The organism is Brevibacillus sp. NPDC003359 (assembly GCF_042878995.1).
In the GTDB taxonomy this organism is placed as follows: domain Bacteria; phylum Bacillota; class Bacilli; order Brevibacillales; family Brevibacillaceae; genus Brevibacillus.
This window is the reverse complement of sequence record NZ_JBIAOR010000019.1, coordinates 1-57,671: the sequence shown is the minus strand read 5'-3', so window position 1 is coordinate 57,671 and position 57,671 is coordinate 1. Positions and strand designations below refer to the sequence as shown.

Annotated in this window: 52 protein-coding genes, 3 pseudogenes and 2 other annotated features (1 of these 57 running past the window's edge); of the genes and pseudogenes, 37 read left to right on the top strand and 18 right to left on the bottom strand. The window is 42.6% G+C overall.

Going from position 1 to position 57,671, the window contains the following annotated elements; all coding sequences use genetic code 11:
* The 10 genes from ACFYU8_RS27960 to ACFYU8_RS27915 form a co-directional block, all read left to right on the top strand.
* Positions 1–244 carry the 3' portion of an FtsX-like permease family protein gene (locus tag ACFYU8_RS27960; RefSeq protein WP_390305978.1) on the top strand. The gene continues 1,817 nt to the left of window position 1, outside the view, so only the last 244 of its 2,061 coding nucleotides appear in the window; its start codon lies off the left edge, out of view; it ends in the stop codon at positions 242–244.
* Positions 245–277: 33 nt separating this feature from the next.
* The gene (locus ACFYU8_RS27955; RefSeq protein WP_390305976.1) at positions 278–955 is read left to right on the top strand and encodes a response regulator transcription factor; all 678 of its coding nucleotides are present in this window, start codon (positions 278–280) and stop codon (positions 953–955) included.
* A complete protein-coding gene (locus ACFYU8_RS27950) occupies positions 952–1,983 on the top strand; it encodes a sensor histidine kinase (RefSeq protein ID WP_390305974.1) in 1,032 nt (343 codons plus the stop codon). The genes ACFYU8_RS27955 and ACFYU8_RS27950 overlap by 4 nt, the downstream gene beginning before the upstream one ends.
* Before the next feature lie 390 nt (positions 1,984–2,373).
* Complete coding sequence (locus ACFYU8_RS27945) at positions 2,374–3,489, top strand: TniQ family protein (RefSeq protein ID WP_390305972.1); 1,116 nt, start codon at positions 2,374–2,376, stop codon at positions 3,487–3,489.
* Between the two features lie 349 nt (positions 3,490–3,838).
* The gene (locus ACFYU8_RS27940; protein WP_390306012.1) at positions 3,839–4,216 is read left to right on the top strand and encodes a hypothetical protein; all 378 of its coding nucleotides are present in this window, start codon (positions 3,839–3,841) and stop codon (positions 4,214–4,216) included.
* Between the two features lie 300 nt (positions 4,217–4,516).
* Positions 4,517–4,776: a binding site (T-box leader), on the top strand.
* Positions 4,777–4,831: 55 nt separating this feature from the next.
* Positions 4,832–5,082: a binding site (T-box leader), on the top strand.
* Positions 5,083–5,166: 84 nt separating this feature from the next.
* Complete coding sequence (locus ACFYU8_RS27935) at positions 5,167–5,856, top strand: aspartate/glutamate racemase family protein (RefSeq protein ID WP_390305970.1); 690 nt, start codon at positions 5,167–5,169, stop codon at positions 5,854–5,856.
* Between the two features lie 1,153 nt (positions 5,857–7,009).
* Entirely contained in the window at positions 7,010–7,732 is a 723-nt protein-coding gene (locus ACFYU8_RS27930; RefSeq protein WP_390305968.1) for a response regulator transcription factor, read from the top strand.
* On the top strand, positions 7,729–9,201 hold the full coding sequence (locus tag ACFYU8_RS27925) for a HAMP domain-containing sensor histidine kinase (protein WP_390305966.1): 1,473 nt from the start codon (positions 7,729–7,731) through the stop codon (positions 9,199–9,201). Before ACFYU8_RS27930 ends, ACFYU8_RS27925 begins: the two co-directional genes overlap by 4 nt.
* 7 nt (positions 9,202–9,208) lie before the next feature.
* A complete protein-coding gene (locus ACFYU8_RS27920; RefSeq protein WP_390305964.1) occupies positions 9,209–10,288 on the top strand; it encodes a LolA family protein in 1,080 nt (359 codons plus the stop codon).
* 14 nt (positions 10,289–10,302) lie between these two features.
* On the top strand, positions 10,303–10,656 hold the full coding sequence (locus tag ACFYU8_RS27915; protein ID WP_391365916.1) for a hypothetical protein: 354 nt from the start codon (positions 10,303–10,305) through the stop codon (positions 10,654–10,656).
* A 15-nt stretch (positions 10,657–10,671) separates the two neighbouring features.
* Here the strand turns inward: ACFYU8_RS27915 and ACFYU8_RS27910 are convergent.
* Positions 10,672–11,132 (bottom strand): annotated as a pseudogene (locus ACFYU8_RS27910) (IS1595 family transposase); the annotation flags it as partial.
* Positions 11,133–12,088: 956 nt separating this feature from the next.
* Here ACFYU8_RS27910 and ACFYU8_RS27905 point away from each other — a divergent pair.
* The 8 genes from ACFYU8_RS27905 (at position 12,089) to ACFYU8_RS27870 (ending at position 21,076) form a co-directional block, all read left to right on the top strand.
* The gene (locus ACFYU8_RS27905; RefSeq protein WP_390305959.1) at positions 12,089–13,825 is read left to right on the top strand and encodes a TnsD family Tn7-like transposition protein; all 1,737 of its coding nucleotides are present in this window, start codon (positions 12,089–12,091) and stop codon (positions 13,823–13,825) included.
* A gap of 348 nt (positions 13,826–14,173) precedes the next feature.
* Positions 14,174–15,049: a hypothetical protein gene (locus ACFYU8_RS27900; protein ID WP_390305957.1), complete on the top strand. Its 876-nt coding sequence runs from the start codon at positions 14,174–14,176 to the stop codon at positions 15,047–15,049.
* 71 nt (positions 15,050–15,120) lie between these two features.
* On the top strand, positions 15,121–15,672 hold the full coding sequence (locus ACFYU8_RS27895) for a hypothetical protein (RefSeq protein WP_390305955.1): 552 nt from the start codon (positions 15,121–15,123) through the stop codon (positions 15,670–15,672).
* A gap of 233 nt (positions 15,673–15,905) precedes the next feature.
* Complete coding sequence (locus ACFYU8_RS27890; protein WP_390305953.1) at positions 15,906–16,916, top strand: CBASS cGAMP-activated phospholipase; 1,011 nt, start codon at positions 15,906–15,908, stop codon at positions 16,914–16,916.
* A complete protein-coding gene (locus ACFYU8_RS27885) occupies positions 16,900–17,877 on the top strand; it encodes a cyclic GMP-AMP synthase DncV-like nucleotidyltransferase (protein ID WP_390305951.1) in 978 nt (325 codons plus the stop codon). Before ACFYU8_RS27890 ends, ACFYU8_RS27885 begins: the two co-directional genes overlap by 17 nt.
* Positions 17,861–19,657 (top strand): ThiF family adenylyltransferase, encoded by a 1,797-nt coding sequence (locus ACFYU8_RS27880; protein ID WP_390305949.1) that lies wholly within the window; start codon positions 17,861–17,863, stop codon positions 19,655–19,657. The genes ACFYU8_RS27885 and ACFYU8_RS27880 overlap by 17 nt, the downstream gene beginning before the upstream one ends.
* Positions 19,635–20,087 (top strand): Mov34/MPN/PAD-1 family protein, encoded by a 453-nt coding sequence (locus ACFYU8_RS27875; RefSeq protein ID WP_390305946.1) that lies wholly within the window; start codon positions 19,635–19,637, stop codon positions 20,085–20,087. Before ACFYU8_RS27880 ends, ACFYU8_RS27875 begins: the two co-directional genes overlap by 23 nt.
* A 146-nt stretch (positions 20,088–20,233) precedes the next feature.
* The gene (locus tag ACFYU8_RS27870; protein ID WP_390305944.1) at positions 20,234–21,076 is read left to right on the top strand and encodes a hypothetical protein; all 843 of its coding nucleotides are present in this window, start codon (positions 20,234–20,236) and stop codon (positions 21,074–21,076) included.
* A 434-nt stretch (positions 21,077–21,510) separates the two neighbouring features.
* On the opposite strand, the gene ACFYU8_RS27865 is transcribed toward ACFYU8_RS27870, so the two are convergent.
* Positions 21,511–21,900, bottom strand: coding sequence for a hypothetical protein (locus tag ACFYU8_RS27865; protein WP_390305942.1), 390 nt, complete (start codon positions 21,898–21,900; stop codon positions 21,511–21,513).
* 494 nt (positions 21,901–22,394) lie between these two features.
* Here ACFYU8_RS27865 and ACFYU8_RS27860 point away from each other — a divergent pair, with 494 nt between their 5' ends.
* Entirely contained in the window at positions 22,395–23,726 is a 1,332-nt protein-coding gene (locus ACFYU8_RS27860) for a hypothetical protein (RefSeq protein WP_390305940.1), read from the top strand.
* Between the two features lie 560 nt (positions 23,727–24,286).
* On the top strand, positions 24,287–24,487 hold the full coding sequence (locus ACFYU8_RS27855; RefSeq protein WP_390305938.1) for a hypothetical protein: 201 nt from the start codon (positions 24,287–24,289) through the stop codon (positions 24,485–24,487).
* A 248-nt stretch (positions 24,488–24,735) separates the two neighbouring features.
* Here ACFYU8_RS27855 and glpQ read toward each other — a convergent pair whose 3' ends face one another.
* The 4 genes and pseudogenes from glpQ to ACFYU8_RS27835 form a co-directional block, all read right to left on the bottom strand.
* Entirely contained in the window at positions 24,736–25,842 is a 1,107-nt protein-coding gene (gene glpQ / locus ACFYU8_RS27850) for a glycerophosphodiester phosphodiesterase (RefSeq protein ID WP_390305936.1), read from the bottom strand.
* A gap of 391 nt (positions 25,843–26,233) precedes the next feature.
* Entirely contained in the window at positions 26,234–26,530 is a 297-nt protein-coding gene (locus ACFYU8_RS27845; protein ID WP_390305934.1) for a putative quinol monooxygenase, read from the bottom strand.
* Between the two features lie 31 nt (positions 26,531–26,561).
* Positions 26,562–26,870 (bottom strand): annotated as a pseudogene (locus tag ACFYU8_RS27840) (nitroreductase family protein); the annotation flags it as partial.
* Positions 26,871–26,872: 2 nt separating this feature from the next.
* Positions 26,873–26,994: pseudogene (locus tag ACFYU8_RS27835) on the bottom strand (nitroreductase family protein); the annotation flags it as partial.
* 549 nt (positions 26,995–27,543) lie between these two features.
* Between ACFYU8_RS27835 and ACFYU8_RS27830 the strand changes: the two are divergent.
* A complete protein-coding gene (locus tag ACFYU8_RS27830) occupies positions 27,544–27,864 on the top strand; it encodes a hypothetical protein (RefSeq protein ID WP_390305932.1) in 321 nt (106 codons plus the stop codon).
* Positions 27,865–28,095: 231 nt separating this feature from the next.
* On the opposite strand, the gene glpT is transcribed toward ACFYU8_RS27830, so the two are convergent.
* Positions 28,096–29,460: a glycerol-3-phosphate transporter gene (gene glpT / locus ACFYU8_RS27825; protein ID WP_390305930.1), complete on the bottom strand. Its 1,365-nt coding sequence runs from the start codon at positions 29,458–29,460 to the stop codon at positions 28,096–28,098.
* A gap of 502 nt (positions 29,461–29,962) precedes the next feature.
* Between glpT and ACFYU8_RS27820 the strand changes: the two genes are divergently transcribed.
* A complete protein-coding gene (locus ACFYU8_RS27820) occupies positions 29,963–31,483 on the top strand; it encodes a chitinase (protein ID WP_390305927.1) in 1,521 nt (506 codons plus the stop codon).
* A 78-nt stretch (positions 31,484–31,561) separates the two neighbouring features.
* Here the strand turns inward: ACFYU8_RS27820 and ACFYU8_RS27815 are convergent, their stop codons facing one another.
* Positions 31,562–32,254, bottom strand: coding sequence for a hypothetical protein (locus ACFYU8_RS27815; RefSeq protein ID WP_390305925.1), 693 nt, complete (start codon positions 32,252–32,254; stop codon positions 31,562–31,564).
* Between the two features lie 427 nt (positions 32,255–32,681).
* Between ACFYU8_RS27815 and sstT the strand changes: the two genes are divergently transcribed.
* Positions 32,682–33,920 (top strand): serine/threonine transporter SstT, encoded by a 1,239-nt coding sequence (gene sstT, locus ACFYU8_RS27810; protein ID WP_390305923.1) that lies wholly within the window; start codon positions 32,682–32,684, stop codon positions 33,918–33,920.
* Positions 33,921–34,048: 128 nt separating this feature from the next.
* Here the strand turns inward: sstT and ACFYU8_RS27805 are convergent, their stop codons facing one another.
* Entirely contained in the window at positions 34,049–35,110 is a 1,062-nt protein-coding gene (locus ACFYU8_RS27805) for an SDR family oxidoreductase (protein WP_390305921.1), read from the bottom strand.
* Between the two features lie 379 nt (positions 35,111–35,489).
* Here ACFYU8_RS27805 and ACFYU8_RS27800 point away from each other — a divergent pair, with 379 nt between their 5' ends.
* Positions 35,490–37,466 carry a methyl-accepting chemotaxis protein gene (locus ACFYU8_RS27800; protein WP_390305919.1) on the top strand — a complete coding sequence of 659 codons (1,977 nt, stop codon included), beginning with the start codon at positions 35,490–35,492 and terminating at the stop codon, positions 37,464–37,466.
* A 53-nt stretch (positions 37,467–37,519) separates the two neighbouring features.
* On the opposite strand, the gene ACFYU8_RS27795 is transcribed toward ACFYU8_RS27800, so the two are convergent.
* Positions 37,520–38,101, bottom strand: a complete 582-nt coding sequence (locus ACFYU8_RS27795) for a TetR/AcrR family transcriptional regulator (RefSeq protein ID WP_390305917.1) — start codon at positions 38,099–38,101, stop codon at positions 37,520–37,522.
* 251 nt (positions 38,102–38,352) lie between these two features.
* Between ACFYU8_RS27795 and ACFYU8_RS27790 the strand changes: the two genes are divergently transcribed.
* The 5 genes from ACFYU8_RS27790 (at position 38,353) to ACFYU8_RS27770 (ending at position 44,155) form a co-directional block, all read left to right on the top strand.
* Positions 38,353–39,591 carry an MFS transporter gene (locus ACFYU8_RS27790; RefSeq protein WP_390305915.1) on the top strand — a complete coding sequence of 413 codons (1,239 nt, stop codon included), beginning with the start codon at positions 38,353–38,355 and terminating at the stop codon, positions 39,589–39,591.
* A 124-nt stretch (positions 39,592–39,715) separates the two neighbouring features.
* Entirely contained in the window at positions 39,716–40,786 is a 1,071-nt protein-coding gene (locus tag ACFYU8_RS27785; protein WP_390305913.1) for an LLM class flavin-dependent oxidoreductase, read from the top strand.
* A 13-nt stretch (positions 40,787–40,799) separates the two neighbouring features.
* Positions 40,800–41,741, top strand: a complete 942-nt coding sequence (locus ACFYU8_RS27780; RefSeq protein WP_390305911.1) for an alpha/beta hydrolase — start codon at positions 40,800–40,802, stop codon at positions 41,739–41,741.
* 321 nt (positions 41,742–42,062) lie between these two features.
* Entirely contained in the window at positions 42,063–43,439 is a 1,377-nt protein-coding gene (locus tag ACFYU8_RS27775; RefSeq protein ID WP_390305910.1) for an amino acid permease, read from the top strand.
* Positions 43,440–43,630: 191 nt separating this feature from the next.
* On the top strand, positions 43,631–44,155 hold the full coding sequence (locus ACFYU8_RS27770) for a DUF420 domain-containing protein (RefSeq protein WP_390305907.1): 525 nt from the start codon (positions 43,631–43,633) through the stop codon (positions 44,153–44,155).
* A gap of 56 nt (positions 44,156–44,211) precedes the next feature.
* On the opposite strand, the gene ACFYU8_RS27765 is transcribed toward ACFYU8_RS27770, so the two are convergent.
* The 3 genes from ACFYU8_RS27765 to mphJ all read right to left on the bottom strand — a co-directional run bounded on the left by ACFYU8_RS27765 (position 44,212) and on the right by mphJ (position 46,154).
* Entirely contained in the window at positions 44,212–44,721 is a 510-nt protein-coding gene (locus ACFYU8_RS27765) for a PepSY domain-containing protein (RefSeq protein WP_390305905.1), read from the bottom strand.
* 46 nt (positions 44,722–44,767) lie between these two features.
* Positions 44,768–45,088, bottom strand: coding sequence for a hypothetical protein (locus ACFYU8_RS27760; protein ID WP_390305903.1), 321 nt, complete (start codon positions 45,086–45,088; stop codon positions 44,768–44,770).
* 142 nt (positions 45,089–45,230) lie between these two features.
* Complete coding sequence (mphJ, locus tag ACFYU8_RS27755; RefSeq protein WP_390305901.1) at positions 45,231–46,154, bottom strand: macrolide 2'-phosphotransferase MphJ; 924 nt, start codon at positions 46,152–46,154, stop codon at positions 45,231–45,233.
* A 226-nt stretch (positions 46,155–46,380) separates the two neighbouring features.
* Here mphJ and ACFYU8_RS27750 point away from each other — a divergent pair, with 226 nt between their 5' ends.
* Positions 46,381–47,142 (top strand): exodeoxyribonuclease III, encoded by a 762-nt coding sequence (locus tag ACFYU8_RS27750; protein WP_390306010.1) that lies wholly within the window; start codon positions 46,381–46,383, stop codon positions 47,140–47,142.
* Between the two features lie 198 nt (positions 47,143–47,340).
* Positions 47,341–48,660 (top strand): hemolysin family protein, encoded by a 1,320-nt coding sequence (locus tag ACFYU8_RS27745; protein WP_390305899.1) that lies wholly within the window; start codon positions 47,341–47,343, stop codon positions 48,658–48,660.
* 98 nt (positions 48,661–48,758) lie between these two features.
* On the opposite strand, the gene ACFYU8_RS27740 is transcribed toward ACFYU8_RS27745, so the two are convergent.
* On the bottom strand, positions 48,759–49,310 hold the full coding sequence (locus ACFYU8_RS27740) for a dihydrofolate reductase family protein (protein WP_390305897.1): 552 nt from the start codon (positions 49,308–49,310) through the stop codon (positions 48,759–48,761).
* An 86-nt stretch (positions 49,311–49,396) separates the two neighbouring features.
* On the opposite strand from ACFYU8_RS27740, the gene ACFYU8_RS27735 reads away from it, so the two are divergent.
* Positions 49,397–51,001, top strand: coding sequence for a HEAT repeat domain-containing protein (locus ACFYU8_RS27735; RefSeq protein ID WP_390305895.1), 1,605 nt, complete (start codon positions 49,397–49,399; stop codon positions 50,999–51,001).
* A gap of 40 nt (positions 51,002–51,041) precedes the next feature.
* On the opposite strand, the gene ACFYU8_RS27730 is transcribed toward ACFYU8_RS27735, so the two are convergent.
* Positions 51,042–52,052 carry an alpha/beta fold hydrolase gene (locus tag ACFYU8_RS27730; RefSeq protein ID WP_390305893.1) on the bottom strand — a complete coding sequence of 337 codons (1,011 nt, stop codon included), beginning with the start codon at positions 52,050–52,052 and terminating at the stop codon, positions 51,042–51,044.
* Between the two features lie 76 nt (positions 52,053–52,128).
* Here ACFYU8_RS27730 and ACFYU8_RS27725 point away from each other — a divergent pair, with 76 nt between their 5' ends.
* From ACFYU8_RS27725 to ACFYU8_RS27715, 3 genes are all read left to right on the top strand, one after another.
* Positions 52,129–52,953 carry a MerR family transcriptional regulator gene (locus ACFYU8_RS27725; RefSeq protein ID WP_390305891.1) on the top strand — a complete coding sequence of 275 codons (825 nt, stop codon included), beginning with the start codon at positions 52,129–52,131 and terminating at the stop codon, positions 52,951–52,953.
* A 136-nt stretch (positions 52,954–53,089) separates the two neighbouring features.
* Positions 53,090–53,869, top strand: a complete 780-nt coding sequence (locus tag ACFYU8_RS27720) for a cyclase family protein (protein WP_390305889.1) — start codon at positions 53,090–53,092, stop codon at positions 53,867–53,869.
* A gap of 10 nt (positions 53,870–53,879) precedes the next feature.
* The gene (locus tag ACFYU8_RS27715; RefSeq protein ID WP_390305887.1) at positions 53,880–54,263 is read left to right on the top strand and encodes a hypothetical protein; all 384 of its coding nucleotides are present in this window, start codon (positions 53,880–53,882) and stop codon (positions 54,261–54,263) included.
* A 4-nt stretch (positions 54,264–54,267) separates the two neighbouring features.
* Here ACFYU8_RS27715 and ACFYU8_RS27710 read toward each other — a convergent pair whose 3' ends face one another.
* The 3 genes from ACFYU8_RS27710 to ACFYU8_RS27700 form a co-directional block, all read right to left on the bottom strand.
* Positions 54,268–54,531, bottom strand: a complete 264-nt coding sequence (locus tag ACFYU8_RS27710; RefSeq protein ID WP_390305885.1) for an Ada metal-binding domain-containing protein — start codon at positions 54,529–54,531, stop codon at positions 54,268–54,270.
* 82 nt (positions 54,532–54,613) lie between these two features.
* On the bottom strand, positions 54,614–55,732 hold the full coding sequence (locus tag ACFYU8_RS27705) for a deoxyribonuclease IV (protein WP_390305883.1): 1,119 nt from the start codon (positions 55,730–55,732) through the stop codon (positions 54,614–54,616).
* Between the two features lie 19 nt (positions 55,733–55,751).
* Complete coding sequence (locus tag ACFYU8_RS27700) at positions 55,752–56,684, bottom strand: DNA-3-methyladenine glycosylase family protein (protein WP_390305881.1); 933 nt, start codon at positions 56,682–56,684, stop codon at positions 55,752–55,754.
* A 169-nt stretch (positions 56,685–56,853) separates the two neighbouring features.
* On the opposite strand from ACFYU8_RS27700, the gene ACFYU8_RS27695 reads away from it, so the two are divergent.
* Together ACFYU8_RS27695 and ACFYU8_RS27690 are read left to right on the top strand one after the other, a co-directional pair.
* Positions 56,854–57,423, top strand: coding sequence for a bifunctional transcriptional activator/DNA repair enzyme AdaA (locus tag ACFYU8_RS27695; RefSeq protein ID WP_390305879.1), 570 nt, complete (start codon positions 56,854–56,856; stop codon positions 57,421–57,423).
* Between the two features lie 174 nt (positions 57,424–57,597).
* The coding region (locus ACFYU8_RS27690) for a MerR family DNA-binding transcriptional regulator (protein WP_390307206.1) at positions 57,598–57,671 on the top strand (74 nt) is incomplete at its 3' end.

Sequence of the window (57,671 nt, the reverse complement as noted above, 5' to 3'; positions counted from 1 at the left end):
ATCCCTATGTTCATCAGCAAGGATACAAATTTGGTTATATTTTGGTTTAGTTATCTCGGTAGCATTGATCAGTTCTATATTTGGAATATGGTCCATGTTGGATGCTTTCCCCAATTCAATAAACTTTAATAAAAGTACTAGCACAGTAGTGACTTCTCTTATTGTATTTATAGTTTTTGAACTTTGTTATATTTGGATGATTCAGCGAAAGAGTGATGAAGAAATTAAGAAATTAAGAAATTAAGAAATTAAAAGAGATATGATCGGGGGTGAATGCGTGGAAAAGATAGTCATTGTTGAGGACGATGTTTTTCTACGTGATGAGCTGCAAAATATATTAGAGAAAGAGGGATACTCTGTAGAGTGTATCTCTTCTTTCGATACCCCCTTGGAAGATATTGTTTCAGCTTCCCCTTCGTTAATTTTATTAGATTTAAATTTACCAAAGCTATCTGGATTTGATATTTGCCGCGCACTAAAGGCTAGGGGAATAGGTCCCATTTTAGTATTGACTTCGCGTAATCAACTTCGTGACGAACTGCATGCATTAGGTTTAGGTGCAGATGATTATTTAACCAAGCCCTGCCATCCTAAACGGCTGATTGCAAGGATTCAAAAGCTGATTCACCTATATGCAAATATGCATGTTATGTTAGATGCTGGTGATTTTCAAATAGATGAGATGGCAAATATATTGTATGTTGGTAAGGATTCTATTTCATTATCGGAGAATGAAGGAATTATTATTAAGGCTTTGTTAAAGGCTTCCCCTTCAGTCGTAAAAAAGGAAGAGCTCTTTAATCTGCTATGGGGAAGCAGCGACTATGTGGATGAGAACATACTACAAGTGAATATGACTAGGTTGCGCAAAACCCTTGATGGGGTTGGATTGTCTAATCGAATCAAGACTATCAGAGGAATTGGCTATCAGCTAATAGGAGGTGATAGCCAATGAAGCCAAGTGATTGGTTAAATATTCTAAAGGAATCACGTCCTTGGATATTACTTCTCAGTTTAAATGGTGCTTTTTTCACTTTTCTTGCTTGGGTGGCGTATCCCGAAACATTCGAGCTTCTAGTTGGTATTATGTTTATTTTTACTGCAGCTAGTATTGTTTTGGGTATGTTACTTGTTAGGAAAGGACAAGTGAAGAAAGACGAAGCATATTATACTTTTCTTAGAGAACCATCACCGGAGCATGAATGTGCATTGATAAAATCCATAAGTAAAATGCATAAAGAAAAGGTGAATTATCTAGCCAATAAATTACGGATGCTGAATGACCAGTTAGATGAGGTTAAATTACAGACACTAGATTATGAGGAATTTATTGAAAGTTGGGTTCACGAGATAAAGACACCTGTTTCTTTAGCTACCTTGGTTTTACAAAACCGTAAAGAAGAAATGTCAGAATTAGTGTATCAAAGACTTGAACATGCAAGAATTAACATCAGTGATAATGTTGAGCGGATATTATTTTATGCAAGATTACAGGCATCACATGTTGACTATCACTTAGAGAGAATCTCGCTCAGTCTCTGCTGTGAAGATGTACTATTGGAACTTCAGTCATTACTGGATGAAAAAGAAGTTAAAGTTATTTCTCAGATGGAAGATGTGCCAATTGTATCAGATAAAAAGATGCTCCAGTTTATTTTTACGCAAATATTTGTTAATGCGGTTAAATACTCTAATGAAAAAGTTGATAGTTATATCTGGCTAAAAACTGGGTTTGACAGCATAAATAATCGGTATTATTTAAGGATATCGGATAATGGTGTTGGGGTGCTTAATTCTGATCTTCCTTTCATTTTTGACAAAGGATTTACAGGAGATAGTCCTAATCCAAGGCAGTCTACTGGTATAGGATTGTATCTTGTAAAGAAATTATGCGATGAATTACGGGTAGATATCGAAGTTGAGTCTGAGCATGAGAAGGGGTTTTTAATTCAATTACTGTTCCCTATAATTGAGGATCAGTAGACACGATTTTTAGATGCTATATCTATTGTCTAAAAATGTCGTATTATGGTTTGAAGTAAAATGTTTTGCGCACTTATTTTGAAAAATCAGAGTTTCGCTTCGTTGGGCTGTATATTTTATCACGTTGGCATTTTGGATTGAAAAATCGCTAACTATACGGCAGTTTATTGCATTTTCATGGAGTTGACTCGATCCAGTTGTTGTTCTGCCCTTCCAGTCGCGCTTCATTTATAGGGTATCTTTTGACGGAGATGTGCGGTTTGTTTTGTGACTTTTGAACTAGTATAATGGCGACTCGGATTGGCGGGTTGTCTTTTTCCTTTGTCAAGGGCTTGCTGTACGGCAGGATGTTCAGAACGCTCGTTCTTTGATAGAAAAAGTTCTTTTGATATGGTGAATGCGTTAGAAAAATTAACAAACCAATCACTTGCTGGCTTATACTTTTTAAGTTGGAAAGATGTAATACCTTCATCTGGGCTAATACGAAACACTAAAGCATGGTGTTCTGTATGTTTGCAAGAGTGGAAGGGAAGTGCCAAAACCATTTACGAGCCCCTTATATGGACGCTTCAAACCGTTCAAATGTGCCCAAAGCACTTGATAATGCTAACAAAACGGTGTTCAAATAATAAATGCGGAAAACAAAACCTGCAACTAAACACAAATTCAATAGTCGGATATTGTTACAATTGCGGGGATTGGTTAGGCAAGTCCTTAGAAGAGTATCGAGAGCTGGGAATAACTGATGATCAACAAAATTTCGTTTGGGATTCTTTTGTATCCCAACAGATTTGTGATCTTATTACAAGGTCATCAGAAGAGAATGTACCTATCTTAAAGAGGGAGAGGATATCACATATATTAACTCACATGTTGAACACACATTATAACGGAAACATCTCAGAATTTGCTCGATTACTTCCGGTACATAGACGCACTTTAGGAAAATACCTGGCTGGTGTGATTCATCCACAAATTGATATGTTAATACTATTTTCAAAATTATTACAAGTTGATTTATGTGATCTTTTATATGGTGACCTCGATAAAATCAAATATGAATACAAAGATGATGAATCTTTTCACCTGTTTCGAAATAGTAAACCACGTCCCGTTCCACTTGATATGGTGGAAACACAGAAATATTTAGAGTCTGTTATTAATTCAAGCAACACCCCGCCCCCGTCAATGAACTTTGTAGCGCAACAGCTGTCACGCAACGCCACTTTTATATATAGATATTTTCCGGAATATTGCAAAATTATATCGAGTAGATTTCTGGAACATCAAAGAAATAAGGCAAAGAATGATCAGCAAACTGGGTTTATTGAGTTGAGGAAAGTAATGATTGGTATTATTAAGGTGGGGAAATATCCCTTAGTTCGTATTGAGAAAGAATTACAACGACCAGGATTATTTATGAAAGAACCGTATAAAGCAGAACGATTAAAAATCATGAACGAATTTGGTATAAGACGGCGAAACAATGGAAGCGAGCCATGGTGATCATATGCTTGATATTGTTTTTAAACATATGTCTGATCATTCGCTATAGTATAATTAATAATCAATTTCGTGTAACTAAGAGATGATGTTATTGTTTTGACGACATCTGCTTGCATTTCTTGGCTTGTGGACAAGCACTGTATCATAATAAACTATAAGTTTGCCACAAGAGCAAAAATAAAGCATAAACTTGCCTAAAGTTCATGTAATAGACTAACACCCGAGCTAATATTAGCGATTTTGACTTTGAAACGAGCTACACTGAACCCAAAAACATAGCAATGAAGCGTAATTCAAGGCATGGAACATTTATGGTTTACACTCTGGCAAACTTATTGTTTAAGTCACAATTACGTATATCATCCAAACAATCGGTATTTTATGTATTCTTGGTTACGAGTACTTTCAAGGTGGACTTGATGGGATGCGTGAAAACCCACTTTGGATGGTATTTATTTTAACATCTATTGTATATGCATATTTATCGATGAGTGTTAGTACTGAACATGAAAAGAGAATTAAAAATCCTAAGAAATCACTAATTGTTGGTATGGGAGTACTAACTATTATTGTAGTGACTGTTGCATATCTTACTTCTATTACACCAAACTCTGGTTGGATTGCTGGCCTGTTATTAGGAGCTATTGTATTTATTTGTGGTTCTATACCGCTGTATTATGTATATAGATTAAGAGTAAAGCAAGAACAAGAATTAGAAGATGAATAGAGGAAGTAGTTTAGTAAACATTTAATGCAGCAGCCATCATAAAAACCCCCCAGCCTTTCAAATACTAATTGTAATTAAAAGGCTGGGAGATTTTTATGATGTCAATAGAGCAGATTTTATAGTTGAGCAAAAAATGAAGTATGTTGATGACGTACAATCAGCCGTAAAGGATTGGTTTGCTGAAAAGACTTTGCAACAGAACCAAGAAAAATAAACCATTCAAAAATGTTGACAATTAAAATAACTAAGATCTATAATACGTTAAACCCGTAAGTTGATACCTAATTATCTAAAAAATATTTATCAGCGATGAAGAGGAGAGTAAATGATTAGGAGCGTATCAGAGAGCTACCCCAAGGCTGAAAGGGTGGTAACGATCAAGTCATTGAAGGTAGCCTCGGAGCTTTACTTATGAAATAGCTATCTACTGTCTAGATTAGTAAGTAACGGTTGGTCTCGTTAATAGGCCTAAGTTTAACTGATAAAGTTTGACTTACAAAGCATGTTTTCCGTAAGGGAAATAGGGAATTTGGGTGGTATCGCGATATTTCGCCCCAACATTTGATTCTTCAGGAATGAATCAAATGTTGGGGCTTTTTTATATGAATTGAATACAAAACAGCGTTGAAAAGAAGGAGTAAAAGAGAATGCTAGTACACAGAGATTCGTTCCCCTGGCTGAGAGAACGATTACTAGACCTCTTTGAAGGTAGTCTTAGAGCTTTGCTTTTGAAAAGGTGCAATTGTAACCAATAGAAAGCAACGATTTGGTTCTCGTTATCGAACTAAAGTCATAAGACTTATTGAGTCTATTTACCGTGAGGAAATAGAGAAACTGAGTGGTACCGCGATATTCTCGCCTCAGCAATCAAACATTTGATTGAGGAGGTGAGATTTTTTATTGTTTAAGTATGAATAAAATCAAAATGAGTATGCTTCGGAGGAATTAACATGAAGATTATGGGTCTTATTGGTGGAATGAGTTGGGAATCATCTGCTGAGTATTACCGGATTATTAACCAAGAAGTGAAAAGAAGATTGGGAGGGTTACATTCTGCAAGCTGCCTTTTATACAGCGTTGATTTTGAAGAAATTGAGCGTTATCAGTCAGAGGGTAACTGGAAACAGGCTGGTGAAAAATTGGGTGATGTTGCACGTTCTTTGGAAAAAGGAGGAGCAGACTTTATTGTGATTTGTACCAATACCATGCATAAGGTTATTGGAGACATACAGAAAAAAATTAGTATACCTATTTTGCATATTGCAGATGCAACAGCTATTAAAATTAAGGAACAAGGAATTGGTTCCGTAGGATTACTTGGCACAAAGTATACAATGGAACAAGACTTCTACAAGTCGCGTTTAGAATCTAATGGTATAAAGGTTATCATACCAAATGATCATGAAAGAGAGAATGTAAACAAAATTATTTATGAAGAGTTATGTTTAGGTAAGATTCAACAAACTTCAAGGGAATATTATAAGAAGGTTATCCAGGGTTTGATCGATGCTGGAGCTGAAGGAATTATATTAGGCTGTACAGAAATTGGATTGCTGATAAAACAGGAGGATTCGGATGTTCCTCTGTTTGATACAACTAATATACATGCTCTTGAAGCTGTAAATATGTCCTTAAAGTGAGTTCTGTCTGCAGCTCTTGAAGCAATTCTTGATCTTTCACAATTGGCGCGATTCTGGAGCAACACAGGTAGAAATTGATTAAACTCTTTTATCAAACAAAACTTTAAATTACTATACAAGAATCCTTAAGAGTATACGTTTTTCCCAATGTATGTGTCTTCAAATTTAAGTGAACCATTAAATAAGGCTCTGTTAAACTTTTTTGTTGATTTTTAGGATATATAAAATAGGCTTGTCTCATTTTCGAGAACAAGCCTATTTTTATTCGCTAAGATTGGCTGGAATTTTAAGGGTCTGTCAAGAATTTTGTGTAAACTCAAACAACCGATATATGAAAAGGTTTCATCCCCCTAATTGGGATATCTTTTTCGGAGCCAACAGAGTCAAGGGCGTAAGGCGAAGCAAACCCATGACGCGTTGGTGTAGATATAGTGGAGCCTTTCATATCTTCACGAGCTTGTTGATTGATGATCTTCTGGAACTGATCAAGATCATGTGCTACGGGCAATGGAACACACCAGTTTCTCTGAACATAGCTCACTTTATTCTCAACATGGCCTTTCTCGTTTCCTTGTCCAGAATTACAGAGAACAGGCTGAAATCGATAATGGAGAGCAAAACGCTGAAATTCGTCAGTGAGCTTTCGTTTCCCATCTGTCACTACAGATACAATGGCTGCTGAAAGATTATCAAACCATTATTTTCTTGCTGTTCTCCAGTTCACCTCAAGCTGTTCTGCAATGGGAAATGGATTGATCTTTTACATCACGTAATTATTTGATATAGTGTTGTGAGCCATTGTCAGCATTCCTTTCATCCCTCTCCTATCTGTTCGCCAAATAGAAGAGTAGAGGGTTGTTTAGCTCTGGCAAGGCGGCTTTTTTCATTTACGGAAATGGTCTGCATTAACTCCATACCCTATAACCAGGGTAAGAAAAAGGCTTTTTCCTATGAGACTACGATTTCATTAGAATGAATTCGGTCCCGGTTACACTACAGGTGATAATCGGTTCTTTGTATTTTAAGGAATTCACTTCACGCCCAGAAGGCGGATTTTTTTGTTGAAAGGCTGTCCGCTTCTTAAGTATTTATGAAATTGACAATGTAGCGGAAAACGAAGTTTATAATTAGTCCTGAGCAGGGGGAAAACAGAATGGCTTCAGTGACGAAGGTACTTTTAGTAGAAGATGATCCGGAAATCGGCCGAATCGTCCGTGATCATCTGCAAAGGGAAGGATACGCAGTGACCTGGGCGTCGAGTGGGGTGGAGGGATGGGAAGATTTCCAAGCCCAACCTTTTGATATCGCCTTGATCGATTTGATGCTGCCGGAGATGGATGGCTTCGCTCTGTGCAAGCATGTCCGACTCACAAGCGACGTTCCGCTTCTCATCATGAGCGCGCGTCATGAAGATGAAGCGAAGGTGCGGGGGTTGGGTGTGGGGGCTGACGATTATGTAACGAAGCCGTTCAGCTTAACGGAATTATCAGCCCGTATCACTTCCCATATGCGCCGCTATCGGCGGTTTCTGCAAAAAGACGGTGAAGCAGTCGAGGATGCTTCTCGATACAAATATGAAGGCGGATTATCCGTGGACTTTGAGAAAAAGGAAGTCCATCTTAACGGAGAGTCTGTCTCCCTGACACCAAAGGAGCTAGGGCTCTTGATCCTGCTGGCTGGCCATCCACACCGGTTGTTCACGAAACAGGAACTGTACGAGCATATCTGGGGACAAGCCGACCTTGAGGGCAACAGCACGGTTACTGTCCACGTGAAAAGCCTTCGCGGAAAGCTGAAGGACAACAAGCGAGATTCCCGGTTTATCCAGACAGTTTGGGGGAGTGGCTACCGATTCATCGGAGATCAGACGACATGAAAATCAAGTATTGGCTCTTGTCCACCTATTTGCTAGTTATGCTGATGCCGGTCGCAGCCATCTACATTCTATACCTGCTTGTAAGTGAATATGATCAACGCCAGGATTTACGGGAGTATTTTGAGATATCAGAGCGCATAGCCGATATGGAAAAGGTACTGGAAGACCCTTCCTTGTATCAAATTCAATCGGTAAAACACTACACTCGCTTGCAATCGATCGCTAACGATACAATCCAAATTGAGCTGTTTCGCTACGACGGCATCAGAATTTTTAACTCTGCGGATAGCACGATGCGGTTTGGATACCAACCCGTCCATGTTGACATGCTGTTTCAAAATCTGTATCAGTTGCGAAAAAACAGCCGTACCTACTCACTGAAAAAGCCAGTGTTTAAGGATGGTCGAATAATCGGTATCTTTCAAATTACGCTGGCAAGAGAAGAGTGGATTTCAAGTGTCAAAACGCGGACATTTTGGCTTGTCGTTCCTTTGGTTGCGTTTTTTCTCCTCTTGTACCTAGCTGTCGTCTGGCTACTCAACCGAAAATTGAATCAGCCCCTTGTCCGATTGATGGGGAGAATGAGTGCGTTTGCCGAAAACAGGGACGTCACCGAATGGAAGTATCATTCCCGAGATGAGATCGGGGAGCTGATTCACCATTTCGAGAACATGCGGAAGCAGATTGAGAAGGCTCAACAGGCTGTTCTCGCTGAACAGAGGGAAAAGGAGTATCTGGTTGCGGCTCTTGCACACGATGTAAAAACGCCGTTGACCTCCATCAGGGCTTACGCGGAAGCTTTGTTCTTATCCAACCACCTGTCGGACCGTGAGCGAAGGGAGTACCGAACCGTTCTATTCGAAAAGATTGCCTACATGAAAGATATGCTCGATGATTTGACGATGTATACGGCCTTACGTTCATCCGTTCGGGAAACGGATATGACGGAAGTAGACGGGGAAGAGATTTTTGAGATGCTGTTTGCCGGTTATGACGAGCTGTGTCAGGAAAAGGGAGTTCTACTTCAAACGGAAATCAGTGTATCAGCGGCGCTTCGGGTGAATGCCAGCCATATGATGAGGCTCGTCGATAACCTAATGAACAATGCGCTTCGTTATACGAATCGGGGTCGGTCGATCGGGCTTGCTGCCGTTTCGTCCGATGCACAATTGCCGTCATGGATATTTGCTCCTTTTCGGCAGGAAATTGAGGAGCTTAACCAGGACCATGTGTTGTTGATCGTTCAAAACGAAGGCGAAGCAATTTCCGATGAGCTGTGTGAGCGCATATTTGAGCCGTTTTTTCAAACAGACCTGGCTCGTTCCAAAGAAGGGACATCCAGCTTTGGTCTTGGATTGAGTATAGCCGCGATGATTATGAATAACCACGGAGGAAATATTCGTGTATGGTCCTCCAGTCCTTACGGGACAACGTTTGTCTGCTGTCTTAAACCTGAACGGAAAGGATGAAAAACAGATGAAGATTTACAAGTGGATGGTAGGGGGAAGCCTGTTAGCCAGCCTGCTTTTGAGCGGATGCGGAGACGGTCAGACTTTCTCGTCGGATGATGTCGTAACCAAAATGATGGAGAGGAACAAAGCAGTTGGTTCCTACTATGCAGAAGGTATCATGAATGAATATTCAGAAGAGAAGAAAGTGAACGAAACCTCGTTTGCAGAATGGTACGATGCCAATACCGGCAAGCGCCGGTTTGAACTAAAAACCAATAATAACGTGGTACGTGGGGTAAATGATGGTAAACAAGTCATTACATATGACGAGGCACAAAAAACTGCTCTTTCAATGGAAATGCCTAATCAGGGAGTATTCGGATCTGGTACGCCAAAAGAACAGTTGATCGCAATGCTGGAAAAGGTGAAAAGCTCCCACCAGATTGAAGTAATCGGTGAAGAAAAGGTAAATGGATTTGACACCCATCATCTGAAAGCGACAACGCGTGATAAGAGTTCGCTGTTCGGAGACATGGAGCTGTGGGTGGACCAGAAGACCTGGCAAGTACTCAAGTCATCCGCGACTACAGGTGAGAGCAAAATGAACGTGGAGTATACGAAGATTGAGTTGTCACCCTCATTTGACGACAAGACGTTTGTCCTCGATTTGCCTCCGGATATAAAAGTAACGCCTATAGAAGATCTCAATCCAGCAAAAAAGGTGACAGTGGAAGAAGCGCAAGCAGCCATGAGAGCTCCGTTTTTGTACTGGGAGGGTACCGAATTTTCGCTAAAGGGCATTGATCTGAACGAGTGGAAGGGAGAATTGAACCGCAATGAGCTGACCCTAAACTACATGAAAGGGGAGCTACCGTACTTCAGTTTGAGTGTATTTCCCACACCAAAAGCGAATGGCTCGACTGAAATGGGGGGAGAAAAAGCAATCAAGGTTCGCGGTCTGACAGGTTCCTATATGGAAGAGATCCACTGCATCACGTGGGACGAAAAGGGATTACGTTACACAGCGCTGATTTTACATCCAGATCTCACTCTGGACGAAATGCTAATGCTGACAGAAAAGATGGAATGGAGTGACAAGAGGTAGTCGACTGTCATCCAGTGATTCACAAGAAAAGCACAACAGGAAAATCAGAAAAAAAGGTTGTTGTTTTTAGAATAATTAAATGCATATTAATAATAGAAAAATATGTTAATATGCATTTAAGAGGTGTTTTAATGAATGTAAAGAGCTTTATAGTTGCTTTTGGGTCGATTGTATTGACAACTGCCTTACTTTACTTAATTGGTTATGTGTTTACTATTCCTTTGTTAATGTGGCATTACGAATATACAGATAGTACAAATGGTTTCTTCGTTTCAACAGGTTCGCTGGTCCCTCTAATTGTCGGTCTGGTAATAAGTTTTATTGCAGAAAAAATTTATATTTACAAACATCAACAAAAACTTGGTTAATAACACCAAGTTTTTTTATGCTTTTAATTTGATTACGGTGGTGAAATTTACTCTTTGGCAAGAACTAAGAAACATGTGCTTAATGCGTTCTTGAAAAGGTATCTTCTTTTTTAGTTCAAGGAATTGATGCCAGTAAAGGTAGTTATCAAGGTACTTTGTAGCCACACCTTGGAAACGGTCCATCCACTTTTTAAGACGCTTGTGGTAGCTGTTAACTGCTGGATATGGTAAATTCCTTTCCTTACATAGACTTTTTTATTAACGTTAATTGGTTCGTGCTGAAGACTTTTCATCTTGGCGAATTTCTTATAGTTTGTTGCAGTATTTGTGCATAACAAAGCAGAGGTGTCGATATCGTTTCCTAACACCTTATCTAATTCAACGACTGTGATACGCCATTTTCCTGCCATTTGGGACAGAATTTGAACGTTTCTATCGTGTGCAACTACGACACAAATTTGTTCTTTGGATATGCCACCGGATTAAAGATTTACAGCATATTATTTACCATTTGCTTTTATGATAATATATATAAGAAAGGTGGGCGAATTATGAGAGGACATTCACTAATGGGAAAAACATTAATTGTTTTTGGAACGATTTTATTTGTTTGGGGATTTAGTTTGATTACAGATACTATATCGTTTGGATATGTAAATACAACTGTATCATCTAGTGTTCTTATTATTGGAGTAGTTTGTTGCATTGCATCTAACTTTTTCAAAGAACCTAAAAGATCTTTTAACTAAGGAAAACTTTCCACTTGTTGAGATAAAACCAATAAAATCAACAAAATTGGTTCCAGAGTTTTTTATCACTTGACAGTTAAATTTCCCAAATCTAATGATCAAAGCAGTCCGGGTAATAATGCATGAACATAAATTATCACTCATTGTAATTTATGTTGGACCTGCCTTGCTACAGTTCACTTTACTGTAGCAAGGTTTCTTTGTGTTTAAAAATGACTTAAATTCAGCTTTAAATAAATTATGGAAAATTATATGTGTGATCATTTATGACCACTGTTTTTGCCAAATAAAGTTGTAACTAGAAAATATAGTTGGTTGATTCATTACGGGGTACAGCCATGCGAAATTTGTACGCTGTGGAATTAATTGACGAGAAAAGCCGGTTATTCCTTTTCAAGGGAGTCATTGGCGTACCAGGTAGAAAATAGAAATTTAAAAGAACGAAAAAATAAAGAAAAATGTTAAGTATCGTTCCTTTTGGGAAAAATGGATCTAATGATTTTTCATGGGAGCGATACAATGTACTACACTATTACGGATGTTTTTCCAGCCATACCTATAGAGAGAATGGGCGACTATTGCATCAAGTATGACGACTACGTTTTTTATTCAGTATGGTATGACAAACATATCCAAGAAAAGATAGATAATTATAATACAATGAGGAAGGATTAGATAAATGGATGCACTTTTTTCCTCCGACGTTGCCGGACGAACTACTCTACAGTGTACTAGCAAGATATCATGCATACTCTGGAAACGAAAGCCACAAAAATAGTGTGCGTGATTTCTTTGGTTCCAAAACCATTTGTGCTGTTACTGATTTACCTTGTCATCTAAACAAGTTAAGTACCAGAATTCCCGGGAAGGCGATATCTGCTTACGAATTATTAAACGATAACACTCTTCTATCCTACTTCAAACCTTTCTTACCTGAAGAGAGGTTTAAACAGGCTGAAGAGGAGATGTTACATGGTGACGGAAGCTCTCTATATATGAAGTTGGGTTTACCTGCAAATGGGGTGAAGAACAATAAGTTTCTTCGATACTGTACGATGTGCGTCGACAGGGATCGTTTGCAATATGGCATTGCATATTGGCACAGAGCTCATCAACTACCAGGAGTTACCGTATGCCACCTTCATTCGAGTTTACTCATTGATTCAAATGTCCCATTCTTATCAAGAAGAAATAAGCATGAATTCGTTTCATTAGAAGAGGTGGCTTTACCTAATGTACCAACAATTAGAACCAGTACAGAAGTTAAAATTGCAAAGTACTCCTATCATATTTTAAATTCTGAATGTGACCCAGGTGGTGGAGGTACCCTTCGGATAATTTACTTAGCAAGATTGCAGGAAATGGGGTTTGTAAGTCCCACTGGGAGACTAAGATTTAAGTTGATAATCCAAGCGTTTATAGATTTATTTGGGGAAAACTTCCTGAATCAGATTGGTTGTAATATTCATCCAACTGAGCAATATTCGTGGCTCCATAAGGTTATGAGAAAAGAACATTTCATTATGCATCCCCTTCGTCATATTCTCTTACATATTTTCCTGGGTTTACCCACCCATTTATCGTTATCGAAGAGAGAAGGGGTTCTACAAATGAATCCCTTTGGGGAAGGACCATGGCCGTGTCTAAACAAAGCAGCGATACATTACAAAGAGTTGATTGTTACCAACTGTAAAGTAACACGATGTTCAAGCACGGGGAAACCGGTAGGGACCTTTAGTTGCGTTTGTGGTTTTATTTATAGTCGTCGTGGATCAGATAAAGTAATGAAAGATAAATATAGAATAGGCAGAATTAAAGAATTTGGGTCAATATGGATAAAACGGCTGGGCGAACTGGTAGAGGAGGGAAACTATTCACTAAGGGCAAAAGCCCTTATTCTTGGGGTTGATCCAACAACAGTTAAAAATCAAATGATTAAACTCAATGGATCAAAAATTGGAGTTAATCATTCCAAGCCTACTAAAAAACAAATTCAGATTACGAATAAGCAGAATCCGATAGCCGATGTGACGATAAGGAATCTGAGTAGTCAAGCACAGAAGCGTGTGAATTGGGAACAAAGGGATAACGAAATTGCTGAAAAGGTAAGCAGCGTAGTAGAGCAATTGTACACGATTAAAAATGTGAGGATTTCAAAATCTGAGATTGGAAGGAAAATTGGAGCACTTTCTTTAATACATAACAGATTGGACAAATTTCCAAAAACTAGCAAGGAAGTAACCAAATATGTTGAGAGTACAGAGGAATATCGGATACGTAGAATAAGCATGGCCATGAATGAGAGGGATTTTGCGAGAGCAACAAGACCCGACTGGAAGATTGCAAAAGAATTAGGCATAAGTTTGAAAGAGTTTCGACGTCTGATGAATGTCTCAAATTCTTCAGGGAATGGATCATAATTTTCTGATGACAAACTCTTATTTTCTCTATCGGTAATAAATGGGTGGAGGGCATACAACCACGATTTGATTGACCGTGAAGTCTTTTACATGGCAGAAGGGGCATCTGGGAACGGTGTAAAAATATCCCACTAACCAATAAAATCAAGAAATCCTTGATATTATAACATTTCTGATATAGTAACTATCTGAATTAGAACAAGTACATCGCACCCAACAGCAGGGAGTAACACCTGATAGTAAAGCCTGTAAGGATGCCTTTCGTTTGAAGCCGATCTAGACTCTCCGAAACATTTTGGTTACATAGCTTATGAGAGCAACATAGGTACATAATTTGGAGGAGATTTCATGGTTGAAATAAAGTTTCCGGACAGATACGTACTTCGTCAATTTCCAGAAATTTGCGAGCTTATAGAGGAAAATAGAGACGAAATAATAGCAGCGGGTCTTGTAAGACTTGATTTAAGCGCAACAAATTTTGTCGATCCATTTGGTATGGTTACCCTAATTGGAGTTTGTCGCCATATGTTTAACGCATACCACGTTAGCTCAACCATCATCCTCCCAGATGGAGATGCAGGGGCATACATGGAGAGAGCTGGTTTTAAAACATTGGGTGACCCATTTATCACGGTTATACGAAAGAAAAGCTTAATTGAATATTTTAAGAGAAATCATAATATGGGAGTCCTTCGTTTTTTTAATTCTGAGAAGGAAATCCAATCTATCAATGAAGAAGTTGAAGGGTGGATGGAGACTAATTTATTTTCGGAAGAGGAGATACACAGTATCACAACTTTTATTTCCGAAATGGTACAAAATGTTTGCCAGCATAGTAGGACTCCACAACAGGGTGTCTTTTGTATCCAGACGTATAAAACGAAAAAAGGGGAATCCATATTATCTTGGGCTATCGGGGATGCTGGAATTGGCATTCGACAAAGTTTAGTCGAATCAGGTGTTGAGAAAATGGAAAGGTTTGGTGATGAACGCGCCATTCGTGAAGTTGTCATGAATGGAATATCTAGATTCCAGGATGATATAACACGAGGGAATGGACTATCTAGGCTGTACAAAGGAGCACAAAAGCGAAGTGCCATTCTATATATACACTCAAACTCTGGACTTTTTGGATTATATAGTGATGAGAATAAACCCCGAAAATTAGAAATGGGGGTACCTCTTGTAATGGGAACTAATATTGGTTTTCACTTAAAAACGTAGTTGACAACCAAGAGTGATGTTTTGTATATTAAAAATACAGCTTCACCGAAGTAGATGAAGGAGAATGTAATATGGATCGGTTTGAGATTAACTTGGCGAACCAGTTTGAAGAACAGCTATGGGGCAGAGAACAGGGAAAACAAATTCGCGAGAGTATCATCGATTCGTTACTGAAAACACGACAACGGGTGTTACTTCTAAATTTTGCGGGTGTTACCCGAATTGATTTTTCTTGTGCAAGCGAAATTGTGTCGATTCTCATCCTTCGACTATCAGGAGAGTTAAAGGGTAGGCATTTGGTATTAACGGGCCTAAGTAATTTTGTTGAAGAGAACATCGACGCAGCTCTCGATAAAGCTGAGCTTTGTTGTCTCGTTTTAGAAGATGATAATTCGTGGAAAATGATTGGGAGATACAGTGATACCTTATTTCAGACACTATCTAAAGTAATCGAATTAGGTACAGTCGATACGCCAACCCTGGCTACAGCTTTAAATATTGCAGTAACCAGTTGTAATAATCGATTAAAAACGCTTTTTACCTTGGGGATGGTATACAGAGAAGAGCAAACTGCTCCTACAGGGGGAAAACAGTTTATCTATAGCTCCATCTTATATATTTGAGTTAGATGGTTTATACGTAGACGAGCTATATTTGACAAATGGATTGGAGTGTAGAGAATAAGGCTTCATATTTGTTGTCTTATTCTCCTTACCAGAAAAACAAAAGCAGGTTCCTTCGTTATTATTTTTTTATCATCTGATTCATCTGAAGTTATGAAACAGATTAAAGAGGTTGATGTTCACTCATTCTAACGATATTAAAAGAAATCAAAATAGCAGGAGGATAATTATTCATGAGTAAGTGCTTTAACATTCTCTCAATTGATGGTGGTGGGATAAAGGGGTTATATTCTGCTGTCATTCTTGAAAAAATTGAAGAGGAGTATGGACCGATCTATCAGCACTTTGATCTTATATGTGGCACCTCGACAGGGGGGATTATCGCCCTTGCCCTGGCGTCCGGCGTCCCTGCTAGAGACGTAGTAGGTTTTTATCGAGATAGAGGACCCTTAATTTTTCCCTACCATCAAAACTGGCATAGGAAGCTTCATTTTTTTAAATCGATCCTTCTTAGTACCAAATATAAAGACGATGCTCTCAAGACAGAACTTGAAAAAGTATTTGGCAATACGAGAATCGAAGACTGCAAAGCAAACGTCCTCATCCCATCAGTAAATATTACGACAGGCAAGCCTTACGTTTTCAAATCCGATCATAATCCTACTTTAACTCGAGACAACAAACGATTGCTTACCGAAGTAGCACTTGCAACCGCAGCAGCGCCTACTTATTTTCCAATTGTGGAATTAGAAACTGAAAAGGGAAGGGAGCAATTTGTAGATGGTGGACTATGGGCAAACAATCCTTCATTAGCTGGTATTCAGGAGTTCGTAAAGTTTTACAAGGATGGGAGCAGCTATCATGATTACTGTCTATTATCCATATCGGCACTTCATGAACGCACTAGGTTTCCTGATCCTCAAAAGGTCAATCGACGAAAATCATTTTATAAATGGGGTGACCGGCTTATATCGCTCATGATAGATTCCCAGAGTGAAGCCGTTCACAACCAAATTGAGTATCTACGGTCTTATATTGGTGGTAGTTATGTAAGAATACCGAGTATGGAGCTTTCCGAATCGGAAAAGAGATATATCACTTTAGACGGGGCTTGTCCAAAGTCACTTCGCATTATGCTTGAAAAGGGTATACAAGCTGCTGACCAATGGATTGGAAAAGAAGAGTTAAAAACTTTTTTTAATAATGAAAATAGGGAGGATACAAGAAATGTCAAATTGTCATGATTTATTTACAACGTTTCACAATGAGATTTACCTAGATTCCAGTAAGAAAGAGAGTTTGCGAACGTCGCGGAATGCTATTCGAAACAAAATAAAGAAGTATTTTAAAGATGATTTAAAAGTAAAGGAACCAAAATTTTACGGACAAGGCTCATATATGATGAATACAACTGTCACACCAATTGACGGCGAGTACGATATCGATGATGGACTGTACCTCGAACACCTAACAGATGTGGCTGAGGAGGAGTGGCCAAAAACAGCTACAGTTCACAGGTGGGTTGTTGATGCAGTAACAGGTCACACAGACACACCCCCTGTAGATAAAAATACATGTGTACGAGTGATTTACAAGGCCGAATATCATGTCGACATCCCAATTTATGTAAAGAAAAAGGATGAACATCCGAAACTTGCACATAAAACTGAAGGATGGATCGATAGTGATCCGAAAGAATTAACTAAGTGGTTCAATGACGAAGTTGCAGCAAAAGGGGACCAGTTGAAACGAGCGGTTCGATACTTTAAAGCATGGAAGGATAAAAAAGAAGGGGAAACCAAATTACCTAGCGGCATGATTTTAACGATACTAGCTGCAAATTACTTTGTCTCGGACCATCCTAATAACGATGATGAGGCATTCATCGCAACAGCAAAAGCTATCCATGACTCACTATCCGAGTCATTTTCGCTAACGAGACCAGTGTTTCCAAGTGAAGAGCTGATATCAGATTGGTCCGAGACGAAGCAGAACAATTTTCTAACGAAGCTTGAAAATTTAGTGAAAAAGGGCGGAGAAGCTCTCGAAGAGCAGGACAAGACTAAAGCGTCGAAAAAGTGGAGTACACTTTTCGGTGACCGTTTTCCAGAATATACTCCACCAGAGGAAACTGAGACTGAGAAAAATTCGGTATTCAAATCTTCTGCTCCAGCTGTATTAGGTAACCATGGACGATCAGCATAATCTTATTGACTACTACGAAGGGGTGCTACAAACAGTAGCACTCCACCTCATTGACAAGCACAAAGCCGAAACGGTTAATCCTTCTGAGTATGATACAAAGCAATTTTCTGGCTCATTTAAGGTTAAACAAGGAAATCACATGATTATCTTGTCGATACCTTATCATTTTCCTGATGAATTCCCTACTATTTTGATACCACAGCCTTATTTCTCAAATATTTATCCCATACCACACCTAAATAAGCACCAAGTATTATGTACCTTTGACCCAGTGGAATCACATCCTAATGCTGAGAATCCCGTAGGTGTTATTGATGAGGTAATTAAGCGAGCCTTTTATTTGATTAACTCAGGAGTAAAAGGATTAAACTCTAGCGACTATCTTGATGAGTTTGAATCCTACTGGTGGCAGGAAGCAAGTAGCAGAATTTTAACATTAATCGATTTTCCCAAAGAACCACAAGAAATGTATCTCATATCTTTCAGTCATCCAACCTGGGATGCTTCTTTACTTGCTACTAACTCCCTGTTCGATGGTATCCAATGGTTAAAACAAGCGGGAGCAACTACCGACGGAGAGTACAGAAAAGCTTTATATTTGCCTCTTCTGTCCATTGGACAGCCGCCATTTCCAGCTACAAATGGAGAGCTTATCCAACGTCTGAGAACTACTAGTCCCGAAGCGCTAAAACCGTTGATCACATTCTTAGATAGGAATCCCCGGCATTCAACCGTCCTTTTCTCTATTCCCTCTTCTAAAGGTAATATTTTGGGTGCATGGGAACATAATGAGGCCCAAAAAATAAAGCTAAATGCTCATAAAAGCAAACGCATAACGCAAAAAGGATTAAAGGGGTTTCGGGCTGGGCACAAGAATGCTTTTCTGGAGCTTCAACGAGATTTTAGAGATGTATCAATTTCAACACATATGATAGTTCAGGTAGACAAAGAACGTTTGCTCACACGTGGAGGGGACGGCTCACTAATTGAAGATACTAGAATTGGTATAGTGGGTTGTGGTTCAATTGGAAGTCATGTAGCTAAATCAGTCAGTGATATGGGAATTCACAGGATGCTTCTTGTTGATAAGGACATTCTTACATTTGAAAATATCGCCCGGCATCTTTGCGGCGCAGTGGATGTAGGTAAAAACAAAGTGGACGCATTACACGGTCATCTCGCTTCCCATCTACCACATAGCGAAAATACGACTTATAACGGAGACGTCTTGACTATCTTACGTGATTATCAATCGCTTTTAGACCAATGTGATTTTACTATTGTAGCAGTAGGGCATTTGCCAACTGAGCTTCGTCTAAATGATTTACAAAGAAAAGGGAACATTGCTAAACCTATTCTTTATGTTTGGGTAGAGCCATATTTAGCGGGTGCTCATGCAGCTTTTATTCATCCAGGATATATTGGTTGTCTGAAATGTCTCTTTGATGAGCAGCATGCATTTAAGCAGAATGTATTAGAGAACCCTGGTCAGTATTCGATTCGCGAAGCAGGATGCCAAAGCGCTTTTGTTCCTTATAATGTCTTGGAAGTAAAGCGATTCATCCATCACCTGATGTTTTTCATTCAGGATATTCTTACAGGGAAAATAAATGAGAACCTATTATTTACCTGGATTGGCGATCTAACAATACAAAAAATGAATGGGCGGAGAATTGCTGGAAGATGGGCTGCAGCAGAGAACTACATCACAAGGCGTGTAACACTTCGGAACTTTCAGGGATGTGAGGTATGCTCGAGTGCTAGTTTACAAATTCGATGATAAAGAGGTAATCCTAACTTCAGAAATCATTAGTATCTTTAATAGTTACCGACAGCTCAACTCTAATCAGCATGAGTCTGGGGGAATCCTTTTAGGAAGGATCTATACTGAGAAAATTGTTATTGAAACAGTCTCTGTACCATCATTTGAGGATCGCTCAGGACGAAATTATTTTGAACGAAACGTAAAGAAGGCACAGAAAATTGTTAATCAGTTGTGGGAAGAGTCTGGTGGGGAAATTGTCTACCTAGGTGAATGGCATACACACCCTGAAAAGGACCCAATACCTTCCCCGACCGATCGTAGCCTGCTTAATGGTATGTTAAGGGACACTCAGATGGACATTGACTTTTTATTCTTAGTCATTGTGGGTATTCAGAAATACTATGTTGGGTATCAGATAAAGGGTCGTTCTTTGCAACAGCTTTGAACGTATAAATGAATTCGAATTTATAGATACCTGTTATCTGTATTTTACAGGTGACAGGTATTTATTTTGCTCTAAACACGCTCATATTACTTTAGGTGACTAGCAGGAAACTTTTTTGAATTGATTATGAAGTTTGGAGGATAAATATGAATACAATAGCAAACCCTACCGGAATTTTTATCAATGCTTTACAAAACTTCTTAGGAAATGACCCAGTTATGATTGTTTCATCAATTGGGATCGTGTGGTTAGTAATTTGGTTGTTCAAAGAAATAGGTAAAAATATCCACCAAGGAGAACAGAATAACCTAAACACTCTTGAAAAGCGGATCAATGCATATGGTAAGCTTGAAGTAGCAATAGTGAGATATCTACAGGAGAGGGGAGGAGAGAAAGAAGAATTAGAAAAGGAGCTTTTTGATGTTTTTAGTAATTCTTATCTTGAGATATCTTATAGCTTACACCAAAGAATATCCAAGTTTATGACAAGTTTATCAAATGATCAATTAGAAAAATCACTAGATCTAATTAGAAAAGAGCTAGATCAATTCAAGTTAAAACAAGCGATGTTAGTTAAGAATCCGATCAAGGATAGTATTTTTGATATGATTGAATTTCCAGGTAAACTATTTGCGAAGGTATTTAAGCCAGCTTTTATCATATTTATATATATAATAGTAGGATCGGTAATTTTATTAATTGGGTGGGATATAAAAGCTCAATCAAATCCATTTTCAGTGATTTTAATCATTTTAAATACGTTAGCGATTATCTCTTCATTTTTTATCATTATTGGAATTGTAGATATAATTAGTGAAAAAAGATTTAGACATTCATTTACCAATTGGAGCTTCGTCATTTCATATCTATTATTAAGTATCGCGTGCTTAAATTGGTATTATTGGTTTAATGGATTAATTATTGTTGTACTTACTGTAATCTTTACACTAAGGATCATTCCACGCCTTTTAGTAGTGAGGGAAGAATAAGTAAAAGAGTTACATTCTAATTACTTTATAAGAATCTGAGGTCTATTTACCAACTCTAATGTCATTGAACATTGTGATGTGCGTTGACATTAGAGTATGTAAATTTACATTAGAGTTAGTTTATTTACATTAGACTTGGTAAAGAGTATTAAGTTTTTCTTTGCGATTAAAGTCATGTTAATAAGTCGAGTGAAATTCAGGTATGCACATCTGTTTTTCCTCGACTTATTTTTATTTTCAAGCCATATATTTATTGAAACAAAGTGTTAGGTGAAATATTGTCTGTTACTAAAACTTTGATTGCATACTCCTTCAAAATTTATAAATTATAGATTTACCAGAGTGCAAATTAGCCACTCTGCAATTGCCAAACCCCGCCACAAGCTCTATCAGAGTCGAGGCGGGGTTTAACGGTATAACGTACTTTTTAACTTCTATGGTTCCTCATTTGCAAACATCTCCAACGTAGCTATAAGAATGTCTTTCTTTTCAATATAGTAGTCTACATATGGAGAAGCTATTAGATTCATACCTTCAATCATTTGACAAAAATCCAAAACAGGTATAGGGCGTCCGATTCCTAGTGCAGCACCTACTGTCGATAGTAATGCCAGTAAACGAACCGGGTTCCATTCCCATTCCAAGAGTTGAAGAAGTTGGATGGCACTAGAAGCTCTTTTCGTTTGCTCGAGCGTATATACTTCGGGGAATCGCCCATCCGTCTTGTAGGCATGGAAAAACTCGTTGTAGTAAGCTTCTGCTGCGAAATCGATATCTCGGTACATTTCTCTAAAATCAGTGTAAGGTTGATTTTCATTCTTCATTACTGCCACACCAACCTTTTTTATAGGATGAAGTCATTTTAGCAGAAAAAATTGATAGTAATAGAGTAAAAACAAACCTCAACCCTCACAATTATGTGAGCGGAGAGGTTTGTTTCAGTTTTTAAGAAATGGGGGAGATTAGCAAGTTGTCCCAGCCTGATATGCGCATCTTCATCGTAAAACGAATACCCATCTTGATCAACTACTCGTTCTGCACGACTTTTGTTAACACTAAATGTGTCTTTTCCATTACGAGCGCGTAATTGCGCAGCATTTAATGAAATGGCAGTTTGTCCTTTATCCACTTAATTGCAATAATTTCAATAATTGTATAATTGAGGTGGGTTCTGAAGGGAGATGCTCAATAAGGTTGAGTGTGTGTAGAACATAATCGTATTGGATTCATTGCTAGTGAGACTGAAAACGATGAGTTCTCCGCAAAATTTGGCGTGCTACTATACATAGAAATAGTCAGGATGAGGGGGAACCCAGTAATGACAGAATATAATCAGCCAGTTTTCGATGCATTGCCGCCAAAAGGGAGTAGCAGAGAGAAGGCTATCTCGAAGCTCGGGGCTAGTGAGGCACCTGAGCTGTTGCATCTGGCGAGTACAGAGCGCGGGAAGAGTAAGCTTGCCGCCCAGAGGGCACTGGCTAAGATTGATTATGAACCGGTTACAGCTTATTGGAAAAAGCTATTAAAGTCGCCACAAAAATGCGAAAAAATATTAAACCACACATTCTCGAATACAGTGTCGGATCTGCTTGCTGATCGATTACTAGCTTTTTTGCAGACGTTTCTGGAGAAGAAGCCTGGCAGCAAGATCAGCTGGGAAGAGCATGAAACACTGCTTGCCTTTCTTGGCATGCTGCCGGGCAAAGCGAGTGAGAAGATGTGCGAGGTGTATGAGCTTGCAGCAGAGCATATCCAGAAGATTTCATCATTTAAGCGCGACAGCGAGGTGCTAAAGTTAACCTACAGAGATACTTCTATCTTTCATATAAGTGATACTTTGGAAGGGCTGACTTTAGAGCAAGCCTTTCCTATGATTTTGGTTGGCTCTGTTTTAATGGATGGAGATAGTAGGCTGCAAGCGCTGGCTTGCAAGCTATATGAACAATATGGGGGAGCCTGGCTGTCTCCTGTCTTCGCTTCTGCGCTTCTAACCAAGCCTGCTGGCGATGTTTTCGAGGCGTTTTCACCGTATTACAAAGATCCGGTAGCGCAGCGTTTTATTTTGAACGTGCTAGGTACGGTGAAGTTTGATACTAAGCAAAATCGGCATACATTTATGTTTGGCTGGGGTCATATGCTTAGGGCTGATACATATTTTTCCCTTACACCGTTGCTGTTTGAGGATTTGGATGTGCGCTGGATAGAACTTTTGACAGATGATCCGGAGGAGAAAAAGCTAAGCGGTCTTATTAAAACGAGCTATTATGTAGGAAAAGTAACTGGAGAATTTGATGACGTGCTGGGTGATCTGCTTCCGCTAAATAATGAAATTTGCTGCCAAAAGGTGCAATCGTATTTTCTGAAAAGAGCAATTCTGGATGATGGAATTGGCGCGACATATGTTGGTATTTTGTATCGGATAGGTTATGAGGACGTTGAATCGATTCTTATGAAAAAATGGTCCCAAAAGGAAAATGCAACCTCTATTTGGAATGTGTCCAGTGATTTGCAGTCCTTTACCCATTGGCCAGCCGAGAAGAGAGTAGTGCTTTTTGAACAGGTTAGACAAATGGTTCAGGAGAAGAAATTAAAAATAAGTTATTGGAAGCCGGACACGGCTGAGGAGCTGAAGAACGAGCTGCTTAAGTAGCAATAGAAGGAGCGGAACGGGAGGCATCAAATACAGTGGGAGCATTAGCTGTTAGCTACCCCCTGTCCATTATGTTCGTAGTGCTAGACCGTGAAAACGGGCAGGATTCGACAACAAACGAAGGGTTGGGAAAGTTATAGATATTGTATATGTTCATGTTCGACACTGTCTTTTTTGGTATGGAGTTTACGGATTATGTGATAAAAGTTGTAACGATGAAATTACACTTTATGCTGATGAAGAGCAAAAAAACTTTTTAGGGTATTTGCTCCAATAAATGAAAATGGTCACAAACCAATATACATTTATATGTGGTCCAAGCTGTCAACATCCTGGGACATAGATGGGATTAAGAAAAGTGTAAGAATACTTGTGAAAGAATTTTTGCATATGGAGATAGACAATGTAGAGCTACTGGAGATTCCGACATACGAGGAAACAAAATTATCGTTCCAAAAGGATTATGAACGGTTTATTAACTAAACATAACAACCAATCTGGTCATTGACCTAGCGGGTTCGTTAGTTCAATAAAACAGCGGCAGTCTAGGTTAAATTGATATGCTACATTGGTTAAATACAATAAAGACAGGAGACTGGGAATACGCTGGTGATGCTGACGCCTACGATTCAATGGAAGCACTTGGTGGAGAAAGACATCACTTCGTAGCAAAAGACTCTTTAGTGAATGCTGGATTTACAAATACCGATGAATTTCCCGCCATTAGAATGATGAATGATGATCACCTGAAAAGCCGGTAATCCTTAGCGTACAAGATACCGGCGTTTTTTCTGTCTATCAGGGTTAATACTAGCGTCCCTGTCACGACCTGCAAACAGTGAGTCTCGGAACTAAATCAAGCCTAACAACGCTCTTTCCCACCTGATTATTTGCGTTTGTGGGAGGTCAAAATGCCAAGGTTCCGATTCTAAAAATAAATTTGGAACCTCAGTAACTCGTTGAGGTTACAGTGTTACTGAGGTGTTTTCAAGTTACTTTGCGGTCTGTGTCAGCTACGTTGGTACTGTGAAATTTTGCTTTGGTACTCCGCTCTTCGTAAAAAATCAACGGCACGGTCAGGGAAGTCCGTAAACACCCCGTCAACTCCTGCTGTGAAGTAGAACTGATCGAGCAGCTCCTCGAAGCTTGCTGCATAGGCAGGGATTTGTCCTTTATCTGCTCGGAAGGTGTATGGATGCACTTCCAGGTCAGCTTCATGAGCCTCTTTGACAAGATTGGTAATGATCAGGTGGTCTCTCGTCGACTCTTCTTTGATGATCATTGGCTTCCATGGCCCTACGCCGTCTGCGTATTTCGCAATTTCTTTCATCGCCCCTTTTTCAAACATCCAATCGTAGTTGTAGGGAACTGCCTTACCGTTTTCATAGATCATGGTTTCGTTCCAGCCGGTTTCTGCCATGAGCTGTACAAGCTTCACGTTCATATTCAATTGCGGATAGAGTTCCGTGCGAATCCGTTTTGCTTCATTGGGGTCGAAAGTCTGTATGTACGCTTTGTCATTCTTGGACACATAGCCGTACTTTTTCAACACCTGCAGCACTGCGAGGCTGATGTCCTTTCCTTCGTGTCTGTGGAACCAGGGAGCTTTAATCTCCGAATAGATCCCTACGTTACGACCCGTGCTTTTGTTCATACCCTGGATCAGTTCAATCTCTTCTTCCAGGGTGTGAACACTGAAGTTGGATTTCCAGAGAGGGAAGCGATCCGGATAGTCTTGTACCTGCTTGCCGTTTTCCACTGAGAAGACCTCTGTTGTGTTCATTTTCTTGATCTCGTCAAGAGTGAAATCAATAACGTAGTACCTGCCGTCTTTTCGTTTTCGATCAGGGTAGACCTCCGCTACATTGGTTACGCTGTCCAGATAATGGTCGTGCATGATGATCAGTTTGTTGTCCTTTGTCATGACCACGTCTTGTTCGATGTAGTCGACTCCCATCGCGTAAGCCATCGCTTTTGCTGGCAGCGTATGTTCCGGCAAGTATGCACTCGCTCCGCGGTGGGCGATGACAATCTTATCCGCTTCGGCAAAGGATACGCTTCCAAAGCTTGTTGTAATAGCGAGAGCGGCTGCCAGGGATGTAACCAGTTTTTTCATGTTCTTCCTCCTCCATTTGGATGAAAAAAAGATCCACAAATTCCATTGGTAGGTTATACCATACCAAATGAAATATTGTGAATCTCCTGATCTCCATCACAAAAATATTATATTGGTTACTAATGTAAGCGATAAAGAAAGCGCTGTCAATAAATTGTTGGCGGTAATATTCATCTTCGATTGACCACCTACAATGCTTCAGTTCACACAAAGTAGCATTTTATTACCTGCACCAATGATCGTTAAGGATAAAGGGGTAACCCCTTGCTACGCAAGTCCCTGACGATCCTCGGCTCAGCAAAAACATTTTTCACGGCTGTGTCTTTCCTCCCTACAAAAACAGCAAGGCTGATCGCAGGACCAACCTTGCTGTTTTTCCGTATATCACGAATTACAACTTCACAGGCTCTCCTGCGAATACTTCCAATTCCATAGCTTCTGCAAAAAAGGAGGGAGCTTGCTTCACAAAAGCCTGAAAATGGGCGCTTGCATTGTGGGCCGCTACTGCGGCAGCGTCCTTCCACGTTTCTACCATGGTGTAGTGATATTCTTGCTCTGTGCTTTTCAGAAGGGTGTATCCTACATTCCCTTCTTCAGCTTGGCTTGCAGCAACCAGGGCTTTGGCCGCTTGAAGGAAGGCTTCTTCCTGTACGGGTATCACTTGCAGATGGGCATGTATAATAAGCATGGTTTTCTACCTTTCTTCCGACGAATTTGAATTATTTCCAGGTTGTCACTGTCTCAACAGGGAGACGGTAAGATGGGTATCCTTCCTTGGCTGCTTTCCCGATACTGATCAGCATGATCGGTTGATAGAGATCCTTGTCCAAATCAAACCCTTCTGCTATTTGATTCTTTTCATAGCCGCCGATCGGGTTCGTGTCATAGCCGAATGACCGGGCAACCAGCATCAATTGCATGGATACGAGTCCGGGATCGATAAAATTGACATCGCGCAGGTCAGAAGCTGGTAGATTGGCGTAGTAAGGCTTTACGGCTTTCAGCTGCATGTCGTTCACTTCCTGCGGCGCCAAGGCTGCATGTTGACCGAAGATGGAGCGCGTGTGGCTCCGCTAGAATTTCAATCATTTCCTCGCGGCTGATTTTTATTTCAGGATCATAAAGTTTGACAGAACGACGGCCAAACGTGATTTCACGAAAATCATTTGTTCTTTATGAGGGAACAAAGGATCGAGGTATACTGCCTCGTCGTTCATATTATTAATGATATTACTTACATTATTGAACTAACGGGGATTCATAGCGTAATAACAAGATGAGTGGGCAGCTGGCATAAGAGATCGGCTGCTTTTTCTATACTACCAGCAGTATAGTGCAATAATCGTTGTAAGACTTAGCTCAACGCATATAATTACTGCTGTTTCTCTGGAGCGTTTTCAATAGTTTCTTCAATAGAATTACCATTAAAATCAGCAGTCTCTACGCGAATCAGAAACGGTCCATTTACCCCTCTATACCAAGCGGTGTTTTTGGTTCAGTTAATGTCGTAGGGACACTCTCGATCCCCCCTCAGAGATTCACAAGTAGTTTGTACGATTAACGGGAAACCAAGTTGCCGTTGAGACCAGAATACATTGTAATGCTAATTTGTTAGAAATATCCACGATAACTAACATGCGTTTGAATTTCCAAAATAAAGGGAAATGATCTGTAGAATTATAATCATAAGGAGAGATATCATTGCGTTATTTGATCTGGTTATTCCGTATCGTCATGCTATTAGTGGTTTTTAAAACAGGCTCAGACCTCAGTGGTTTACAAAGTAGTTACCGCTTTAATGTAGAACTTGGGGCTAATACTTCTGCTGTTCAAGCGACCCAACTTTCAAATGAGTATTTGTTAAAAGCCGTTAGTCAGCTTGGTATATTGTTGTGTGCTTTTATGGGGTACATCGTATTTGAATTTATGGCTCGACCAATAAGGCATTCAGAAAAGAAGGTCGAAAAGAAAGTAGAAAGGACAGCTCCTGCTGCAGCTGCTGCACCTACTCAAAAAAAGTAAGATAACACAAAGCCCGCAAATGTGAGCTTTGTTATTCATTGTTCTCCCTTAACTTGGTTGCCGCCTGTCTATCCATCCATTCGCCAGTGTAAGATTTTTTTTCTATTTGGTAGAGGCGATGGTAATCTGGCGAGCTGGATAATAGGCAGGAGTCCGGCGGAGGCAGGTTATTTATTCCATAAAAAAAGAAGGATAAAAATCACAACGATTTTCATCCTTCTTTTTGTTATATTAATGATTTTTAACTACTTCTTGCCCCCGCACATTCCACGTAAAGGCAAAAACAAGAGCAGCCAATGCGCACGAAGCTGTCAGCAACATAAATCCTGCATCCCAGCCGGATTTATCAACGATAACCCCCATCAATGCATTCGCTGTGACTGTACCGCCCAGGTAACCAAACAGACCCGTCAGTCCTGCAGCGGTTCCGGCAGCCTTTTTCGGAACAAAATCAAGGGCTTGCAAACCAATCAGCATGACTGGACCGTAAATCAGGAAACCGATAGCGATCAGGCAAATCATATCGACCACGGAATTTCCAGGTGGGTTGAACCAGTAGACTAGAACAGCGATCAATACGCCGAGCATAAAGACAAATCCTGCAGGTCCACGGCGGCCCTTGAACAATTTATCGGACAGCCAGCCGCACAGGAGCGTTCCCGGGATACCTGCCCATTCGTATAGGAAGTAGGCAACGCTCGACTTGTTCATATCAAAGCCTTTTTCCTCGCTCAAATAGGTCGGCGCCCAGTCCAGAACACCGTAACGGACGAAGTAGACGAAGATGTTGGCAATCGCGATTGCCCAAACCCATTTGTTGTTCAACACATATTTGAAAAGGATTTCTTTTGTGGAGAATTCTGTTTCAAACGTTTTCTTCGCCTTGTTTGGATAGTCATTGCGATATTCTTCGATAGGCGGCAGGCCGACTGACTGCGGAGTATCGCGAATTAAGAAAAACGTAATGAATCCAAAGACAATGGCAACCAGAGCAGGCAGGATAAACACACCTTCATACCCGGAAGCGGTATTACCCGAAAGCCCGGTGAACATCGCTGCACCTGCAACAGCGAGGGGGGCCATCAAGCCTCCGCCAACGTTATGGGCTACATTCCAAACGGCTGTTTTGTTTCCTCTTTCACTTACACTAAACCAGTGTACAAGGACACGCCCGGATGGAGGCCAGCCCATTCCCTGGAACCAACCGTTCAGGAACAGCATCACAAACATGATCGAGACGGATGAGGTGAAGTAAGGAACGACGCCCATCAGCAAACTGATAAGTGCAGAAAGAATCAAACCAGCAGGCAAGAACATTCGCGGGTTGCTTCGGTCTGAAAAAATGGCCATTACAAACTTGCTGATCCCGTAGGAAATCGAAATGGCGGATAACGCAAAACCGAGCTCTGTTTTTGTAAATCCTTCTTCAATCAAATAAGGCATGGCGAGCGAGAAGTTTTTGCGGATGAGATAGTACGCCGCATAGCCGATGAAGATTCCGAGAAACACTTGAAACCTGAGCTTTTTATACTCAGAATCAATTTGTTCGTCAGGCAATCTGTCAATAGACGGTGCAGGCTTAAACAGTTTGAGCATCTTGTTCCTCCCCCTAAGTAGTTTCTAACACAGATGGCGATATAATAAAAAACCCATACTTTAATGGCGCTTTCAAAAATGAAAGTGCCAAAAAGTATGAGTCTCCGAATCTCCATCATAGTTAACTTGTTAAGTGTATTCTATTATTCTATGAAAACGTTGTCAACGAAGTTATTTTAGGTTATTTTTCCATAGTCAGTTAATTCCGCGTTGAATCGTAGCCCCTCTAATGGGAATGGAGGTCAACAGGCCGCTCTTGATCTCCAGCTGAACGGCATACTTGGAGACAATTGAGATACCGAGCCCGTGGATCAAGCTCTGTTTGATCGCACCTCTTCAAAAAAACCTTGATAGAGGTGTTCTTATGTATACTTTATTCATAAAAATACATTTTTTCCAAATATAAGTATATGTTTATGTTAGCCGATCTGTATGAGTGGGTAAGCGAAGATTTAAAGGACACTCTTTTTTGTGAAAGTAAAAATGAAGGAGGCTTTGTTTGATGCATTTGATTAGAAAAACAGGAGTTTTGGTAGTACTATCGCTTATCTTAATCTTTTCTATATTCCCGCAGTCTTCTCACGCCATGACACCGTGGACTCCCAACACCGTATACAAGTTAGGAGACATGGTTACGTATCAAGGGCAAGATTACAAATGTACATTTGCTCATACATCGCTTGTCGGATGGGAACCACCCAACGTACCGACATTGTGGCAACTGCAAGGTCCCTCTGCTCCCGATACCATTCCACCTACGTCTCCCACAAATCTTAGTGAAGTAGGGATAACAAGTAGTTCGGTCAGCTTATCTTGGTCAGCTTCTACGGATAATAGAGCTGTTCAGGAGTATCTCGTCTACAACGGAGATATACTCGCCGGTACATCGAGTGCAACATCCTATACGGTGACTGGGCTTCTAGCAAATACGACATATTCATTCGCGATACAGGCAAAAGATGCCGCAGGCAATGTATCCCCACCCAGCGCCTCGATAACGGTAACCACTTTATCTAAATCCCCAAATGAACCGGTGTCCAAACGACTTTTGATTGGCTACTGGCATAATTTTGACAATGGTTCTACGGTACTCAAGCTAAGAGATGTCTCAGATAAATACGATGTCATCAATGTTGCGTTCGCAGAACCAGTCGGTGGCGATCATGCGACTATGGGATTCGTGCCGTTTAATGCATCCGTTGAGGAATTTAAGTCGGATATCGCCTTGTTAAAATCAAAGGGGAAGAAGGTCCTCATCTCGATTGGCGGAGCGAATGGTACAGTCGAGCTGACGACAGAAGCTGCCAAACAAAATTTTATTAACTCGATGACCTCGATCATTCAAACGTATGGTTTTGATGGGATGGATATTGATCTGGAAGGAAGCTCCCTGTCGCTAAATGCGGGGGACACTGATTTTAGAAATCCGACAACACCTAAAATTATAAATTTAATCTCAGCGACTCAGACGATCACGAATACATTTGGCCCATCTTTCATTTTGACGATGGCGCCAGAAACGGCTTATGTCCAAGGCGGTTACGCTAGCTATGGTGGGCCGTGGGGCGCTTATCTACCTGTGATTCATGCCCTTCGCGATCGAATGAATTATATCCACGTCCAACATTATAATTCTGGAGCGCTAGAAGCATTAGATGGTCGTACGTATCAACAAGGAACGGCTGATTTCCAAGTAGCGATGGCAGAAATGCTATTGAAAGGATTCCCTATCGGTCGTAATCCTAACAACATGTTTCCAGCCTTGAGGGAGAACCAAGTCGCTATCGGGCTGCCTTCTGCTCCAAGTGCTGCCGGGGGAGGCTATACGTCTCCTGCCGATATCCAGAAGGCACTTCAATATTTGGTAAAAGGCACGTCTTTTGGAGGAACCTACAGACTCCAAAACCCAGCTGGTTATCCGCAGTTCCAAGGAATTATGACCTGGTCTATCAACTGGGATGCTAGAAATAACTATTCGTTTGCCAATAATGTTCGCACTTCGCTTGATTCACTGAATCAGTAATCACGGAATCTTTGAAAAAACCCACCCTCTCTCACGGGTGGGTGTCATTGTCATTATGCAAATTTGATCTGAGTACGACTATCCTCTATAAGTAAGGATATAAAAGTCTGATGTAGCGGTTGTAATGACCCAACCTGGTGGTATTGGGGTCGTTTTTGCGGTCTGTACTGTCGTTCCATAGCTTGCCCCTCCTACATACATCCATAGAAAGAAATCGGAAGTAGCTTGGGTGATCACCCAATTTTCTGGAATTCGAGTTATCTTTGCGGTCTGTACTCTCTGTCCAAAACTTGCCCCTCCTACATACATCAGTTGATAGAAATCCGATGTTGCTAGAGTGATCACCCAGTTTTCTGGAACTTGGGTTATTTTTGCGGTCTGAACTCTGTATCCGAAGCTTGCTCCTCCTACATACTGCCATATAAAGAAATCGCTTGTTGCAACAGTGATCACCCAGTCTTTTGGAATGGGAGTCGTTCTTACAGTCTGTACTGTCTGACCCAAACTTGCTCCACCTACATATTGGATGACGTAGTAGTCACTCATTACTGTTGTAATGACCCAATCTGGAGGAATCGGAGTCGATTTTGAAATCGTTCTTGTAGCTCCAAAATTAACACTAGCTCCTGATACTTTACGAGAGTCGGTTGATTTATTTCGAAATAACGTTTCCTGAGAAGATGTTGGGAGTTCAGCAGCCTGGGTAGGAGTGGATAGAGACATTGTAACTACTAGTAGACCCAAAGCAGAAACCATACTTTTTTTAAGCATGAACAAAACACCCTTTATTGGAAAATATTGTATGTAAGGATTCGCTTTTGTCTTATTGAACTCCTTTAACAGTTTTGGTTTTTCGCTCCCCACTCACACAACTTTTCCGCTCGATGGAGCATACGCCCAGCTCTATGCGAAGCAATTTGATATGGTTGCTTCTTTGAAGTTAATCCACGCTGCTTTTTTCGTTATGAAAGCATGATTGGTGGTGTAGGTGAAGCCATAAATTCATGTAAAAAGGTAGTTGTTCCGTTTAGCAAAATTTGTACATTTGTAATATATCAAAAAATCAGTATAATGATACTTATTTGTCTCTATGGAGTGGACTTTGATTAAAATAGCCATCCATCGAAGAAATGAATCATACAGAAAGCGAGAGTCTATTGCAGGGTCGGGAGAAGTTTATCTTAGTGGGGGGACATCTATGAAAAGTATGCTGACGAAGGTAAGTCAAGTAAGTCTGGTAAAGCAAATAATTGTAGGTTTGATTATTGGTATTATCCTGGCTGTAACGATTCCCGAAGTAGCAAAACCCGTAGTAGTTTTAGGTTCTTTATTTGTTAGCGCTTTGAAAGCGATTGCACCTGTGTTGGTACTCTTTTTGGTTATGTCAGCCATTGCTCAACATAAAAGCGGGCACCAAACGAATATGAAATTCATAATTGTCCTATACCTTTTAGGAACCTTTTTAGCTGGATCAATCGCCGTTATTTCAAGCTTTATATTCCCTGTAAGCTTAACACTTGTAGAGGGAGCTAAGGATGTAACGCCTCCTGGCGGTGTTGTAGAGGTTCTCAAGACATTACTGCTAAATGTAGTTGATAACCCAGTTAATGCAATTGTTAAAGCGAACTATATCGGTATTTTAGCTTGGGCGGTACTTATTGGTTTGGCTTTACGAAATGCCGCTGATACGACAAAAACGATGATTTCTAATTTTTCAGATGCCGTTTCGAAAATGGTTGGTTGGGTAATTAAGTTTGCACCATTAGGAATCATGGGACTAGTATTTGAGTCTATTACTACAAATGGACTTGCTGCGTTACTAAGCTATGCAAAATTACTTGCTGTTCTGATTGGTTGCATGCTCTTTGTGGCACTGGTTGTCAATCCAATCCTTGTCTATGCAGCTATAAGACAAAACCCTTACCCGCTTGTTTTCAAGTGTATAAAGGAAAGCGGCATTACAGCATTCTTTACACGAAGCTCAGCTTCAAATATTCCTGTAAATATGAAATTATGTGAAAATCTAGGTTTGAATAAAGATAGTTATTCAGTCTCGATTCCATTAGGGGCTACTATTAATATGGCTGGTGCAGCTGTTACGATTTCTGTTTTGACCCTTGCAGCGGTTCATACACTTGGTATTCAAGTGGATATCCCTACCGCTATCATCCTTAGCATAGTATCGGCTATATGTGCTTGTGGTGCATCAGGGGTGGCTGGCGGATCTTTATTACTGATTCCTCTAGCATGTAGCCTATTCGGTATTCCAAATGAAGTTGCGATGCAGGTAGTCGGAGTCGGCTTTATTATTGGAGTGTTACAAGACTCTTTTGAAACGTCACTTAACTCCTCTTCAGACGTTCTTTTCACAGCAGCAGCTGAGTTTAAAGAGTGGCGAAAAGAAGGAAAGAAAATTAATATCTCCAAAGCAGCATAGGCGAATGAACAGCACCCCAATTGTGAGACTGGATCAACAATTGGGGTGCTGATTTATTGTGGTAGATCGAGAAGCTCACAGAATCGCTGTTACAGCGTTTCTCCACGTGTAAAATTATACTTATAGACCTACGCAAGCACAGTCTGCTTCTGAAACCCACTCATAATCCCAAGCAACATCTCTTTATCCATCTGCAATTCGCTTTGCCCTACTTTTTGCAGCAGCTTTCGGGTGTTTTCATTCGGGAAAGAGATACTCCGCTTCCAATACGCATGGAACAAGCTCATAGATGCATTGAAGGCTTTTTCCTCTTCGGATAGCAGCTCGTCTGTTTCAAATGGAACAGGTACTAAATTCGGAAAATCCAAGACTTCTTTAATGCAATCGACCACCAGTTTTTGGGTAGGTGGAACAGGGTTGGTAGCATGATAGATTTCCTTATGCTCACCATGAGTGAGCGCAGCGAGCAAGACAGAAGAGACATAGTCAACCGGGACGAGGTTCGAGTTGACGTCTACATCCACCAAGATACGGTACTTTTGATTTTCCCAGCCTTCTGCTCGGGACGCTCTTCTTTTCAGTACGCGAAGACCTTTTAATAAGCCGTACAAGCCAAAATTGGTATCGGCTTCGCCTGTTTTGGAATCGCCGATAATGATGGACGGTCTGACAATGATCGTCTCCATTTTGTCGCTGTAGGAGAAGACGACATGTTCTGCCAAGCATTTTGTCTCTTCGTAGTTGTTCACGAAGGAGCGTTCCGGGTTGTACAGCGCTTCTTTTCCTTCTGTTTCGGTGCCGATGGTATAAGCCGTACTCACATAGATAAAGCGAGGTGAGCCAATGGCTTCTGCAAATTGTAACGTATTTTTTGTTCCCTCTACATTTACCTCGTACGTCTGCGGTTTCTGAGCGGGATCAAAGGACAGGTATGCGGCAATATGGTACATCGCATCTATTTTCTGGTTGAGCTGTCCCCAATCATTTTCAGAGACGCCCAAGCCTTTTTTCGAAACATCACCTAGTAAAATATGTACCTGTTTCCGGTGCTTTTCGGCAAAGCTATGCATCAAATCGCTTGCCTTTTTTTCGTTTCGAGCGAGTAAGTAAAGGGTATGACCTTCGTTTAATAGTTCTTGGGATAGTTTTTTTCCGAGAAAACCTGTTGCTCCTGTTACAAAGATATTCATATAGTTAACCAGCTCCGTATGTTTGTTAGGTAGGGAGTTGCTGAAGTATCAATAATTCATTATATGATGAAAAACATAGCTGTGACGAGTGCGGATGAAACGTTATCGTGAACAACTGCGTGGTTTCAAACAACTGTTTAACAGCCACATGGAGAGCTACTTGCCTGGGTTTCCCGGTATTTTCCTCATTTTCTTATTTAAGGCCGTGAAGTTTCAAAAGGGTATGATCAGGGGAAATAACTTTAGCAGAAATAGTCATTTGAAAAAGATAGGCACAGGTATGAGCTTGGCCTGAGAGGAGCGCGTCTTCTGACAACCAGTGAGGCGTTGTTTGGGCTGCAACTCGTTATTATACTTCACTAGAGAGGAGTCATCACAGATGATTAAAAAAATGGTTACTAGTTATAAAGCATCGCTATCTAAGCAGATCCTGTTTTTTCTTGTTTTGCTTATCGTTGTTCCCTCTGTCGTTCTGAGCCTTTCCTTGACACAACTGGCACGCAACCAGTTAGAGAACGAATTGTTGTCCCAAGTGGAATCGGTTACCACGATGATTACACAAGTGCTCAACAATTCGTACCAAGATTATTCCGTCACCATTGATAGTTTTGCGGATGTTCAAGTTCCTCCGGGACAAAATGCGGATGCGTATATCTACGAGCGTATCCGCAACATAGAGAAAGACATCGACAATGTTTTGTCTGCGTTCATGTACTACGACAATCGATATTACAACTCGGCGAAAAAGGAAATTGATCCGACTACCCGTGAATGGTACAAGCAAGCGATACAGCATAAAGGGCAGATCATTGTGACGCCACCTTATATCGATGCGATAAGCGGAAGCTACGTGATTACGTTTGCCAAGACGATTTCGGACGGTGCAGGTGTAGCGGGTATTGACGTTTCCATCGATCACTTAAACGAGCTGGTAAAGACGTACAAGATCGGGGAAAAGGGATATGTCAGCTTGTTCGATCCGAATAACGTGACAATGTCGCACCCGCGATTCCCACAAGGCAAGCCGCTTGAAGACGAACGCTTCCAAGTGATGCGCGATCAAGCGCAGGGTTCTTTCGAAGTGGATGATGAGGAGCTTCGTGAATACTACCACTTCAACAAGCAAAATTCGCTCGGATTGAACGTCGTTTCCGTGATTGATTGGAGTGAAATCGATCAAAAAACGGGGCCGCTGTTGCGGATTTCATTCATGTTCATCGTCCTTTTGCTTGCCCTCATTGCCCTGTTCGTTTGGATTTTTATGAAACGCACAGTGCGACCAGTCCTGCAATTGAAGCAACTGACCGACTCGATCGCGCAGGGGGATTTGACGGTCCGGTCTATGGAGAGTGGAAGAACAGATGAGATTGGACAGCTACAGTCCAACTTCAATACGATGTCGCAATCGTTGTCCGATGTCCTGCGTCAAATTACCGATCATTCCGATCAAATCTCTGCTTCCTCCCATCATTTGTCTGCGAATTCGGAGGAGAACGTGCAGACGATAGAACAAGTCGCTGCCTCCATGCAAGAAATAGCGTCCATGTCTTCGGATATGAATCGGAGCATAGATACCGTGAAGCAATCGGCGACGCAAGCGCAAGAGGAGCTGGATGATGCCATCCGCATCCTGCGTGAGAGCACCGAAATGTCGCAGGTCATCACAGGTCTGGCCAATAACGGTGAGGAGTCTCTCGGAGCGGCGAGACAGCAGGTGAATATGATCGTGGAACATTCCGCTCGTTCTAAGCAGGAGATGGAGGAATTAAAGCAGGTTGCTGGAGAAATTAGCGGGGTGACGAATTTCATCCAGAATATCGCCTCCCAGACGAATTTGCTTGCGTTGAATGCCGCTGTTGAAGCGGCACGGGCCGGTCAAGAAGGCCGCGGGTTCGCCGTCGTTGCCGATGAGGTACGCAAGCTGGCTGATCAGACAGGTTCTGCTGCTGAAAAGATCGACAGTCTGATCGGCGAGGTTCAGAATCGCGTCCTTCACATGGTGAAACGCACGGAGGAAGGCGTGGAATCTGCTACAACGGGAAGTGATTTGACTCAATCGGTTGAGCAGCGTTTCACGGAGATGTATGAGGCCATTAACCGCATTGACGCTCACCTCGCGAAAGTAGCCCGTGTCAGCGAACGGTTAATGCAGTCAAATACAGCGATGCTTGTAGCGTTTGGTGAATCGAGTGCCATGAGCCAGGCGACTGCGCAAGAGGTCGACCAAGTGGCAGCAGCCAGTGAAGAACAAAATGCTTCGATGGAGGAAGTAGCGGCTTCTGCAACGCATCTTGCCAACATTGCTGAAGAGTTGCAGTCATTGGTGCTGCGTTTTAAATTGGAGCGTACACAGTAGTTTTAGTGATGGGTAAAGAAGACCAACAGACGTTGGTCTTCTTTCATGCCAGTTCATCTGAGCAAAGTAAGCATAACGTCTATCGAATTATCAACAAATGATCGTGTTGGGCGAGATTTCATGATTACGGTCAGTCCAATTAACGATACGATAAGCGCCTGTGCGATAGCTTTCGCGTCTATACTCGAATCGAGTTCACCTGATTGGATACCTCGCTCGATCGTTTCTTGAAAAATGACAGAGAGGTACATTTGGTGTTCCCTTGTCAGAATTTCAAATTTCTCATCATGAGGGGCAAGCTCGACCATGGTATTAATGCAAAAGCACCCTCGGCTGAGACTTTCCGTATATTCCTCATCGACCACTTCGTTAAAAAAACGGCGAAATGCCTCTTTAACAGATGGATTGTTTTGAAGTTTCGTTCGTACCTCGGAAGCACGAGACATCGTGTATCTGCGTAGTGCGGTTTCGAACAATTCTTTTTTGTCTCCAAAGGTTGAGTAAATACTTGGACGTTGGATCCCCATTCTGGAAGTTAAATCACTCAATGAGGTAGCTTCATACCCCTTCTCCCAAAAGAGCTGCATAGCTGCATCTAGTACTTTTTCTTCGTCAAATTCGCGTGTTCTCGCCATAAAGAGTTCCTCTCATTACCCATGTATTCGAATCTATGTAACTGCCAATAGTTTTTTGTACTGAATGGTATTTTATATTTTATTGTTTTTCATTTGTCTTGTCAATTTCAGGCTGGTTTATTCAAAAACGAGAAAAGAATGTTGTTGACAGAAAAAGAAATGGTGGGATATATTTACTGGGCATCATAACGTACCGATCGGTATGTTATTTTGCTCCAGACGTAGACGGAATGGAGGTAAGGTGAAGACAGATGGAGGAGGTTATCGAAAAAGTAGCGGCTAAAGCCGATAGGAAGGCGGATTCAGTACAAGGCACTCCCATGCCTCGCTATGTAATACTATTTTTTGCGGTTGCTTGCGGGATGTCAGTTGCGAATATCTACTTCGCGCAACCACTACTTGATCATTTGTCGGATGAGTTCGGAATTGACTATTCCATCATTGGGATTCTCATTACCCTTACTCAAATCTTTTATGCAGTAGGACTGTTGTTGCTTGTGCCACTTGGCGATTTATTGAACCAACGCCGCTTGATTATCGGTCAGATGTTTTTATCTGTGGTAGCTCTGGTTATCGTAGGAACTGCCTCCACCAGCACGGTACTATTCGTAGGAATAGCTGCGGTGGGATTGCTTGCCGTTGTGACGCAGACGATCGTTGCATTCGCGGCGACCATGGCTGCTCCTGCTGAGCGGGGGCGAGTGGTGGGGGTAGTAACAAGTGGAATCGTCATTGGCATACTTCTAGCACGCACCATTGCAGGAATTTTAACAGATCTTTCGGGCTGGCGTTCCGTATATCTGGTCTCTGCTGCATTCCTCTTTTTACTGGTTTGTGTATTATTTCGGGTATTGCCAAATAGGGAGCGGGAGGTAAAGCCGCTATCCTATCTCCAGTTGCTTGGATCGGTACTGAAGTTGTTCGCACAAGAACGGCTATTACGTATTCGCTCTGTTCTGGCTATGCTGATTTTTGCTGCGTTTAGCATTTTGTGGACGCCATTAGTACTGCCTCTGAGTGCGCCGCCATTATCTTTGTCGCACACGGCAATCGGGGCGTTTGGCCTCGTAGGAGTTGCCGGAGCGTTAGCTGCAGCAAGGGCAGGGAAGCTTGCAGATCGAGGCTATGGACAGCGAACGACGGGAGTTGCCTTGAGTCTATTGCTACTATCGTGGTTGCTAATTAGCTATATAGAACAGTCGTTATTTGCATTGGCGATAGGCATTATTTTGCTTGATTTGGCGGTACAGGCGGTACATGTTACGAATCAAAGTATGATCTTCACCTTGGGTGCAGAGGCACGGAGTCGGCTCACGGCGGGGTATATGGTTTTCTATTCGATCGGCTCTTCTGTAGGCTCCATTGCCTCGACCTATACATATGCGCATTTTGGTTGGGGGGGAGTATGCTTGCTCGGAGCCTCTGTCAGTGCTTTGGCTCTGGTGTATTGGGCATTGACCAGACGTGTTTCGGCTATTACAAGAAAATAGAGCTGCTTAGTATCTAGCATGAGAAGGGTTGTGCTAATAGTTTGAAGTGAAGATATATGATATTGAACTATTTTGCTTTCAGAGCTGTTGACTGATACAAGTTTTGCAAAAGGAGAGATGATCTGTGGAGATAGGTATTACTTCGTTTGTGGAAACGACGCCGGATGTTCAGACAGGTGAAGTGATGAGCCACGCACAGCGATTGCGTGAAGTTGTCGAGGAAATCGTCCTCGCTGATCAGGTTGGACTTGATGTATTTGGCATTGGTGAACATCATCGCAAGGATTATGCAGCTTCTTCTCCAGCAATGGTGCTGTCTGCGGCTGCGCCACTGACAAAAAGGATTCGGCTGACCAGTGCAGTGACCGTGCTTTCTTCCGCTGATCCAGTGCGTGTTTTTCAGGATTTTGCCACACTCGATGGTATTTCAAATGGACGGGCAGAGATTATGGCGGGACGGGGTTCCTTTATCGAATCTTTTCCCCTGTTCGGCTATGACTTGAATGACTATGATGAGCTGTTTGATGAACATTTGGAACTGCTCCTAAAAATACAGGCGTCCGAAAAAGTAACTTGGAGGGGCGGTCATCGGCCAGCTATTCATGATTTGGGCGTGTATCCACGGCCCGTTCAAAATCCTTTACCCATATGGATTGGCAGCGGAGGCAATCAGGAGTCTGTTGTTCGTGCAGGTCTGCTGGGATTGCCACTGATGCTGGCGATCATTGGTGGAAGTCCGCGGCAGTTTGCACCACTTGTGCAGCTATACAAGAAGGTGGCCATGCACGCTGGTCATGACGTATCGCGATTAACGGTTGGGTCACACTCACTTGGATTTGTCGCAGAAGATACGGAACGGGCGGCAGATATATTCTTTCCTTCTACTCAAGCAGGAATGAATAAAATCGGAAGGGAGCGGGGCTGGGCGCATTATAACCGTGCTAGCTTCGATGCCGCACGCAGCTTTGAAGGGGCACTGTATGTGGGTGATCCGGAGACGGTGGCCCAAAAAATCATCCACCTTCGCAAAAATGTAGGCATGACACGCTTTATGATGTACGTGCCGATATCCACGATGCCGCATGATCAGGTAATGAGAGCCATTGAGCTGCTAGGAACAGAGGTAGCGCCTCGGGTGCGAGCGGAAATAACCAAGTGGGAAGCAGAGACGCAGCAGGAATCAACATTTGCTTAATGGAGGGATTTACATGGATTTTAATTGTCGGGTACTGCCGGAATTAAGGCAATCATTAGCGCAATTCCCTGGTTTTCAACTGGAAGAAGATTTGGAGTCGAGCAGGGCTATGTTGAAAAATCCGCCGATTGTGAAGTCAGAGCATGTACGCACAACAAGTCGAATGATTCAGGGCGCAGCAGGAGAGATGCTAGCGAAAATATACGAGCCCGTCCAACGAACAGGCAGTAAGCTTCCGGCTATGCTGTGGATTCACGGGGGAGGCTATGTGCTGGGGCACCCCGATATGGATGACGCTCTATGCGAACGCTTCGTGCAAGCGGCTCATTGTGTCGTCGTATCGGTCGATTATCGACTGGCTCCCGAGCACCCCTATCCAGCAGCCATTCATGACTGTTACGCCGGTTTAACGTGGATGACAGACGAAGCTGAGTCACTCGGCATCGATTTGGATCGGGTCGCGATTGCCGGTGCTAGCGGGGGAGGGGGGCTGACCGCAGCACTTGCTTTAATGGCTCGCGACAAAGGTGGACCAGCCCTTATTTTCCAGATGCCGTTGTATCCAATGATCGACAACCGTAATCGGACAGCGTCGAGCCATGAAATTGAGGCTGAAAATGTAACATGGAGCCGAACAAACAATTTGGCAGCGTGGAGTATGTACCTGGGCGAAGGTGCCGACGACACTCAGGTATCCGCATATGCGGTACCATCGAGAGCAGAAAACTTGGCGGGGCTGCCACCGACTTATACGTGCGTAGGACAGCTCGATCTGTTTCGAGATGAGACGATCGAATATGTGACGCGCCTTGCACAAGCGGGCGTAGACGTAGAATTTCATCTATATCCCGGCTGCTACCACTGCTTTGAAGTCTTTGTTCCCGAAGCAGAAGTGAGCCAGCGCGCCAGCCAAAGCTATGTAGATGCGATGGCAAGAGCGCTTAATCCTAAATAATCGAGGAGACAAAAAGCACAACAACCGATCGAGGGAGATCTCGGCGATTGTTGTGCTTTTCTTCATGTAACCTAGTGGGAAGAAAATGTTTTTTCAGTAATATATATTTGGTTATATGTTTCTTGAACATATCGATTTACAAATTGTTTATAAAGTGAATATAATAATTAACATTAGTGAAATTTATTTTACAAATAAACAAACAATTCGGAAGTGAAGCACAACGTAAGAAAAAGGAATAATCTTACTAACGATTAGGAATGCTTTCTATGATGGCTTTCCTAAAATACCGCCAACAGCAGAGAGGAAGAAGAAGCTTACGTGGGAAACAAAGAACTGAAGAGAGGCCTGGAAGCCCGTCATATTCAGATGATTGCTTTGGGCGGTACGATTGGTGTTGGGCTATTTATGGGATCGGCCAGCACGATCAAATGGACAGGACCATCCGTCATGCTAGCTTATGCAATTGTAGGAATTTTTATTTTTTTCATCATGCGTGCAATGGGTGAAATGCTGTATATGGAACCGAGTACGGGTTCATTCGCGACCTTTGGGCATAAGTATATCCATCCGTTAGCAGGTTATATGACGGCTTGGAGTAACTGGTTCCAGTGGGTCATTGTCGGGATGGCAGAGATCATCGCCGTCGGGCAGTATATGCAGTATTGGTTTCCGGATTTACCGCCTTGGATTCCAGGTATTATTGCGATGGTGATTCTCGGTGCAGCAAACTTGGTCTCGGTAAAATCATTTGGTGAATTTGAGTTTTGGTTTGCCATGATCAAAATTGTAACGATCGTTTTGATGATTATTGCAGGATTTGGATTGATTTTCTTTGGCATTGGAAATGGTGGAAACGCAATCGGATTATCGAATCTGTGGGAGAATGGCGGATTCTTTACGGGCGGTTGGACAGGCTTTTTCTTTGCTCTTTCCTTGGTGATTGGAGCGTATCAAGGTGTCGAGCTCATCGGGATTACAGCAGGGGAAGCAAAAGACCCGAAAAAAACATTAACGCGTGCGATCCAAAGCATCATTTGGCGCATTTTGATTTTCTATATTGGTGCGATTTTTGTTATTGTAACCGTTTACCCTTGGGATCAATTACAGGCAATCGGTAGTCCGTTCGTTGCTACTTTTGCGAAAATAGGTATTACCGCAGCTGCAGGTATCATTAACTTCGTTGTGATCACGGCTGCCATGTCTGGCTGTAACAGCGGGATTTATAGTGCAGGGCGTATGCTGTATACCTTAGGCGTAAATGGCCAAGCCCCGAAAATTTTTACGAAGCTGTCTTCGAATGGTGTGCCGTTGTTAGGAACGATTGGTGTACTGATCGGACTGGGAATTGGGGTTATCTTAAGCTATATCGCCCCAGAAAATCTCTTCGTGTATGTATACAGTGCAAGTGTACTGCCTGGTATGGTACCGTGGTTTGTCATTTTGATCAGTCAAATCAGATTCCGAAAAGCGAAGGGTGCTGAAATGGATAACCATCCATTCAAAATGCCTTTTGCCCCAGTGACCAACTATTTGACCATTGCTTTCCTCATCATGGTACTCATCGGTATGTGGATCAATGATGAGACACGCGTCTCCCTGATTGCCGGGATTGTCTTCTTGGCAATTGTGGTCATTAGCTTCTTTGCACTAGGAGTTAACAAGGCAGTTCCACTGGACGAGCAATCAAACAAGTAATAACGAAAGGGACCAACATTTGTTGGTCTCTTTTTTTGTTCATCAATTCGCCTTTGTACGGCAAACATACTTCGTTTATCATTAGGATGTCTGGATTGGCTAACCACCTTTAACAGCCAATGTCCGGGCTCGCCAATGGGTAGACTAAAGCGGGATATGCATTCATGATCTGAGAAAAAAGGAGCATAAGAATGAAACAACGCAACTATACGCCGATTATCGTTATTCTCACCATAGCGATTAACACGCTTATCGCCATCTTGTACTTCATGCCGAAGAACAATGATTTCAGTCATCTCGACCTTTCGTTTTTGCCGTTTTTTAATGCGGTCATGAACAGTTTTACCTTTGTATTTCTGATTGCGGCTCTTGTTTCCATCGTGAAGTACAAAAACATTAAGATGCATCGGGGATATATTTTTGCAGCCTTCTCGACAACAGCTCTCTTCTTGGTTTCGTATGTGATCTACCACGGAATGGCACCTAGCACTTCCTACGGGGGAGAGGGAATTCTTCGGCCGATCTATTACTTCATCCTGATTACACATATTCTGTTGTCGGCGCTTATCGTGCCTTTTGCGCTGATTACGACTGCGCGTGGACTCAACATGAAAGTGGAAAAGCATAAAAAAATCGCCCGCTGGACGATGCCGATGTGGCTGTATGTCAGTGCGACGGGTGTCATTGTTTACATCATGATTTCTCCGTACTATTAATCAAAAAAAGAGCATTAGCTGCTGAGGCTAACGCTCTTTTTTTATGGACAAAGCCTTTATATTTTCGATTCGCGTTTCTTAAACCAGCGTTTAGGCAGGAAGTAAATGAGCCCGGATACGACAAGAAAAGCAGTTAAGATAGAGATAATCTCTAACACAGTCACATAGTTAAGGTCTTCCCATTCACCCACATGCAATCCGTAAAAGAAATCTAAAATGGGATCTTGTTTCAAGGCTGTGATATGCCCTTCGGAAGAAACAGTCAGCCGCAGAATAGGTTCTCTGCTGACGTAAACCTTGAAAGAGTCACCTGATTTTGCAATCGATCTGATTTCATCCCAAGAATATTCTCCAGTTTCTACTAACTTCTCCCCTACATAGGCAATGGTTAGCTCTTCTGGTTTGGCGGGTACTTCGATCATTGTGGTTTTCAAGTCTGTGGCTTTTTCCTGATACCAAGGAACATTTAACAGGAGAAAACCAGTAATGGCCCACATCAATAAGAAAACACTAACAATGAGTCCGATGTAGCGGTGGAAGTTACGGTTCCACTTCTTAAATAGCATGCAGGTTACTCCTCTCGATGACGTTCTTGATGATTATATAGTGCACTTACCAATCCCAATTGCTTTGCTTGATTCCAAGATTTTGGGCGAGTATGGAAGCGATCGGTTGCTTGATGGGTGCGAGTGAATTTGCCGTGCAGCTGGATTCTGGCTGATAATTCAATTCCTGTGCTTTTTGTAGATCAGCTTCGGCTAGGTTGTTCGATTTATTTGCTTGCTCATAACAGGGAGGTGAGATGTAAGTCTTGTTCGTATGCTCCAGGATCAAGCGTGTATCGGGAGCGGGGCCTACCTCCATAGGAATGGAAAGCACGCCAGCTACTACGACCACAGCACAAATGCCAATAAGAGGTCCTCGCTTCATCATATTCACTCCATCTATTTATATAAGTTTAGTCCAAATGAGCCGATTTATTGTAACACCTAATTTCCGAGACAGTAATGGCTCATTATAGCTATTTACATGGAAAAACCACCGCCTCCAATCTGGGACGGTGGTTGGTTTTCTATTAAGAGATCTCTTTGCCTTTTTCGTCGACACCCAGAGCTTGTCGTGCCATGATCTTGAACTCTTCTAGCCCTGATTTCAATGCGAAGATGGCGAGAATGACCGGATACGCTGATGTCATTTCTGCGATATGCTCATGCATACGCGGCCATACACGGCCTCCTGCTTTCTCATAGCGTTCGATGAAATCAGCCAAGCCTGTATCTCCGAACAGCATGTAAAAGACCGTGAAGTCAATAGAAGGGTCAGCGACCTCTGCCTCCGTCCAATCGAGGAGCCCTGTTACCTTACCGTTTTCAGCAACCAGGATATGCCCCGGATGGAGGTCACCATGCACGAGAGCAGAGTGAGTAGGCCAGAATGTGTCATCCGCAAGCCATTTTTGCCAACGATCCCATAGCACTTGGGAAACCCCAAAGACGCGTTTGACTTCATTCATCTTTTCTCGAAGGCTTTCGAGTACTTCATGAGGCTGTTTGACTCGGATATCAGCATCTCGAGCAAGATCATGATGAATACCATGTAATTCCACCAATGCTTCCGCCCACGTTTGTATGCATAGTTCAGGCAGAGATTCAGGATTCAGATACCAATCATAATTCTTTGTTTCCATATTGATCGTCGCCATCGGTGTGCCAGCGAGGATCGGATAAGCGATGAATTCAGAGGTGTGTACCTGCCAATCCGGTACTTCGACACGTAGATGTTTTGCTACGAGATCTAACACCTTTTTCTCGTAACGAGCAGTTTCGACGACATCGTCCCGTCGTGGTTGGCGCAATACGTATGGGACGCCATCTATTGTACATGCAAAAATCGCAAGGAAATCTAATCCGGATTCATTAACCTTCACGGTAGTTGGGTCTACAAGGATTCCGTTATTTTTCGCGATGGAAAGGATTTGCTCTACATTGTTTTTGGACATAAAAAAACACCTCATTCATGAATAGTTGGAATCAATCAAACACAAATAAACTCATCCCATTCCGTGTTTTGAAAATGGCTGAGCCCACATGGGGTCTTATCGATCTTAACGAAGTCTCATGAATGCGATGCCCGTTGCAATGTCCATCGTCGTAGCCTCCTATAATTGAAAACAAAGATAGTGTACCATAGGATCTAACGAAATGCCGACGAGGAGATTAGTGATGATGAAATTGATTTCTTGGAATGTAAATGGACTTCGTGCATGTGTGAACAAAGGCTTCTACGAGTACTTCAAGGAAGTGAACGCCGATATATTTTGCATGCAGGAAACCAAGCTGCAAGAAGGTCAAATCGAGATGGAGATCGGTGAGGAGTACCATCAATATTGGAACTATGCAGTGAAAAAGGGCTATTCCGGAACGGCCGTTTTTACAAAAAAGGAACCGCTCTCTGTTCGTTATGGCTTGGAAGAAAATCATGAGCCTGAGGGCCGCGTGATTACTTTGGAGTTTCAGGATTTCTACTTGGTCACGGTCTACACCCCGAATGCGAAGCGTGATCTGTCGAGATTGGATTATCGGCTGGAATGGGAAGAACGGTTTCGGAATTACTTGTTGGAGCTAGACGCAAAGAAGCCCGTGGTGGTTTGTGGGGATCTGAATGTCGCCCATCAAGAGATTGATTTGAAGAATGCGAAGTCCAATCGCAATAATTCTGGCTTCACTCCTGAAGAGCGTGAGAAGATGACGCGGTTGCTTGCAGCTGGGTTTGTGGATACTTATCGATATTTCTATCCGGATCAGACAGATGCTTATACGTGGTGGTCTTTTATGCCGAAAGTAAGAGAGCGGAATATCGGGTGGCGTATTGATTATTTTCTCGCTTCTGAAAGACTGGCTTCGTCGTTGGTGCGTGCGGGAATTGACTCACAGGTGATGGGAAGCGACCATTGCCCGGTGATGTTGGAGTTGGGCACTATCGAATAAAGAGTAGGAGGCAGGGAAGGATATGAGTGAGTATGCCATGCCTGTAGTCAGCAATTATGAGGGTGAGTGACCTGAAATAGCAAAACTGCCTATAATCAAACAATTAAGACGAAATTGGATATAAGCGAACTTTGATATGATGGAGAGGAGCTTCGTACAATGACCATGTTAGACTTCTAATGAAGAGGGGATAGGATATTGCTAACCATGAATTTGTTACTAATTGCTTTTCTGATTTTTGCTACGGCTTTTTTTGTGGCAACTGAATTCGCAATTGTAAAGCTTCGCCCCAGCCGCGTGGACCAATTGGTCATGGAAGGGAGAAAGAATGCTCTTGCTGTTCAGAAAGTAATTAGTAACTTGGATGGATATTTGTCAGCGTGTCAATTGGGGATTACGTTGACGGCTATTGGCTTGGGGGTATTGGGGAAACCGACGATTGAAAGTATTATTAGCCCATTTCTTACGCCTTATTTACCCGAACAAGTCGTTGCAGTTCTGTCGTTTGTGATTGCTTACTCGCTCATTACATTTCTCCATGTGGTTGTCGGGGAACTGGCACCGAAAACAGTGGCGATCCAAAAGGCAGAAGCGGTTAGCTTATTGTGTGCGAAACCAATTATCTGGTTCTATAAATTGATGTACCCGGCGATCTGGGTACTAAATGGCTCTGCTGCTCTGCTTGTGCGTTCATTCGGTATGAAACCGACCAAGGAGCATGAAGAAAGTCACTCAGAAGAAGAGCTGCGAATCATTCTGACGGAAAGCTATGAGAGCGGCAAAATTAATCAGTCTGAGTATGGATACGTTAGCAATATCTTTGCTTTTGATGAGATGCTGGCCCGCGAGATTATGGTCCCGCGGACAGATATGAGCTGCTTGCACAAGGAATATACCCTCGAGCAAAATCTGCGAATCATGAAAGAAGAGCAATATACCCGTTTCCCGGTTATTTCGCAAAACAAGGATCATATTATCGGGATGATTAACACAAAAGAGTTCTTTCTGAATTATGTCGATGATCCAAATTTGGATATGTCCAAGCTCATCCGACCGTTTTTAACGGTTTCGGAGGCTACACCTGTAAAAGATCTTTTGAAAAAAATGCAGAAGCAAAGAACGCATATCGCTATCCTGATTGACGAATATGGCGGAACCTCCGGAATGGTTACGATCGAAGATATTCTAGAGGAAATTGTAGGTGAGATCCGTGATGAGTTCGACGCGGAGGAAAAGGCAGAAATCGAAATCGTAGAAGAGAACAGCCATGTGATTGTAGATGGAAAGGTTCTTCTCTCCGAGGTCAACGATTTGCTGAACGCCAATATTAATGAAGAAGAGCTCGATACCATCGGTGGTTGGCTATACAGTCAGAATCAGACGCTCAAGGAAGGTATCCAATGGCAATACGATGATCTCGTCTTTACGATCAGAAAGAAAGATAAGCATCGCATACGGAAAATTGAGATTCAGAAAGCAGTGGAAGTTCCGGCTCGTGAACTGCAAGATGTAACGTAATCAAAAGATGGGGGATTCCCATCTTTTTTCTCTGCATGTATTGGCAAAGAGAGCATACAAAAACGGGGCCGAGCGAAACGGTCCCGTTTGTTCTGTTATTACGTATAAACGATATCGTAAGTAGATTTCATGACTCCATTCGCATACTGCTTCATATCCACTAAATCTAGCTTGAGACGTGGCTTAGCACTGCCAAATAGAAGAGTACCTTCCCCGACCATCACCGGATTTACCTTCAGTACTAATTGATCAATCATTTTATGTGCCAACAACGCGCCTGCCAATTCGCCGCCCCCGCACAACCACAGCTTGCCGCTTTCTTGCTGTTTGAGATTCTTGATAAATTCGATGGCATCGCCTTTGACCAGCTCGACCTTAGCGTTGGACTCAAACTGCATGGAGTTAGAAAAAATATAATGCTTGATTCCCTTATAGCCGGGTTCGCCTGGCTTTGCACCGAATTTAAATCCAAACTCGTATGTTTTCGCGCCCATCAACACGGCATCATACTGCTGAATTTCAGATAGAAAGTCCGGTACATGGTCTCCCTCAAATAAGAAGAGCGTGTTGTCAATATTTCCATCCATCATCGCTTGATCGGCAATGAAATTGTCTAACGATACGGCAACATGATAAATTAATGAGGCCATTTGGAAGTCCCTCCTTTTTTCTCCATTTCATTTTATGTGAAAATAATAAGGGCTTGCACGCATTTTATTTGAAGAGGAGGAACGACATGAAACAAATGACGCCAGAAGAACAAGGGCTTCTTGAAGAATTATATAGATCGGACGATAGAAAAGTAGAAATTCTCCACTCCTTGGCCAGGATGGGGGGCATGATCACTCTGACTTTTCTATTACCATTTGCTTTGGAGAAAAGAGTAGAAATACGAAAGGCAGCACTTGCGGCTATCCATCAAATAATGTCACGCCTGCGTAAACAAGATGTAATTGGCTTGGATCAATACATACGGAGATTGACTCCTTATTCAAATAGAAACCAGTTGGCTGCATGGCATGAATTGTTGCCGGAGGAAATCCGGAACTTTTCGGTAAACGATGAGGCAGACCTTCATTTCATCGGAATTTGCAGCTTCCATCGAAACGGCTTTGTAAGGGAAGCGGCGATTGAAGTGTTGTTAAAACAGGTTACGGGTGCGGAGATTCCTTTTTTGCTGATCCGTTTGAATGATTGGCAGCCCAAAATTCGTTATCTCGCGTTTAAGGCATGTAAGCTAAGATTCCGTCCAAATTATGTGAAACACTTTCTCGAATCCAGTTTCTTGTTGAAGCATCTGTCTGCATACTATAACCGTGAAAAGTTCTCCGATTTCCTAGAGGAGATCGACGAAATGTTTCGTCATACAGATAATCGAGACGTGTTACGAAGTGGTTTTCACTCAAAAGACCCGGTTGTTCGGCGATTTTGCTTTGATTTGGCAATCAGCCTTCATGATATCGATCCAGATGAGGTTATTGCAGAGGCTTTGATTCAGAAAGATGCTTTGATCAGACTCCAGACGGTTAGGTATCTGTGCAAACAGGAAGAACATGATCGACTAAGAAGATGGCTCGATCGAATTCGACGTGACGTCTTTCCTTCGATTCGCCAACTGGCTTTGCAAGCTTATGTGGATCGCTTTCCTGAGGAAGCGACCAATGCGTTGCTTGCTGCTCTGCTGGATGGACATAAATCCATCCGCGAAATGGCCCGATTTTATTTAAAAGAAAAGAAGATCGACTTTGCTGCCTTCTATCGGGAAAAATTGGTTGGTACCGAGGAGCAGGTGATATCCATAGCGATTGTGGGAGTAGGCGAAACGGGTGTGAAAGCAGACGATCAATGGATTCTTCCGTTTTTACGCCATGAAAATGAACGAATACAAAGAGCAGCCGTGAAGGCACTCGCCATGCTGAATCCAGAAGACCACATCGAAGTTTTTATCCGCGCTCTACAAATTAATAAACGAAGCGCATCTCGTGAAGCAAGACAAATACTAGCGGATCGGGTAGAGCTTCGTCATGCAGACATGCTCTGGGAGATGATTGAAAAAGATGTGGGCCTTCATGTGAAGAAAAACATTCTCTTCTTATTCTCGAGGATAAACAAGGCAGACAGTATTTCATTATTATTACGGGCATGTGTTGTGCAGGAAAAAGAAATAAGCGATGAGGCAATCCTGTATGTCGAGCATTGGCTATGTGGATATAATAGAAGGTTTTATTTGCGCTTAAAGGATGAACAGCGTGAAAAAATTGACCATACGCTTGGTGAGGTTCGAGAGTTTCTGCCGGAGGATATTGCTGACTCCGTCGAGTCGCTCCTTGCGAAAAGATAAAGAAGGGGCACCTTTATAGGTGTCCCTCTCCTTCGTATTTTCAGTTAGTCCCCAACAATTCTTTTAAGGTGCAATCAATAAACGCGGTATCGACAGGATTAAGTCCAAACCCAGCCAAGTGTCCCCAGATTGATTCAATCGGCTTAAAGGTAGCGTTAGGGATGTGCTTCGTCTCATATTCACTGTCTTCTGGCGTGAAATACAAATCAGTCCGTACGGGCATTACAACTGTTCGTGCTTGGATGCTTCGCAACGCCGTCTCAAAGTCTCCGTTGTACCTATCATTTTTGCTAATGTCGGCATGCTGCCATGTCCACATCATCGCCAGCAAATCGTTTGCATCCGAAGGAAGAAAGCTCTCCTCCCAAAATCCTGAGATAAATTCGGAAAGTGTCTCATAGCCCAAAGCTTTATAGCATGCCTCGCGGTAAAATGGCTGTGAAAACCCCCAACTCGCATAAACGCGCCCTAAGGTACGCAATCCAACCTCGGGAGATGCTGTATACCGCCCGTTATTCCAAGCTACATCGGCCTGCAATGCTGCTCGGATTCCTTCGATGAGGACGATGTTATGCGGCCATGTTTTTGCGGTTCCGGCAAAAGGAGCCAATCGCTCAACCATATCTGGGAAGAGCGCCGCCCAATGAAAGGCCTGAATGGCCCCCATCGACCAGCCTGTTGCCATCGCAATTTTTTGGATGCCAAACCTCTCCGTAATGAGTCGATGCTGAAGGGCGACATTATCATAGATCGTCACGTGCGGAAAATGGGCCTGATCATACGGGCTTGCTGTATTGCTCGGCGAGGACGATAGCCCGTTGCCGAGCATGTTGGGAATGATGATAAAATATTCTTTCGGATTCAAAGCCTTATCTTCTCCGATGAGCCATTCGTTTTGGTAATGTTGGTCTCCAAACGATGTAGGAAATATAATGACGTTATCCTTGGCTGCGTTGAGCGTGCCATATGTTTTGTAAGCAATAAATGCATGCGGTAGAGTCACTCCTGACTGCAAGCGAACATCTCCCAAGTGAAAAATGTCGTAATCCATCTCGCATTGCCCCTTTGTAAGCATGATTTGATTTTTTTCAACTATAAACGTTCCCGTACAGGGGAAAGTCAAGGGAATGACAGATTGGGGTTTTTCCATGTTTAAGATCAGTGAATTTTCCCGATTGAGCAGAGTGTCCTTAAAGACGCTTCGTTTTTATGACCAGATTGGCATTTTGAAGCCAGCGGATATCGACAAAGAGACTGGCTATCGGTTTTATGCAGCAGAGCAATTGGTTACGCTCAATCGAATCCTTATGTACAAGGACTTGGGATTTACGTTGCAACAAATCCAGCAATTGCTGCATGAAGATATGTCCATGGAACAGCGGCAAGGCATATTGAGGCTAAAAGAAAGAGAAATAGAGCTGCTACTTGAAGAGGAGCAAGCACGATTGAATCGAATCAAGGAGCGTCTCCTATGGATCGAGCAAAAGGGCTACGTAGAACAAGAGGTTGTCTTTAAACGAGTCGAACCACAAAAAGTGGTCTCGTTCCGCTCGGAAGGTACGGTGGAAGAGATTCCGATGCTTTTTGATCGGCTGGCTCATTATGCAGGCAAGCAGCAGAGAGGGATGCTTTCTCCCATCGTTTTGTGGAAGGAGTCGGAGCGAGACGAGGCGGCATTCGAATTGGAAATTGGCTATGTGCTCAAACAGGACATTGCTTTGCCATCCGACGTGCTGGAAGTACGAATGCTGCCAGAGGAGCCGATGATGGCCACCCTGGTCCAACGAGTCGAGCCATTCGTTCCTTCTACGGCCTGCATTGACTTGGCCAAATGGATCGAGCGCAATCAGTACCGGATCAAAAAAGATCAGCCAGGCAGAGAAAACTATCTGCAATCCCCACATGGGGGCGACACGTATGTAGAAGTACAAATTCCAATTGAATCTCCATGAAAAAGGCCAGTACCTGTATAGACGACGAGGTACTGGCCTTTTGCCATGTTCATTTGACGCTGGTGGAAGGCAGGTAGTACAGTAAGGTTGATCGAAAATACAGAAAATTCAAAAGGGGAAAGAAGGGAATCCTGCTATGAATAGAAAAGCACGTCGGTTCATTGATCTGAGTGTGCCTCTTGATTGTCTAGCAAAAGAACCGTTTCCACCTGAGATTCAATACAATAGTCATGAAGAAGGGGCTGTCCAAGCTGCGCAGTATTTCGGATTGCAACCAACGGATTTTCCTGAACAGAAGGCTTGGGCGAGTGAAACGGTGACACTCACGACACATACAGGGACACATGTAGATGCACCTTGGCATTACTGGCCTACCTCGGAGGGAGAGCCAGCGAGAACGATTGATCAGTTACCGTTGGAGTGGTTCTACGGAGATGGTGTCCTGCTAGATTTTAGTGAGAAACCGTCTGGTTATGAAATCACGGTGAACGATATGAAACAGAAGCTCGAACAAATCGAATACACACTAAAACCGTTTGATATTGTCCTGATCAGGACGGATGCAGATAAAAGATACTATGAAGAGCATTATTTTCAATCACATGCAGGGGTATCCGCTGAAGCAACACATTGGATCATCGATCAAGGTATCAAGGTAATGGGAACGGATGGATGGGGATGGGATATCCCGTTTTCCGTTCAAGCCGCTGATTATAAACAAAATCCGCGTGATGGCGTTTTATGGGCGGCGCACTATGTGGGAAAAGAGAAAGAGTACTGCCAAATTGAAAAGCTGGCGAATTTGGAGCAATTGCCGAGGCCCTACGGGTTTACCGTGTCTGTGTTTCCTGTGAAAGTGAAAGGAGCGAGCGCGGGATGGGCGCGTCCTGTTGCGATATTTGAGGAAGAGGAGTAGTTGTATAGATATGAATAAGAGAGCGAAGTCACTGTTCCTTGTCATCATCTTCGGCTTCTGTCTCATCATGCTCGCGAATGCTTTTCGGATTTGGTATCCTGCATTGCCATTCGAATCCAAGTCCAAAAGAGAGGTGACGGAGCTTTTGGACGAATACACGGGACCGATCGTCAAATTGACGACGGAGAATAACATCGATTGGTACGGGGCGCAATCCGATCAAGGCTCAGCAGCAGATGCTGTAAAACGAGCAGTGACAGAAAAAGGCTGGACCTTTATCCAACAAGAAGGGGCCGGATACTTTTTTGAACGGGGGAAAGAGCAGATGGTCATCACGTCACAAATGTGGACAGGCAACTATGTGCTATTTCGAATCCCCGCAGGTGTTCTATAGAGGGCTATGCCCGCATCACTTTCCACAACAAATATTTCTCTCGTAAACAAACAGCACAAGGCCGGTATCCCGCAGCTATAGCGGTAGCTTCATCAGCAAAAAATACGCGATGGCGCACATAACCGCCTCGCGTAATGGCTCGGATGGCAGAGGGGCAATCCAGTCGGCCATATATTCTTCCCGGCCTGTAGCCGCCAAATGTACCAGGTGTATCGCTTTTATAATACTGGCGATCGGCTCCCATCAGAGTGTAAGTTTTCGCAGGCATGTGGCTTCCTCCTTTATTGGTTGATGTCGGTACATTCACTTCAACAGGAGGAAGCCATAGCAAGCCCACATGGATTTTTTCCTTACGAGAATTTCGGAATCGCGAAGTAGGCAGACAAACGGTGGTTGATCTGCTCTTCAGAGAGCTCTGGGAACAATCTGGCTTCCTTCACCATATCGTACAGACGCTCCATCGGCTCGCGACCATCGGCTTTCTTTGCCTTCGCGTCGTTTTTGAGCAACTCCCAAATCCCAATTACATACTCGCGTCTGGTGATATCTTGTTTGCGGAAAAAGAAATCGAGGCGTTCCACATGGTCCATGAATTCGTTACCAAAGCGCTTGTCCACTTCACCGCGCAGGAGGGCGATTTCTGCTTCGTACATCGGGCGCTCGTTGCCTTTTTCCTTGCTGATCCAAGGTGTCTCCAGTACAAGCGGCAGGTGGCAAATTTTCTCGTGGTTCACGATGTAATTCAATGCATCAAAGCCGATGAGTCCCGCACCGATTGGCGCGTGTCGGTCTTTGCCTGCCCCGCGGAAGTTTTTGCTGTCATTCAAGTGAACCACGGCGAGACGGTCCAAGCCGATTGTCCGGTCAAACTGTTCCAAGACGCCGTCGAAGTCGTTGACGATATCATAGCCAGCGTCATGAATGTGGCAAGTATCCATGCAGACGGTTAGCCTGCTGTTGTCTTCTACTTTCTCGATGATCGCCGCAATTTCCTCAAAGCTGCGACCGATTTCCGTCCCTTTGCCCGCCATCGTCTCCAACGCGATGTTCACGTTGGTGTCTTTGATGCCTGTCAAAACTTCATTCAAGCCTTCTGCGATCCGGGCGATGCCGTATTCTGCGTCCTTGTCCGTGTATGCGCCAGGGTGCAACACGATATTTTTGACGCCAATGTAGTCGGTCCGGCGAATCTCTTCTTGCAGAAAACGGACAGCGAGCTCGTGAGTATCGTCCTTGTAAGAGCCCAAGTTAATAATGTATGGGGCATGTACAACAATTTCATCCACGCCCTGCTTGGCCATTACTTCTTTGCCTTCTGTAATGTACTGGTCTTCAATCGGCTTGCGGCGGGTGTTTTGCGGCGCACCCGTGTAGATCATAAAGGTACTCGAGCCGTAGGTGGCTGCTTCTTCGGCAGCATTCAGCAGTCCTTTACCGGAGAATGATACGTGCGAACCTATTTTTAGCATAGGATAGAACCTCCTTTGATTAATAAAGAAAACGCCATAAATAAAAAGTAGCGTACGACTCCCAATTCGTCCAAGACTTGGACAGCTCTCGTATTTCTGCTTTTGTCGGTTTTTTTTCTTTGCCTAGTAAAAATTTGATCGCATTGTGCAGACCGACATCGTCAATGGGAAAGGCAGAGGGCATTCGCAGACAGCGCATGAGCACATAGTTGGCGGTCCACGGTCCAATCCCGCGGATGCTGGTCAATCGTTTCTCCGCGGTTCGATAATCTCCTCCGTCCCATAATAGCTCTTTCGATAGTTTCCCTTCAACGATGAGTTGTGCGACGTCAATCAAATACTCGCATTTCTTGGTCGTCATGCGCAATCCATCCAGATCAGCTACGGATAATCCGGCAATCAAATCAGGTGTTGGAAAAAGCCAATATGTCTCGCCTTCGAACTCTACCCGTCTTCCGAATGTCTCTACCAACCGCCGTTTAAGTGTGTACGCATAGGTCAGGTTAATTTGTTGTCCAATGATTCCCCAACTGAGCGTTTCAAACAGGTCGGGAATGCCCATGGTACGCAGCCCATAAAACTTTTCAACGGCCTGCTTTAGAAGAGCATCCCCTGCGGCAAGCTCATAAAACGGAACCAGGTCTCGATCGAGATCGAACCAATCTCGGACATAGCGTGCTACCTCGATCCGGACTTTTTCAGGGGGAAGAGAAGGGCTGAGAAAGCGCACAGTCAATCCTTGGTCGTTATCTGCGTGAATCTCGACCACTTGTGGATCTTGCTCCATCGGGATGGCTTTGTAAAGGCGACCGTTTTGAATGTGAAACATGCATTCGTTGGATGCTCTGGACAAGTATTGAAGATTTTGCGAAAAACTGAATTCCGTAGGTACGGACAAGATCATTTCTTCTCTATTATCGACCCAAGCCGAGTGTGATAGACCGCTTGTCATGCGAAAACCTCCTGTCTGACTTCCTCCTAGTTTTATAACAAGAAAAGCTAACCTGTCATTTCGTTATCTTGCTATTTTAATCTTCTAGCAGTACGGATCACGCAGCGCGGGGGTATACTGTCGGTAAGAGCAAGCGATTTGATAACGGCTATGGCAAAGGAGATGATAGGTGTTGGAGGAACGGGTAACCGATGAGCGATGGCAGGCCATTATTCATAACGATGTGTCTTTCGATGATCAATTTTTTTATGCGGTAAAGACGACGAAGATTTTTTGTAGACCGTCGTGCAAGTCGAAGCCGCCGAAGAGGGAGAACGTGCGGGTTTTTCAACATGCAAGCCAAGCTATGCGGGAAGAATTTCGCCCATGTAAACGCTGCAAGCCTACGGGAGAGAGGCTGCCTGATCGTGAATGGGTGGCACAAATTACACAATACATTGATTCACATTATAACGAAAAGTTGACGTTGGAGCATTTGGCGGATATGTGCCATGGCAGTCCGTTTCATTTACAGCGAACGTTTAAGCGACTCATGGATATGACGCCTGTGGAGTACATTCAGAAAAAGCGGATAGAAAGGGCGGGAGAGCTGCTGGCTCATTCGAACAAGCAGATCGCGGATGTTGCACAATTGGTAGGGATGCCGAATACGCCGTATTTCATCACGTTGTTTAAAAAAATGACGGGCAAGACGCCGAGTGAATATCGCCAACTGAACGTCAAACAACAAACGACATAAGCTGCTCGTGAAATGTGATATCTTTAGAGGTAAGAAGCATCTGCATCCGAGAATAACCACCACTTCCATGAGCGTTTTTTGAAAACGGGACGGAGGCAATTAATAGAAACATATAACATTAAACAACTTTATACAAAGATAAACCTGTAGTAGAATGTAATCAGGTGATGAAAAATGTACTCCATAGGGAAGTTTGCAAAGATGATCGGTGTAACGCCTAAAACGTTAAGGGAATGGGATAAGTCAGG

What these genes read in the sequence shown, in the direction of transcription:
- ACFYU8_RS27715 (WP_390305887.1), top strand. Translation starts at nt 53,880, where the DNA reads ATGAATAAGAGAGCGAAGTCACTGTTCCTTGTCATCATCTTCGGCTTC.
- ACFYU8_RS27890 (WP_390305953.1), top strand. Translation starts at nt 15,906, where the DNA reads ATGAGTAAGTGCTTTAACATTCTCTCAATTGATGGTGGTGGGATAAAG.
- ACFYU8_RS27885 (WP_390305951.1), top strand. Translation starts at nt 16,900, where the DNA reads ATGTCAAATTGTCATGATTTATTTACAACGTTTCACAATGAGATTTAC.
- ACFYU8_RS27790 (WP_390305915.1), top strand. Translation starts at nt 38,353, where the DNA reads ATGGAGGAGGTTATCGAAAAAGTAGCGGCTAAAGCCGATAGGAAGGCG.
- ACFYU8_RS27735 (WP_390305895.1), top strand. Translation starts at nt 49,397, where the DNA reads ATGAAACAAATGACGCCAGAAGAACAAGGGCTTCTTGAAGAATTATAT.
- sstT (WP_390305923.1), top strand. Translation starts at nt 32,682, where the DNA reads ATGAAAAGTATGCTGACGAAGGTAAGTCAAGTAAGTCTGGTAAAGCAA.
- ACFYU8_RS27820 (WP_390305927.1), top strand. Translation starts at nt 29,963, where the DNA reads ATGCATTTGATTAGAAAAACAGGAGTTTTGGTAGTACTATCGCTTATC.
- ACFYU8_RS27950 (WP_390305974.1), top strand. Translation starts at nt 952, where the DNA reads ATGAAGCCAAGTGATTGGTTAAATATTCTAAAGGAATCACGTCCTTGG.
- glpQ (WP_390305936.1), bottom strand. Translation starts at nt 25,842, where the DNA reads ATGAAAAAACTGGTTACATCCCTGGCAGCCGCTCTCGCTATTACAACA.
- ACFYU8_RS27705 (WP_390305883.1), bottom strand. Translation starts at nt 55,732, where the DNA reads ATGCTAAAAATAGGTTCGCACGTATCATTCTCCGGTAAAGGACTGCTG.
- ACFYU8_RS27905 (WP_390305959.1), top strand. Translation starts at nt 12,089, where the DNA reads ATGCACTTTTTTCCTCCGACGTTGCCGGACGAACTACTCTACAGTGTA.
- ACFYU8_RS27750 (WP_390306010.1), top strand. Translation starts at nt 46,381, where the DNA reads ATGAAATTGATTTCTTGGAATGTAAATGGACTTCGTGCATGTGTGAAC.
- ACFYU8_RS27855 (WP_390305938.1), top strand. Translation starts at nt 24,287, where the DNA reads ATGCTACATTGGTTAAATACAATAAAGACAGGAGACTGGGAATACGCT.
- glpT (WP_390305930.1), bottom strand. Translation starts at nt 29,460, where the DNA reads ATGCTCAAACTGTTTAAGCCTGCACCGTCTATTGACAGATTGCCTGAC.
- ACFYU8_RS27930 (WP_390305968.1), top strand. Translation starts at nt 7,010, where the DNA reads ATGGCTTCAGTGACGAAGGTACTTTTAGTAGAAGATGATCCGGAAATC.
- ACFYU8_RS27700 (WP_390305881.1), bottom strand. Translation starts at nt 56,684, where the DNA reads ATGACAAGCGGTCTATCACACTCGGCTTGGGTCGATAATAGAGAAGAA.
- ACFYU8_RS27780 (WP_390305911.1), top strand. Translation starts at nt 40,800, where the DNA reads ATGGATTTTAATTGTCGGGTACTGCCGGAATTAAGGCAATCATTAGCG.
- ACFYU8_RS27935 (WP_390305970.1), top strand. Translation starts at nt 5,167, where the DNA reads ATGAAGATTATGGGTCTTATTGGTGGAATGAGTTGGGAATCATCTGCT.
- ACFYU8_RS27900 (WP_390305957.1), top strand. Translation starts at nt 14,174, where the DNA reads ATGGTTGAAATAAAGTTTCCGGACAGATACGTACTTCGTCAATTTCCA.
- ACFYU8_RS27725 (WP_390305891.1), top strand. Translation starts at nt 52,129, where the DNA reads ATGACAGATTGGGGTTTTTCCATGTTTAAGATCAGTGAATTTTCCCGA.
- ACFYU8_RS27770 (WP_390305907.1), top strand. Translation starts at nt 43,631, where the DNA reads ATGAAACAACGCAACTATACGCCGATTATCGTTATTCTCACCATAGCG.
- ACFYU8_RS27925 (WP_390305966.1), top strand. Translation starts at nt 7,729, where the DNA reads ATGAAAATCAAGTATTGGCTCTTGTCCACCTATTTGCTAGTTATGCTG.
- ACFYU8_RS27805 (WP_390305921.1), bottom strand. Translation starts at nt 35,110, where the DNA reads ATGAATATCTTTGTAACAGGAGCAACAGGTTTTCTCGGAAAAAAACTA.
- ACFYU8_RS27895 (WP_390305955.1), top strand. Translation starts at nt 15,121, where the DNA reads ATGGATCGGTTTGAGATTAACTTGGCGAACCAGTTTGAAGAACAGCTA.
- ACFYU8_RS27730 (WP_390305893.1), bottom strand. Translation starts at nt 52,052, where the DNA reads ATGGATTACGACATTTTTCACTTGGGAGATGTTCGCTTGCAGTCAGGA.
- ACFYU8_RS27865 (WP_390305942.1), bottom strand. Translation starts at nt 21,900, where the DNA reads ATGAAGAATGAAAATCAACCTTACACTGATTTTAGAGAAATGTACCGA.
- ACFYU8_RS27710 (WP_390305885.1), bottom strand. Translation starts at nt 54,531, where the DNA reads ATGCCTGCGAAAACTTACACTCTGATGGGAGCCGATCGCCAGTATTAT.
- ACFYU8_RS27720 (WP_390305889.1), top strand. Translation starts at nt 53,090, where the DNA reads ATGAATAGAAAAGCACGTCGGTTCATTGATCTGAGTGTGCCTCTTGAT.
- ACFYU8_RS27740 (WP_390305897.1), bottom strand. Translation starts at nt 49,310, where the DNA reads ATGGCCTCATTAATTTATCATGTTGCCGTATCGTTAGACAATTTCATT.
- ACFYU8_RS27880 (WP_390305949.1), top strand. Translation starts at nt 17,861, where the DNA reads ATGGACGATCAGCATAATCTTATTGACTACTACGAAGGGGTGCTACAA.
- ACFYU8_RS27860 (WP_390305940.1), top strand. Translation starts at nt 22,395, where the DNA reads ATGACAGAATATAATCAGCCAGTTTTCGATGCATTGCCGCCAAAAGGG.
- ACFYU8_RS27795 (WP_390305917.1), bottom strand. Translation starts at nt 38,101, where the DNA reads ATGGCGAGAACACGCGAATTTGACGAAGAAAAAGTACTAGATGCAGCT.
- ACFYU8_RS27945 (WP_390305972.1), top strand. Translation starts at nt 2,374, where the DNA reads ATGGTGAATGCGTTAGAAAAATTAACAAACCAATCACTTGCTGGCTTA.
- ACFYU8_RS27760 (WP_390305903.1), bottom strand. Translation starts at nt 45,088, where the DNA reads ATGATGAAGCGAGGACCTCTTATTGGCATTTGTGCTGTGGTCGTAGTA.
- ACFYU8_RS27800 (WP_390305919.1), top strand. Translation starts at nt 35,490, where the DNA reads ATGATTAAAAAAATGGTTACTAGTTATAAAGCATCGCTATCTAAGCAG.
- ACFYU8_RS27765 (WP_390305905.1), bottom strand. Translation starts at nt 44,721, where the DNA reads ATGCTATTTAAGAAGTGGAACCGTAACTTCCACCGCTACATCGGACTC.
- ACFYU8_RS27845 (WP_390305934.1), bottom strand. Translation starts at nt 26,530, where the DNA reads ATGCTTATTATACATGCCCATCTGCAAGTGATACCCGTACAGGAAGAA.
- ACFYU8_RS27815 (WP_390305925.1), bottom strand. Translation starts at nt 32,254, where the DNA reads ATGCTTAAAAAAAGTATGGTTTCTGCTTTGGGTCTACTAGTAGTTACA.
- ACFYU8_RS27920 (WP_390305964.1), top strand. Translation starts at nt 9,209, where the DNA reads ATGAAGATTTACAAGTGGATGGTAGGGGGAAGCCTGTTAGCCAGCCTG.
- ACFYU8_RS27870 (WP_390305944.1), top strand. Translation starts at nt 20,234, where the DNA reads ATGAATACAATAGCAAACCCTACCGGAATTTTTATCAATGCTTTACAA.
- mphJ (WP_390305901.1), bottom strand. Translation starts at nt 46,154, where the DNA reads ATGTCCAAAAACAATGTAGAGCAAATCCTTTCCATCGCGAAAAATAAC.